This is a genomic window from Sedimentimonas flavescens (genome assembly GCF_019264375.1).
GTDB lineage: Bacteria > Pseudomonadota > Alphaproteobacteria > Rhodobacterales > Rhodobacteraceae > Rhodobacter > Rhodobacter flavescens.
Map to the genome: position 1 here is coordinate 1 of NZ_JAHVAI010000015.1, position 52,215 is coordinate 52,215.

Below are 52,215 nucleotides of genomic sequence, written 5' to 3' on the forward strand. Positions count from 1 at the left end.
ACATCAAGGACCCCAGCCAGAACATAACCTGGACAACACCCCAGGGCGGCGACGGACCTAACTACCCGAATATGTAAGATATCAGGCACCGCAGGGGAAACTCTGCGGTGCCGGTCTTTGCGGGGGGGGGCGGTACCAGTCACAACGCCGTGTTCGCATAGGGTGTACTGCCGCGCCGCGCACCCGCCGCATTGCCATGGGCGCCAGGCCTCGCTACCTTCGCGGCAAACGACGCAAAGGATCCGCCTGTGCCTTTCAGCTTTTCGCTCCGCCCGTTGCTTCTGGCCAGCCTACTTGGATCGGCGCTTGCAGCGCCTGTCGCGGCGGACGAAGCGGGGCCTTATCTTGCCGCGCGGCTGGCTGCCGGCTTGAACGATTACCGGGCGGCGGCTGGCTATTACGCGCAACTGCTGCATGCGAATCCGCAGAACCGCGAACTGCAGGAATCCGCTCTGATCGCCAATGTTGTGCTCGGGAATTTCGACACTTCCGTTCAGATTGCCGAAACCATGGGTGCACCAGAAGGCGGCAGCCAGATTGCGGCGATGACGCTGGTGGCCAAGGCAGGGCGCGATGAGGATTACGCCGCGCTGCTTGCGCTGATGGACGCGGGCGCCGATCCGGGCCCGCTGCTCGGCGGGCTGGTGCGGGCCTGGGCGCTGGCCGGGCAGGGCCAGATGTCCGACGCGACAAAGCTTTTCGACGACATGGCCAAGCAGCCGGGCCTTGGGGCTTTTGCCGCCTATCACAAGGCGCTTGCGCTGGCGATGGTGGGCGATTTCGAAGGCGCCGATGCGATCTTTTCCGGCAAGTCGGGTGATCAGGTCAGCCCGACGCGCCGCGGCGTGATTGCCCATGTGCAGATCCTTTCGCAGCTGGAGCGTAACGCCGATGCCATCACGCTGCTTGACAGCACCTTCGGCACGGAGCTTGACCCTGAGCTGAGTGAGATGCGCGCCGCGCTGGCTGCGGGCGAGACCGCCGATTTTTCAATGATCAACAGCGCGCGCGACGGGGTCGCCGAGGTCTATTTCACGCTTGGCTCGGCGCTGGCAGGTGATGCACCGGATGCGTTCACCCTGGTGCATCTGCGGCTTGCCGCAATGCTGCGCCCCGATCACGCGGATTCGATCCTTTTGACAGCGTCGCTTTTCGAGCAAATCGGCCGCCACGATCTTGCAATCGACACCTACACGCTGATCCCGCCCGACAGTCTGGTGTTTCACGCGGCCGAACTCGGCCGGGCCGAGGCGATGGTTCAGGAAGAGCGCACCGATGCCGCCATCGAGGTGCTTGAGCAACTGACCCGCAGCAGGCCCGAACTCGCCGGGGTCTGGACCGCGCTTGGCGACACTCTGCGCCGCGAAGAACGCTACAAAGAGGCTGCGGTCGCCTATGACAAGGCGATTAATCTCTTGGGGGAGCCGCAGCCGGGCAACTGGTTCGTCTGGTATGCCCGCGCCATCGCCCATGAACGCTCGGACGAGTGGGAGAAGGCAGAGGCAGGCTTTCGCGAGGCGCTCAAGCTCAGCCCCGATCAGCCGGCGGTGTTGAACTACCTTGGGTATTCCTATGTCGAGCGGAAGGAAAACCTCGACGAGGCGCTCTCGATGATCGAGCGCGCGGTCGCCGCGCGCCCCGATGCGGGCTACATCGTCGACAGCCTCGGCTGGGTGCTCTACCGCTTGGGGCGCTATGCTGAGGCGGTCGTGCAGATGGAACGCGCGGTCGAGCTTGAGGCCGTGGACCCGCTGGTGAACGACCATCTGGGCGATGTCTACTGGGCGGTGGGGCGCAAGCGCGAGGCCGAGTTCCAGTGGAAACGTGCGATCAGCTTCGGCCCGGGCGACGATCTGGATATGGACCGCGTGCGCCGCAAGCTTGAGGTCGGCCTCGACAAGGTGCTCGAGGAAGAGGGCGCCGAGCCCCTGAAACCCGCGCAATGAGCGCGCTTTCGGTCTTTGCGCCGGCCAAGATCAACCTTGCCCTGCATGTAACCGGGCAGCGGGAGGACGGCTATCACCTGCTCGACAGCCTGGTTGCCTTCTCCCCGGTCGGGGATCGGCTGACATTGCGCCCGGCCGAGGAGTTTTCGATGACGGTCTCGGGGCCCGAGGCGCAGGGCGTTCCTACGGACCACTCAAACCTCGTGCTGAAAGGTGCGGCGTTTTTCGCCGAGCATACGGGTATGACGGGCGGCGTGGCCTTCCAGCTCGAAAAGAACCTGCCCGCGGCTTCGGGTATCGGCGGCGGTTCGTCCGATGCGGCAGCAGCCATTCGCGGGTTGTTGCAGATGGGCTTCGGTGACGCCCCCGCAGTGCAGGCCCGCGTGCTTGGCATGATTGGCGGCGCCCTCACGCGCCTTGGCGCGGACATCCCCATGTGTCTCTCTCCAGTCGCCCAACGCGTACGGGGCGTGGGAGAGGATCTGACACCGATACAGCTTCCGCCGCTGCCCTGCCTCTTGGTCAATCCCCGCGTTGAAGTGGCCACGCCAGCGGTCTTCAAGGCGTTGAGACAAAAAGATAATTCACCGCTGCCGGCGCCGCCCACATTCGCGACTTTGCAAGAGTGCATCGACTGGCTTGCGCAACAACGCAACGATCTTCAGGCCCCGGCAATCGCCACAGCGCCAGTCATCGCCACGGTTCTCGAAACCCTCGCCACGCTGCCCGGTTGTCGTCTGGCACGCATGTCGGGCTCGGGCGCCACATGCTTTGCGCTCTTCGCCACACCCGCCGAAGCCCGCGCCGCCGAAACCGCGCTGCGCGCTGCCCGCCCCGAATGGTGGTGCGCCGAAGGCACCCTTGGCGATCAACGCGCCGCCTCGGCGCCACGCCCGGCTTTCAACGTGGTCTAAATATCCCGGGGGTGAGCGGCACGGCCGCGAGGGGGCAGCGCCCCCTTCGCCTCAGTTCAGCCGCGCGACGACGTAATCGGCCAGATCCGACAGCATATCGCGCAGATCATGCGCGGGCAGGGCATGCAGCGACGCCTTGGCCTTGTTTGCCCAGGCCAGCGCCTCAAGCCGCGTGGCCTCCAGCGTGCCGTGCTTGCGCATCAGCTCGAGCGCATGCTCCAGATCGCCGTCGCGCTGATCGCCCTTCTCGATGACACGGCTCCAGAAGGCGCGCTCCTCGGCATCCGCCTTGGCGACGGCCTTGATCACCGGCAGCGTCAGCTTGCGCTCGCGGAAGTCGTCACCCACGTTCTTGCCGATGACATCCGAGGCGCTCCCATAGTCGAGCAGGTCATCGACCATCTGGAAGGCAATCCCAAGCGCGTCGCCATACTCGAACAGCGCCCGCACCGCGTTCTCATGCGCGCCCGCGATCACGCCCCCCACCTCGGTCGCCGCCGAGAAGAGCGCAGCCGTCTTGCCGCGAATGACCTTGAGGTAGATCGCCTCGTTCGTCGCCAGATCCTGCGCGGCGGTCAGCTGCAGCACCTCGCCTTCCGCGATCACCGCCGAGGCATTCGCCAGGATCGACAGCACGCGCATGTTGTTCGTGTCGGTCATCAACTGGAAACTGCGCGCAAACAGGTAGTCGCCGACCAAGACGGAACTCTTGTTGTCCCACAGCAGGTTCGCGGTCGGGCGGCCCCGGCGCTGCAGGCTTTCATCGACCACATCGTCATGCAGAAGCGTTGCGGTATGGATGAACTCGACCGTCGCGGCCAGATGCACATGGTAGGGACCGGCGTAGCCGCACAGCCGCGCGGCCGCCAGCGTCAGCATCGGGCGCAGGCGCTTGCCGCCGGCTTCGACAAGGTGCTGGGTAATCTCGGGAATGCGCGGCGCATGTTCCGAGGCCATCCGCTCTCGGATCAGGGCGTTGACCGCCGCCATATCCTCGGTCAGGGCCTTCGCCAGACGGTCATGCGGTTTCGTGGCCTTTTCATCGAGGCTCATCATTTTTCCTTCCCGATCCTCCCCGTCTCGACAGGGCGCGAGCTTGCCCCTAAGTGAGGGATTATGAAAGAGCTTCTGCGCACCACGGATCCGGTGAAAATGGCCATGGCAACCGCCCTTCTTGAGGGCGAGGGTATAACGGCGTTTCAAATGGACGTCCACATGAGCGTGCTTGAAGGAAGCCTCGGGATATTGCCGCGCCGCTTGATGGTGCATCCGCGGGATGTCTTCCTTGCCAAGGTCATTCTGGCCGACAACCAGATCGGGTCGGATTGATGTTTTCCGAGGCAGATCTGACGCATGACCGGTTTCTGGACGGGCGCCTGATGATCTGGCAGCCGCGCACGGGCTATCGGGCTGCGATGGACCCGGTCTTGCTGGCCGCCGCCTGTGCCGCCCAATCGGGCCAGTCCGTGTTGGAGCTTGGCTGCGGTGCGGGGGTGGCAAGCCTCTGTCTCGGGCGCCGCGTTGCAGGCCTCGTGTTAACGGGCCTCGAACTTCAACCCGCCTATGCAGATCTGGCACGGCGCAACGCCGCCGCGAATGGCATCACGCTTGAGGTGCTTGAGGGTGATCTGGCGCATATGCCCGATACGCTGCGCGGGCGCGCCTTCGATCACGTGATCGCCAACCCTCCCTATTTCCCGCCGGGGCAGGGCACGGCGGCCCGCGACGCCGGGCGCGAGCAGGCGCAGCGAGAGACGACGCCCCTGTCGGACTGGGTCCGCCATGGCCTTAAACGGCTGAAGCCCGGCGGTTGGATCACGGTGATTCAGAACGCCGACCGTCTGCCGGAACTCCTGAGCGCCCTGTCGCAAGGCGCGGGCAGCATCGCCGTTCTGCCGATCGTTCCGCGCGCGGGTCGTGCGGCGGGGCGCGTGCTGGTTCAGGGGCGCAAAACCGGTCGCGGCGCGTTCCAACTGCTTGCGCCGCTTGTTTTGCATGCCGCACCACATCATGCTGCGGATGCCGAAGATTTGACGGAAATTGCGCAAGATGTGCTGCGGCGCGGCGCAGAATTGCGCATGGGCCGCTAGAGTTTTAGCAAGATTTCGCGAGCAGGGCGGTAATTGTGTCGCAGCATTGCGACAACGGCGTGACACGACTCAGAATCTGTGCTGCAATCGGCTCATCAGCAACAGGAGAGGAGACTGCCATGTCGCTAAGTTCGCACATCACCGAACTTCGCAAGAAACATCAGGCATTGTCGGTCGAAGTTGAAAGAGCGACCCGTAGCCCCGGTGCTAGCGATTTCGACATCGCCGAGATGAAGAAGCAGAAACTCCGCATCAAGGAAGAAATCGCGCGTCTCGAACAGGCGTGAGTGCGACTTGAGTAGCCCGATCCGGTGGTTGGATCGGGCCCGACGATCAGCGCGATCGGCTCGCCATGGCGGCAAGAAAGGCCCCGGCAGCGATCATCGCGGCCGCCAGGACCAGTAGGAGACTGGCGGCTGCGACGCCCGCCGCGACCAGCGCAAGGGTCGAAAGCAAGGGGGCCGCGTAAGAGGCCGTGCCAAGCATCTGGATATCGCCGCGTTTGACGCCGATATCCCAGGTATAGAAGGCCAGCCCGACCGGCCCGATCCCCAAAGCCAGAACCGAAGCCCACCCGCGCGTTGTCGCGGGCCAAAGCGTTTCTTCCAGCGCCAGATGCGCGACGCCCGACAGGGCCGCCGTCGCAAGGCAATAGACCGCGACCGCCGCCGTGGGAACGGCCCCCAGGCGGCGCGAGATCAGCGAATAACTCGACCAGGTCAGCGCACAAAGGAAGGCAAGCCCGTAGCCCGGCAGCGATTCGGTGCTGGCCGCCACGCCGCCGCGCGCGACGATCATTGCGGCGCCAGCAAAGGCGACCAGCGCGCCGATGATATGCAGCGCGCGCAGCCGCTCGCCCGGCAGCAGCCCCGAGAAGATGACGATCAGCAGCGGCCAGAGATAGGCGATTAGGCTGGCCTCGGCCGGGGGCGCAAGGCGCAGCGCAGAGAAATAAAGCAGGTGATAGCCGAAAAGCGCCGCCGTGCCGAAAGCATAGACCTTCCACGAGATTCGGGTGAGCACACCAAATCCCTCGGTCGTCGCGACCCATATCAAACCGATCGCGCCGCCGATGGCAAAGCAGATCGCGTTCAGTTGCAGCGGCGGCACCGGGGCCGAGCCCACGGTAAACAGCGCCAGAAGCGCCCAAAGCGCCACAGCGCTGAAGCCGATCAGGGTGGTGCGCAGCCTACCATTTGGTTCGGAAGTCACGGTCTGCCTCCTGCTCGGCCATCGCGGCGGCCTCCTGCTGCAACCAGTCCAGAAAGGTGCGGACGGGCGTGCGGGACTCGGCCTCTGGCGCGCAGAGATAGCGATAACTCTCGCGCGCCACCAGAGCCACGGCGAAGGGGGCAACCAACTGGCCATTGCGCAGCGCCTCGGAGGCCAGCGTATGGCGGCCAAGGGCGACGCCGGCGCCGCTGATCGCTGCATCGAGCGCATGGTCTGCCTGTGAAAACTGCGACCCACCCGAGGGCGCCGCGTCAAGGCCTGCCGCGCGAAACCACCCCGCCCAGTCGATCGTCGGATTCATGAACGGACTTTCGTCGTGGTGCAAAAGGGGCGCGTGGCGCAGGCTCTCGGCGGTTGGGAATTCGGCGGCAAGTTCGGGTGTCATCATCGGCGTCAGCCATTCGCGTAGCAGAACGCCGCTATAAAGCCCCTCGGCGCGATCCGGGCCGAAACGGATCGCGACATCCATATCGTCGTGGCGCAGGTCAAGCAGCCGGAAGGTCGCGCTGAAACGCAACTCGATCTCGGGGTGGGCGCGGGCGAAGGCAAAAAGACGCGGCGCGAGCCATTTCGAGGTGAATGCGGGCCCTGCGGTGACATTGACCAAGTGGCCCTGTGGCGGGCGCAGCGCGCTGCGCCAGGCGCGGCGAAGGCTTTCCATCCCGTCGCGCACGCCGGGCAGCAGGCGTTGCCCCGCCTCGCTGAGCGAAACCGAGCGGTGGGCGCGAATGAAGACGGGCTGGCCCCGGATCTCTTCAAGCTGCCGGATCTGAAAGGAAAGCGCCGCGGGGGTGACGTGCAATTCCTCTGCCGCGCTCTGGAACGAGAGGTGGCGAGCAGCGGCCTCAAAGGCCCGCAGGGCAGTCAGGGGCAGATTGTCCGGATTCATTTCAATTAAGATATTCTTGTTTCAGTGCTGAATTTAACTCGTTTGTGCCAATTATTCAAAGCTGAGATCTTGTGGGTGCAGAGATTTTCTTGATGGAGACGCAAATGCTGCAAATCCCCACATCGCCGCGGCAAGAGCGGGCTATGGTCCGCGCACACTGCCTGCGCCGTGAGGCGTTTCGCCGACTCTGGTCGGCCATGGCGCAGATCACGTTGGCCCGGCCAACGAAAAAGGCCGCCCCTGTTCAGGGACGGCCCGAAGCTTGCCACTAAGCGCAGATCAGACGACGAACTGGCCACCGTTGGCCGAGATGGTCGAACCGGTGATGAAGCCGGCTTCGTCCGAGGCCAGGAAGACCACGCAGCGTGCAATCTCTTCCGGCTCGCCCAGGCGGCCGACGGGGATCTGCGGGATGATGCGCTCGTTCAGCACTTTCTCGTCGATGGCGCGAACCATCTCGGTCGCGATGTAGCCGGGGCAGATCGCGTTCACGGTGATGCCGGCGCGCGCGCCTTCCTGAGCCAGAGCCTTGGTGAAACCGAGATCGCCCGATTTCGCGGCCGAGTAGTTGGCCTGACCGGCCTGACCCTTCTGACCGTTGACCGACGAGATGTTGATGATGCGGCCGAACTTGCGGTCGCGCATGCCCGACCACAGCGGGTGCGCCATGTTGAACACGCCGCTCAGGTTGGTGTCGATCACCTCTTTCCACTGCTGCGGGGTCATCTTGTGGAACATCGCGTCACGGGTGATGCCCGCGTTGTTGACCAGCACTTCGACGGGGCCGAGATCGGCCTCGACCTGAGCGATACCCGCGGCGCAGGCGTCATAATCGGCAACCGACCACTTGTAGGTCTTGATGCCCGTTTCGGCGGTGAACTTGGCGGCGGCTTCATCATTGCCAGCGTAGTTCGCGGCGACGGTGTAGCCGGCGTTCTTCAGGGCAATGGAGATGGCCGCGCCAATACCGCGCGAACCACCGGTGACAAGAGCAACTCGGGACATGATTCCTCCTCTGGATCGTATGTCGTTGAAACGCTGTTACCGAAATTGAGTGGGGCGCGCAACATTATTGCGCGCCCCTTTTGCGCTTGCGGCAAAAAAGGTGCTATCAGAGCCCTTCAAGGCACATGGCAACGCCCATGCCGCCGCCGATGCAGAGCGTGGCGAGGCCTTTCTTGGCGCCCGAACGCTTCATCTCGAACACCAGCGTGTTCAGGATGCGGCAGCCCGAGGCGCCGATCGGGTGACCGATGGCGATGGCGCCGCCGTTCACGTTCACCTTCGAGGTATCCCAGCCCATGTCTTTGTTGACGGCGCAGGCCTGCGCGGCGAAGGCTTCGTTGGCTTCGATCAGGTCGAGGTCGGCGGCCTTCCAGCCAGCCTTCTCCAGCGCCTTGCGCGACGACGGGATCGGGCCGCAGCCCATGATGGTCGGGTCGAGGCCGGCGGTTGCGTAGGAGGCGATCCGGGCGAGCGGGGTCAGGCCGCGGCGGGCCGCCTCTTCCTCGGTCATCAGCAGAACGACCGCAGCGCCATCGTTGATGCCCGAAGCGTTGCCCGCCGTCACCGAGCCGTCCTTGGCGAAGGCCGGGCGCAGTTTCTGCATCGATTCCAGCGTCGCGCCGTGGCGGATATATTCGTCGTTGTCCACGATCAGGTCGCCCTTACGGGTCTTGACGGTGAAGGCCGCGATTTCGTCTTTGAACTTGCCGGCTTTCTGCGCGGCCTCGGCCTTGAGTTGCGAGTTCAGCGCGAACTCGTCCTGCACCTCGCGCGAGATCTGCCACTGGTTGGCGACGTTCTCGGCGGTCTGGCCCATGTGGTAGCCGTTGAACGCATCCCACAGGCCGTCCTTGATCATCGAGTCGATCATCTTCATGTCGCCCATCTTCTGGCCCGCGCGCAGATGCGCGACATGGGGGCTAAGCGACATGCTTTCCTGACCGCCCGCGATCACGATAGAGGCGTCGCCGAGCTGGATGTGCTGGGCGCCGAGCGCGACGGTGCGCAGGCCCGAGCCGCAGACCTGGTTGATCGACCAGGCGGCCGACTCGATCGGCAGGCCGGCATTGATATGCGCCTGGCGGGCCGGGTTCTGACCCTGACCGGCAGTGAGCACCTGACCGAGAATGGTTTCCGAGACCTCGCCTTTTTCGATACCCGCTCGCGCCACGGCGGCTTCGATCACGGCGGCGCCGAGTTCATGCGCCGGGATGTTTGCGAACGAGCCATTGAAACTGCCGACGGCGGTACGGGCCGCCGAGACGATGACGACGTTGGTCATGTATCCTCTCCTCAGTAGGATTAGGGGGCCGCGGCCCCGTTTCTGCTGCGCAGAATGCCTCAAGGACAGGTCAGGTCAAGCACATTAGCGATGGGTTGCGAACCGTTGCGCAATTATCTTGCGCGGTTAGCGCTACAACTCCGCTCAACCGCAAGGAATACCAGAATCACGCCCGAATCTGGGTCGAAGTTTCGGCTTTCCACGGCGGCAAGATGCTGGGTGCGCCAAAATAATAGCCCTGCATGCAGTCGATTCCGATGCTGCGCAGGAAGGCCGCATCCTCGGGCGCTTCGACGCCTTCGGCGACGGTGAACATGTCGAAATGCTGCGCGATGGCGAGCAGCGCCTCGCTCAGAACCTGATTGTCGGGGTTCTGCGCGATGCCCTGGATGAACTGGCTGTCGATCTTGATGATGTCGAAATAGAACTCGCGCAGGTAGCGAAACGACGTGTAGCCCGCGCCGAAATCATCCAGCGCGAAGCTGACGCCGCGTGCGCGCAGGCCCTGCATGAAGACGCTGACGAGTTCCGGCATCGTCATCGCCGAGCTTTCGGTGATTTCAAGGATCAGCCGCTCGGCCACGGTTTCATCCGCCGCCAGCCCTTCCTCAAGCGTCTTGATCCACTGCGGATAGCCGATCGAGCGCGCCGACATGTTCACCGCGAGCCGCAGGCTGGGGTCTTCGGCCAGCGAGAACAGCCCCATCTCAAGCGACAGGCAGTCAAGCTGGCGGCCGAGTTCCGTGTTCTCGACTGCGCCGATGAACTCACGCGCGGGGATGATGCGGCCGGTTTCGTCCAGCACGCGGATCAACGCCTCGTAAAAAGCGGGGGTTTCGGACGCCTCGGCCTGAAAGATCGGCTGGAACGCCAGCACGACATCGCGCCGGTTCACCGCGTCGCGCACCATGCGCATCGTTTCGCGGTCACGCTGCGCCACGGCGAAATCCAGCGGGCTGGCCGTATCCGGGCTCGGGGGCGCTTGGGGCGGAAGATCGCGGTTCGGCATCACAGACTCCTTCGAGGTCGGGGCCAGATTCCCGCAAACCTGCTAAGAAGATGTAAAGCCGCGAAAATAATTGACGAAGCGTGAAATGGCGCCTTAGCCGTCGATGACCGCCTGCAAGATCGCCTTGGCTTCCGGCGCATCCCACTCGGCGCCACCGATCAACCGGGCGACCTCGCGCCCCTCGGCGTCGATGATCACGGTGACGGGCAGGCCCGCGATGCCCATGGCCCGCGCGATCGACTGCTTTTCATCCTTGAACATCGGCAGGCGGGTCACCCCGGCCTCTTCGAAGAACTTCTGGATCTTGGGCAGCGGGTTGCGGCCCGTGGCCAGGGTCACAACCTGGAAACGCGCGCCACCCATCTCGGCCTGTAAACGGTCGAGCGACGGCATCTCTTCGCGGCAGGGTGCGCACCAGGTGGCCCAGAAGTTCAGCAAGATCACCTTGCCGTGGAACTCCTTGAGGCTGCGTTCGGCGCCGGTTTCATCGACGAAGGGCAGATCGGGCGTGGGCAGGGGCTCTTCGAAGACGACCAGCTTGCGCATCTCGCCCGCCTTCAGCGCTTCGAGGTCGGCGGCGGCCGCGGCATTTGCACCCAGGCTCAGGGCGAGATAAAGGACGAGAAACCGCAGCATTTTGCCTCCGACAAAGGGCCAGACCATGACCGACAGCAAGGATAAATCCTCGAACGCCATGTGGGGCGGGCGCTTCACTGCCGGACCGGACGCGATCATGGAGGCAATCAACGCCTCTATCGGGTTCGACCAGCGGCTCTACGCTCAGGATATCCGCGGCAGCCGGGCCCATGCGGCGATGCTTGCCGCACAAGGTATCATCAGTGATAAAGACGCCGAGGCGATCCGGGAAGGCCTGCTCACGGTCTTGTCAGAGATCGAGGGCGGCAATTTCCCGTTCTCGACCGCGCTGGAAGACATCCACATGAACGTTGAGGCGCGACTGAAGGCGATCATCGGCGAACCGGCGGGCCGGCTGCACACCGCACGTTCGCGCAATGACCAGGTGGCGACCGATTTCCGCCTCTGGGTGCGCGATCAGTGCGACGCGGCGATTTCGGGTCTCGATGCGCTGATCCGCGCCCTGATCGGCCAGGCCGAGGCGGGCGCCGATTGGGTCATGCCGGGCTTTACCCATCTGCAAACCGCGCAGCCGGTGACCTGGGGCCATCACATGATGGCCTATGTCGAGATGTTCGCCCGCGACCTGGGCCGCTTCAGCGATGCGCGCAAGCGGATGAACGAATGCCCGCTTGGTGCGGCAGCGCTTGCTGGCACCGGCTTTAACATCGACCGTTTCGCCACCGCCAAGGCGCTCGATTTCGACCGGCCGATGGCGAACAGCCTTGATGCCGTGTCCGACCGCGACTTCGCGCTCGAGTTCCTGTCCTCGGCCTCGATCTGCGCGGTGCACCTGTCGCGTCTGGCCGAAGAGCTGGTGATCTGGTCCTCGGCACAGTTCCGCTTCGTTGCCATGTCCGACAAGTGGTCGACCGGCTCGTCGATCATGCCGCAAAAGCGCAACCCCGACGCGGCCGAGCTGATCCGCGCCAAGATCGGGCGCATCCTTGGCGCGACCGTGGCGTTGTTCACGGTGATGAAGGGGCTGCCGCTCGCCTACTCCAAGGACATGCAGGAAGACAAAGAGCAGGTCTTTGACGCGGCCGACAACCTGATGCTGGCGCTGGCGGCGATGGCGGGGATGATCTCGGACCTCACCGTCAACCGCGACAAGCTGGAAGCAGCGGCCTCGTCGGGCTTCTCGACCGCGACCGACCTGGCCGACTGGCTGGTGCGCGAGGCCGGTCTGCCCTTCCGCGATGCCCACCATGTCACCGGCACGCTGGTTGCGATGGCGGAATCGAAGGGCTGCGATCTGCCCGATCTGACGCTTGCGGATATGCAGTCGGTCAATGGCGCGATCACTTCGGCGATCTTCGATGTGCTCGGGGTTCACAACTCGGTCGCGTCGCGGCAATCTTACGGCGGAACGGCGCCCGATCAGGTGCGCCTGCAAATCGCCCGCTGGAAGGAACTGCTGGGATGAGAACGCTGTCGCTGATTGCCCTTGCGCTGCTGGCCGGATGCTCGCAACCGCGTCTCGATGCGCAATACAGCGTCAGCGACAACCGCGTCTATCCGACGTTCAGCACCGATATCGGCGGATTTGGACTGAGGGTGACCCCATGAAGAGCCTTGTGATCCTTGCAGTGCTGGCTCTGGCGGCCTGTGGCGTCGATGGCGCGCCGATTCCGCCGGGCGAGGTTGCCGCCAGTCGCTGATCCTGCTTGCCGCAGGGGCCGCGCTGCTGCTACTGCGCCACACGAACCTGCCCCGAGAAAGGTCACCCGATGGACCACTTCCTTTACCGCGATGGCGTGCTTCATGCCGAGGACGTCGCGATCCCCGAGATCGCGTTCGCCGTCGGCACTCCGTTCTACGTCTATTCGACCGCCACGTTGACCCGCCATTTCCGCCTCTTCGACGAGGCGCTGGAGGGGATGGATCACCTCGTCTGCTTCGCGATCAAGTCGAACTCGAACCTCGCAGTGCTCAAGGTTCTTGGCGATCTGGGCGCGGGGATGGATGTGGTCTCGGGCGGCGAGTATCGCCGCGCCAAGGCCGCCGGTGTACCGGGCGAGCGGATCGTCTTTTCCGGCGTCGGCAAGACGCGCGAGGAAATCCGGCTGGTGTTGGAGGGCGGCATCCGCCAATTCAACGTCGAATCCGAGCCCGAGTTGCTGGCGATCTCCGAGGTCGCCTCGGAACTGGGCGTGAGTGCGCCGATCGCGATCCGGGTGAACCCGGACGTGGACGCCAAGACCCATGCGAAGATCGCGACCGGCAAGTCGGAAAACAAGTTCGGCATCCCGATCGCCAAGGCCCGCGCGGTCTACGCGATGGCCGCCAAGCTGCCGGGCATCTCGGTGGTCGGCGTCGATGTGCATATCGGCTCGCAGCTGACCGATCTGGCGCCCTTCGAGGCGGCCTTTACCAAGGTGCGCGAACTCACGCTGGCGCTGCGCGAAGACGGGCATGACATTCGCCGCCTCGATCTGGGCGGCGGTCTTGGTATTCCCTATGAGCGTTCGAACGCCGCCCCGCCGCTGCCGCTGGAATATGGCGCGGTGATCCGGCGCACGGTGGGCGATCTGGGTTGCGAGATCGAGATCGAGCCGGGGCGGCTGATTTCCGGCAATGCCGGGATCATGGTGACCTCGGTCATCTATCTCAAGCAGGGTGAGGGGCGCGACTTCCTGATCGTGGACGCGGCGATGAACGACCTCGTGCGGCCCTCGATGTATGACGCGCATCACGACATCATCCCCGTGGTGGAACCCGCGCCGGGAACTGAGACGCAGCCCTTTGACGTGGTCGGCCCGGTTTGCGAAACGGGCGACACTTTCGCCAAAGGCCGCGCGCTGACGCCGCTTGACGCGGGCGATCTTGTCGCCTTCCGCTCGGCCGGGGCTTACGGCGCGGTGATGGCGTCGGAATATAACTCGCGCCCCCTGATCCCCGAAGTTCTGGTGAATGGGGATCAATTCGCTGTCATTCGGCGCAGACCGAGCTTTGAGGAAATGCTGGCCCGCGATAGCATCCCCGAGTGGCTCTGAGCGATTTGGCGTCGGAGCCGGAAAGGAACGATGCCGAAACGCGCCCGCCCCGCAACGCCCGCGCCGCTTGAGGCGCTGCGCCGACCGCTTGCCCTGACGCGGGCGGGAATGGTGCTCGAGCGGGGTCTGCGCGCCTTCTGGCCGGTGCTGAGCCTTGCCGCGCTCGGGTTTTCGGCTGCGGCGTTCCGGCTGCAAGATTATTTGCCTGCGGGATGGCTTGGCGCTGCGCTTTGGGCGGGGGCGGCGGCGCTTGTGATCGCGCTTGTCTGGGGCGCGTGGCGCTTTCGCTGGCCTGCGCCGCGCGAAGCCGTGGCGCGCCTTGATGCGACTCTGCCAGGGCGGCCGCTGACCGCGCTGAGCGACGCGATGGTTCTGGGTGGCAACGACGCCGCAAGCCGTGCCCTGTGGGAGGCGCATCTGGCCCGCATGGCCGCCCGCGCGGCGGGTGCGCGCGCCGTAGCCCCCGCGCCCGATCTTGCGCCGCGTGACCCTTTCGCGCTGCGGCTGACGGCGCTGACCGCGCTGGTGCTGGCCCTTCTGTTCGGCGCGCCCGACCGGGTTCTGGATGTGCAGGCACCCGGTGTGCCCGGCAGCGCAGAGGCCGCGATGGGCCCGAGCTGGGAAGGCTGGGCCGAGCCGCCGCGCTATACCGGCAAGCCGGGGCTCTACCTCAATTCGCTCGACGGCGATCTGATCGCCCTGCCCGAAGGCAGCCGCATGGCCTTCCGCTTCTACGGCCCCGCAGGCGCGATCCCGTTCGAGGAGACCGTCTCCAGCCCCGCGGCATTGCCCGAGGCTGAAACAGGCGAGACTCTGCAAAAGCGCGAGTTCATCGTTGAACGCTCCGGCATCGTCGAGGTGGGCGGCCCCGGCGGGCGGCGGTTCGAGGTGACGGTGCTGGCCGATGAGACGCCAAGCGTGGAGCTTGTCGGTCTGGCCGAGCGCCGCGCCGATGGGAAGCTGGCGCAGCCTTTCCACGCGATGGACGACTACGCCGTGACGGCGGGGCGGGCGCGGGTCAGCCTCGACCTTGACGCCGTGCCGCGGCTTTACGGCCTCGCGCTCGCGCCCGAGCCGCGCGAGGATCTGGTCTTCGATCTGCCCCTGCCGATCTCGGGATCGCGCGCGGATTTCATCGAAACGCTGGCCGAAGATGCCGCCCGTCACCCCTGGGCGAACCTGCCGGTGAAGCTGACGCTGGAGGTCGAGGACGGGCGCGGCCAGACTGGCAGCACGGGTGCGCAGGCGCTTGAACTGCCCGGGCGGCGGTTCTTCGACCCGTTGGCCTCGGCGCTGATCGAGGCGCGCCGCGATCTTCTCTGGTCGCGCGAGAATCGGGTGCGCGTGGCGCAATGGCTGCGCGCCGTGTCCTACCGCCCCGATGAGTTCATCCCGAAATACGACATCTACCTGATGCTGCGCATGACGGTGCAGCGGCTTGAGACCGGGCCGCTGACCCCCGAGGTTCGCGACGAGGTGGCCGAGGCGCTTTGGCAGATGGCCGAGTTGCTGGAGGATGGCGGCCTTGCCGATGCGCTGGCCGCGATGCAGCAGGCGCAGGAACGCCTGTCCGAGGCAATCCGCAACGGCGCCTCGAAGGATGAGATAGCCAAGCTGATCCAGGAGCTCAAAGAGGCGACCGACCGCTATATCCAGATGCTGGCCGAGCGCGCGCAACCGGAGGAAGGCCCGCAATTCGGTCAGCAGCAACCCAGCCAGCAGATCACCGGCGACCAGATCCAGCAGTTGATGGACGAGATCCAGCGTCTGATGGAAGAGGGCCGGATGGCCGAGGCGCAGGAATTGCTCGATCAGCTTGCGCGGATGATGGAGAACCTCAAGGTCACGCAGGGACAGGGTGGCGAGGGCAATATGCCCGGCAACCAGTCCATGCAGGATCTGGCCGAGACCCTGCGCGAGCAGCAAAAGCTGTCGGACGATTCGTTCCGCCAGATGCAGGAGGGTTTCGGCGAGGGCGCCGAACCCGAGCAGCCCGGAGCGGGCGAGGGTGAGCAGGGGCAGGGCGGGACCGGAGCGGATGAGCTTGCGAAACGCCAGCACTCCCTGCGCCAGCAGTTGGGGCGTCAGCAGGGCCTGATGCCGCGCCTTGGCAACGAGCCGGGCGATACAGCGCGCCAGCAACTCGATGAGGCCGGGCGCGCAATGGAAGAGGCCGAGCAGGCGCTGCGCGACGGCGACAATGGCCTTGCCATCGACCGGCAGGCGGATGCGATCGAGGCTCTGCGCGAGGGGATGCGGTCCTTGGGCGAGGCGCTGGCCGAAGAGGCCGGGCGACAGCAGGGTAATCCGGGCACGGATGGGGAGCGTCGGTTGGGCGATGCGCTTGGCGGCAACAGCGCGCGCGAGGCGCCGCGCGATCCGCTTGGCCGCAGCCTCGGCAATGGCGAGCGTTTCGGTGCGCAGGATGAAATGTTGGGCGCTGACGACGTCTATCGCCGGGCGCGCGATCTGCTCGATGAAATTCGGCGCCGCTCGGGCGAGCGGCTGCGCCCCGAGGATGAACTCGACTACCTGCGTCGCCTGCTCGACGCGTTCTAGGGATTATTGAGCGGGGTCGTCGCGCAGCTTGTGGATCACGCCCTGCAACTGGCCATCAAGCCAGACGCGGCCTGCATCGACGCTGGCCACATAGCGCTCCAGCATGGGCGAGAGCGGCGGGGCCAATACCTGCAGCTTGGGCGCGGATGTATACAGCACCACCACGATTAGCCCGATCAGCAGCACCAGCGAAAAGCCCAAGCGGAAGCCCGAGCGTTGCCGTGCCAGCGTTTGCGGCGCATCGAAGGACACGTCGAGGTCGATCCGGTCCGAGCTTGCGCGCAGGGTCGAGTTGATCTCTTCGATGTCGGGCAGGCGCTCGCGGCGCGATGCCGCGCCCTGATCCTCGGGCGCCTCTTCTTCGGGCGATGCGACCTCGCCTTCGGGGCCGCGCTGCATCTGCGCAATCTTGGCCGCGGCGCGCGAGGCTGCCTGGGCGGCCGCTGGCTCCAGCGTCATTTCTTCCTGGGTCTCGATCGGCAGGCCTTCGGTGCGGCGCTGCGCGGCTTCGCGCTCGGCCTCTTCGCGCAGGATCGCAAGCAGGTTGTCGTCGAGCTGGCGGCGCGGGGTCTGGCCAGCAACGGGGGCTGGCGCGATGCCATCCTCCTCGGTGGGTTCCTCGGGGTGCGGTTCGGGCTCCGGCTGCGCGGTTGCCTCCGGTTCGGGTTCATGCGCGGGCTCCGGCGCAGCCTCGGGCGCAGGCGCGTCCGCAGGGGCCGGCGCCTCGGCAGAGGCCTTTCCGGGTTGGAACCAAAGCTTGCCACAGGCCGAACACTGGACCTCGCGCCCGGTGTCGGGGATGGCCGCATCATCAACTTCGTATTGCGCTGCGCAATTCGGGCAGACCAGCCGCATACCGATAACCTACCTCTTGCCCCTCCGATCGCCATTCTGGCAATTCACTTGCATATGTTGTAGCAAGCGCGTGGCCAATATCCAAGGGTTTGCGGCACCTACAGGATTATTGCAAACCGGATTAGCGCGAACAAAGGGGCTGTGCAGTGATCGAGCTGCAAAATGTGGCAATGAGCTATGGCGGGGGCGAGCTGCTCTCGGAGATGACGCTCAAACTTGTGCCGGGGTCGTTTCACTTTCTGACCGGCCCGTCGGGCGCGGGCAAGACGACGTTTCTCAAGCTGTGTTACGCGGAATTGCTGCCCTCGGCTGGGCAACTGAGCCTGTTTGGCAGCGATGTGCGCGGTCTCGGGCGCGACGAGATTGCGGGCCTGCGCCAGCGCATCGGCGTGGTGCATCAGGATTGCCAGTTTCTCGATCATCTTTCGGTCGCCGAGAACGTGGCCCTGCCGCTGACCGCCACGGCACGCAGCGTCAACGAAGGCGAATTGCGCGAGCTGCTGTCCTGGGTCGGTCTGCGCGCCCAGGCCGAGGCGCTGCCGCCGCAGCTGTCGGGCGGCGAGCGTCAGCGCGCCGCGCTGGCCCGCGCGGTGATGATGTCGCCAGACGTGATCCTGGCCGATGAGCCGACCGGCAACCTCGACTGGGAGATGTCGCTGCGGTTGCTGTCGCTGCTGGTCGAGCTGAACAAGATGGGCAAGACCGTGGTGATCGCGACGCATGATCTCAATCTGATCCGCATGGCGAAGAAAGAGGTCGCGGCGCGGGTGCTGCGTATCGCGAACCGCCACTTGCAACTGGCAGGGGCGGATTTGTGATGCGGGTGGCGCTGGCTTTTCTGCGGGGCGATCTGTCGGCGGCTGGCCGGGTTGTGCCCCCCACCGGGTTCACCGCGCGGCTGACGCTGCTGACGGCGGCGGCGATGGCCTTCCTTGCGGTTTTCGCACTGGCGCTGTCGCTGGCGACCGGGCGCCTGGCCGACCGCTGGTCCGAGGCGCTGGCGCGCTCCGCCACGATTCGTATCTCTGCCCCGTCCGAGCAGATGCAGGCGCAGGTGCAGGCGGTGCTGGCCGTGCTGTCCACGACGCCCGGTATCGCGACCTATCGGGCGCTGGAATCCGAAGAGATGAAGGCGCTGCTCGGGCCGTGGTTCGGGCCCGACCTGCCGGTCGACAGCCTGCCGCTGCCGCAGCTGATCGAGGTGACCGAGACCGCCGAGGGTATCGACGCCGAGGGGCTGCGTCTGCGCCTTGCCGCCGAGGTGCCGGGCGCGATTCTGGATGACCACACCCGCTGGCGCCGCCCGCTGGTCGCGGCGGCCGAGCGGCTGCGGATGCTCGGGCTTCTGTCTCTGGTCTTGATCGGCGGGGCGATGGCGGGAATGATCACGCTGGCGGCGCAGGCCGCGCTGGCGGCGAACGGGCAGGTGATCCGGGTGCTGCGTCTGGTGGGCGCGCGCGACGCGTTTATCGCCAAGGCGTTCGTGCGGCGCTTCACGCTGCGCGGGCTGGCGGGGGCGGTGCTTGGAACGGCGGCGGGAATGATCGCGATCGCGCTTCTGCCCGCGACCGACGAGGCAGGCGCCTTCCTGACCGGGCTAGGTTTTGCGGGAGCGGGCTGGCTCTGGCCGCTGGTGATTCCGCCGCTGGCGGCCGTGGTCGCCTATGTGGCCACCCGCGCTGCGGCGCTGCGTATGCTGAAGGGAATTCGCTGATGATCGTTGTGCAATATCTGCGTTCCATCGTTTTTATCGTGCAGATGTACATCATGCTGGCGGTGATCGCCGTGGGCCTGTTTCCGGTTGCGCTGATCGGCGGGCGGGACGGGGCGATCTGGGTGTGTCGCGCCTATTGCAAATGGGTGTGCCATTCGGCGCGCTGGATCGTCGGGCTGTGCACCGAGATCCGTGGCGAAGTGCCTTCGGGCAATGTGCTGGTCGCCTCCAAACACCAGAGCTTTCTCGACATCCTGATGATCTATGCCGTCGTGCCACGCGGCAAGTTCATCATGAAGAAGGAACTGGTCTGGACGCCTTTCGTCGGCTGGTATGCCTATCTGATCGGCTGTATTCCCGTTGATCGCGGCAAGCGGGGCGCTGCAGTGCGCTCGATGCTGGCCAAGGTCCGCGAGAGCCGGATGATGGGCGGTCAGCTGATCATCTTCCCGCAGGGCACGCGCGTCGCCCCCGGCGTCAAACGCGAGTACAAGATCGGTGCGGGTGCGCTTTACAAGGAACTCCAGCAGCCCTGTGTTCCAGCCGCAACCAACGTGGGGGTGTTCTGGCCGCGCCACGGCGTGCTGCGCAAGCCCGGCGTGGCGGTGATCGAGTTCCTGCCGGTCATCCCGCCGGGGCTGAAGGTGTCCGAGTTCATGGAGCGGCTGGAACAGGAGATCGAGCCGGCATCGGACGCGCTGATGGCCGAAGCCGGGTTCGTGCTGCGCTAGGGCTCAGACCCGCCCGAGTGCGGCGATGCCTTTGAAGCGCATCGCCCTCACGGGGTCAGGCGGCAAGCCCTTTCGAGCCCATGTCGAGGAACTTCTTGCGGCGCTCATTGATCAACTCGCCGCGCTTCTTGCCCTTCAGCTCGGCCAGCATCAGCGCGATTTCCGAACCCACGGCTGCGATGGCTGCCGGGCGATCCCGTTGCGCGCCGCCCAGGGGCTCCTGAATGATGCGGTCGATGATGGCGAGTTTCTTGAGATCCTGCGCGGTCAGGCGCAGCGCCTCGGCGGCCTCGCGCATCTTCTCGGCATCCTTCCACAGGATCGAGGCGCAGCCCTCGGGCGAGATCACCGAGTAGACCGAATGTTCGAGCATGGCGATGCGGTCGGCCGTGGCGAAAGCCACAGCACCGCCCGAGCCGCCCTCGCCGATGATCACCGACACAACCGGCACGCCGATCTGCAGGCATTTCTCGGTCGAGCGTGCGATCGCCTCGGACTGGCCGCGCTCTTCCGCGCCCTTGCCGGGATAGGCGCCGGGGGTGTCGATCAGCGTCACAACGGGCAGGCCGAAACGGTCGGCCATGTCCATCAGGCGGATCGCCTTGCGGTAGCCTTCGGGGCGGGCCATGCCGAAGTTGCGGGTGATACGGCTGGCGGTGTCATGGCCCTTTTCATGGCCGATAACGACGACGGGCTGATCGTTGAGGCGCGCGAGGCCCCCCATCACCGCATGGTCGTCGGCGAAGTTGCGATCGCCTGCCAGCGGCGTGAATTCGGTGAAGAGCGCGTCGATATAGTCCTGGCAATGCGGGCGGTTGGGGTGACGCGCGACCTGGCATTTGCGCCAGGGGCTGAGATCCTTGTAGAGATCCTTGAGCAGCTGCGCGGCCTTCTTGTCGAGCGCCGCAGCCTCTTTTTCGACATCCATCTCCGAGTTCTGGCGGGCCAGAGCGCGAAGCTCTTCTGCCTTGCCCTCGATCTCGGCAAGCGGCTTTTCGAACTCGAGATAGGTCGTCATCGGATCCCTCCGTTTCGGTGCGTGGCCTATATGACGACGCTGGCGGGGAAATGCAACTGACGCGAGGGGAAGAGATACTTACGTCAACGTAACGACGCTGTAACGGAAACGCCCCGACCGTCAGGCCGGGGCGTCCCTGTTCCCTCATGCAGCGGGGCCTCCCCTCCCCTCTGCTCCGGGATTCGATTCTTTATGAAGAGCTCAACCCTTAATCATTTCGGCCTGTCTGACAATAACCTCGGCCTGACGGATCGAGGCGATGTCGACCAGGCGGCCCTTGTAGACGGTGGCGCCGGCGCCCTCCGCCTTGGCCTTCTCCATCGCGGCGAGGATCTCGCGCGCCTCGGTCACTGCGGCTTCCGACGGGGTGAAGACCTCGTTGGCCAGCGCGACCTGCTTGGGGTGGATCGCCCATTTTCCGACCATGCCGAGCGTGGCCGAGCGCAGCGCCTGCGCGCGGAAGCCCTCGTCATCGGAGAAATCGCCGAACGGGCCATCGACGGGCAGGATGCCGTGGGTGCGGCAGGCGGCGACGATGGCGGCCTGCGCCCAGTGCCACGGGTCCGACCAGTACTTCGCGCCTTCGCGCAGCATGTAGTAGTTTTCCTGGGTGCCGCCGATGCCGGTCGTGGCCATGCCCATCGAGGCCGCGAAGTCGGCGGCGCCGAGGCTCATGGCCTGAAGGCGCGGCGAGGAGGCTGCGATTTCCTCGACATGGGCGATACCTGCGGCGGATTCGATGATGACCTCAAGCGAGATGCGCTTCTTGCGGCCCTTGGCGGCCTCGATCGCGGTGACAAGCGCATCGACGGCATAGACGTCGGCGGCGCAACCCACCTTGGGGATCATGATCTGGTCGATGCGTTCCGAGCCGTCTTCGAGCAGTTCGACGACGTCGCGATACCAGAACGGCGTGTCGAGGCCGTTGATGCGGACCGAGAGATACTTGTTGCCCCAGTCGATATTGTGCGAGGCCTCGATAATGTTGCGGCGCGCCTGCGGCTTGTCGTCGGGGGCGACCGAGTCCTCAAGGTCGAGGTTGATCACGTCGGCGGCCGACTGTGCCATCTTCTCGAAGATCGCGGGGCGCGAGCCGGGGCCAAAGAGCTGGCAGCGGTTAGGACGGGCTGGGGCGGCGGGCTGAACGCGGAAGCTCATGATCTCTCTCGCAATGATGTTTCGAGTTTGGTTGCTGGCGGGATATAATATTGCGCATGTGGTTTCAAGCGCATTTCGCGGGCGCAGAATCGTTGCTGCGCTTGCGACAGAAACTTGATCGGTTTTCAGTTTGGTCGGGATAATAGTGCGCCGAGTTTCATGATGACCGTAGAATCTTCAGCAATGCTTAAATTGTAAGCGACAATTATCGAAAAAATCCCCGTGCGGCGCGCTATTTTGTTTCTAAGTCAACAATACTGCCCAATCGGAGAACGCCATGTCCATGATCGAGACCCCATATCTTCTGTTCCTGGGCGACGCGCCCGATCAACTGGCGGCCAAGGTCGCGCAGGGCATCAAGGACTGGCGCCCGGAATTCGCGCTTGGCCAGTATCGTATGGAGGGTTGCAAGGCCGATATGGGGCTGGCGGATATGAACCTTGCCACCGCCAAGGCCGCCGGGGCCAAGACGCTGGTGATCGGCGTGGCGAACCGGGGCGGCATCATCAGCCCGGAGTGGAAGAAGGTGCTGGTGCAGGCGCTGGAGGAGGGGTTCGATCTGGCCTCGGGGCTGCACAACCTGCTGCGCGACGAGCCCGACCTCGTGGCCGTTGCCGCCGCCTGCGGGCGTCAGTTGCATGACGTGCGCGTGCCCTCGGTCCAATATCCGATCGCCAACGGGATCAAGCGCACCGGCAAGCGGTGTTTGGCGGTGGGCACCGATTGCTCGGTCGGCAAGATGTATACCGCGCTTTGCATGGAGCGCGAGATGCGCGAGCGCGGCATGAAGGCAAGCTTCCGCGCGACGGGGCAGACCGGCATCCTGATCACCGGCGACGGCGTGCCGCTCGATGCGGTGATCGCGGATTTCATGGCGGGCTCGGTCGAGTATCTGACGCCGGACAATGACGCGGATCACTGGGATCTGATCGAGGGGCAGGGCAGTCTGTTCCACGTCTCGTACTCGGGGGTGACCATGGCGCTGATCCATGGCGGCCAGCCCGATGCGCTGATCCTGTGCCACGAGCCTACCCGCGTCCATATGCGCGGCCTGCCGGGCTACAAGCTGCCCTCGCTTGAGGCGGTGCGCGATACGGCGCTGGCTCTGGCGAAGGTTGCGAACCCCGCCTGTCAGGTGGTGGGCGTGTCGGTCAACACCCAGCATATGCCTGAGGCCGAGGCGCTGGCCTATCTGGCGCAGGTCGAGGCAGACATGGGCCTGCCCGCCACCGACCCCTTCCGCTTTGGCGCCGCCAAGCTGGTGGACGCGCTGGACGCGATCTGAGAGGCTGTGCATGTGGCCGGGGGCGGATGCCTCCGGCGGAGGTATTTGAGCCAAGAAGAAGGGGGCTGCGATGATCTCCGTGACGGCTGATGTATTCCGGCTGGCCGAGGTGTTCACCATCTCGCGCGGGAGCCGGACCGAGGCCAAGGTGCTGACGGTGCGGGTGGCGCGCGGCGGTGCCGTGGGTCTGGGCGAATGCGTGCCCTATGCGCGCTATGGCGAGAGCCTGGAAAGCGTGGCGGCGCAGATCGAGGCGCTTCCCGCCGGGATCACGCGGGCCGAGTTGCAAGACGCGCTGGCGCCGGGGGCCGCGCGCAATGCGGTCGATTGCGCGCTGTGGGATCTGGAGGCGAAGCTTGCGGGCAAGCGGGTTTGGGAACTGGCGGGGCTGCCCGCGCCGGGGCCGATGACCTGTGCCTATACGCTCTCGCTCGATGCGCCCGAGAAGATGCAGGCCGCGGCCGCGCGTCATGCGCATCGCCCGCTGTTGAAGATCAAGCTGGGCACGCCCGACGATATGGCGCGGCTGGAGGCGGTGCGGGCCGGGGCGCCGAAGGCGCGGATCATCGTCGACGCGAATGAGGGATGGAGTGCCGAGGTCTATCAGGATCTGGCGCCGCATCTGGTCCGGCTGGGTGTCGCGCTGGTCGAGCAACCCTTGCCCGCCGCGGATGACGCGGCGCTGATCGGGATTGCGCGGCCCGTGCCGGTTTGCGCCGATGAGAGCTGTCATGACCGCGCGAGCCTGGGCCATCTGCGCGGCAAGTATGACATGGTGAACATCAAGCTCGACAAGACCGGTGGGCTGACCGAGGCGCTGGCCCTGCGTGATCTGGCGCGGGCCGAGGGTTATCAGATCATGGTCGGCTGCATGGTGGGCTCGAGCCTTGCGATGGCGCCTGCGGTGCTGGTTGCGCAGGGCGCAGAGTATGTTGACCTTGACGGGCCGCTTTTGTTGGCCGAAGACCGTGCCAACCCCTTGGCCTATGCCGAGGGCAAGGTTTACCCGCCCGAGGCCGGGCTTTGGGGCTGAGCAAGGAGAGACGAATGAGCCGGACTGTCTATCTCAATGGTCAATATCTGCCGGAGGAAGAGGCCAGCGTCTCGATCTTCGACCGTGGTTTCGTGATGGGTGATGCCGTCTACGAGGTGACCTCGGTTCTGGGCGGCAAGATCCTGGAGTTCGATGGTCACGTCGCACGCCTCAACCGCTCGCTGGCCGAGCTTGAGATCGTCTGCGACATCAGCCGCGAGGAGTGGTTGGAGATCCACCGCGAGATGATCAAGCGCAATGACCTCGACGAGGGCATGATCTACCTGCAGGTCAGCCGCGGCAATGCGGGCGATCGCGATTTCCACTACCCGCCCGAGGGCACTCCGCCGACTGTCGTGCTGTACACTCAGTCGAAGCCCGGTCTGGCCGATGACCCCAAGGTGCAAAAGGGGATCTCGGTGATTTCGGTTCCCGATCTGCGCTGGCACCGCCGCGACATCAAGACCGTGCAGCTTCTCTACGCGTCGATGGTGAAGATGGCGGCCGAGAAGGCGGGCAAGCAGGACGCCTGGTTCGTTGAGGACGGTTTCGTCACCGAAGGTTCGTCGAACAACGTTTATATCGTCAAGGACGGCAAGATCATCACTCGCCAGCTGTCGAACGACATCCTGCACGGGATCACCCGCGCTTCGCTACTGAAATATGCCGCCGAAGCGCAGATGGAGATCGTCGAGCGCCCCTTCACCATCGCCGAGGCCCAAGCGGCCGACGAGGCGTTCTTCACCTCGGCTTCGGCCTTCGTGATGCCGGTGGTCGAGGTCGACGGCGTGGCGCTTGGTTCGGGCAAGCCCGGCCCGGTGTCGCTGCGCCTGCGCGAGATCTATCTGGACGAGAGCCTCAAGGCCGCGATCTGATCGCAACAGCCTTCTGAAAATGAGAAAACCCCGGCCACAGCCCTGGCCGGGGTTTTCCGTTGCCGGGCCGTCTTAGACGGCGCGCGGCGCGCGGAACTGGAAAAGATCCGGGGTCAGACTTGCTGCATCGGTGTTGTCGAGGATCAGGATGGCCTCGTCCTCAATCACCACACGGGTGCGGCGGCGGCCTTGCACCTGCTCGAAGCGGATGCTTTCACGCCGCGGCGCGGGGCCGTCGAGTTCAAGCTCCAGCCGCTCGCCGGGCGCGAGATCGTCGATGCGCGGCAGGTCGTCATCTGCGTCGCGTGTCGGGGCGAGGTCCTGCGCCGCGACCGTGGCGGCGGGGCGAGGGGCCTGTTCGGGCGCGTGCAGCATGGCTTCCAGCCGTTTCCACATTGCCTCGTCGGGGTTCTCTCTGGGCTCGGCGATGGGGGCGGGTTCGACCGTGAGCGGGTCGGGCTGTTCGATAAGACGGGTGTTGCGGCGGGCCTGACGCTCGGCAAAACGCAGAGCTTCCAAGGGGGACGGTAATTCGTCCTTGGTTATAGTCGGCTTTTGCGGCGCCGGAGCATCTTCCGGCGTCGGTGACGGGGAACGCCGGCGCAGCGGCGCGATCCCCAGGCGGGGGCATCCCAGCTCTGCCCAAAGGAGCAGCGTGAGTGCCACACTTAATGCGAGAAATAACGCGAACATGAGATAATCCTTACTCTATGCAAAAACGATGACGCTGGGGAGAACATGCGGCAAGGGATTTGTGGGTCCGCGCGCCCCGCATTGTTCGCGTCTGGCGCGCAATAGGTGCGAACCAAAAGGATTGGGCGAAAGGCGTGGAAGCGCACGCCAAAGGGTTGTAAAGAATTCGTTAATTTCAACGGGCTACGGCGCCCGTCACGTCGTGTAAACGCTTCAAGGGCGAATCACCGCGATGGGCTGGGTGCCTAGAGCCCGCTGTCGCGCAGCACCTGATCGAGCACCGGCGCCAGCCGGTCTGCCCAGGCGATCTGGCCGTCGGGCTGCGCGATCAGATCGTTGCGCAACTCGATCAGCACATTCGGGCGGCCCGGTGTCAGCGCATGCCGGTCGATGGAATCGCCATCGAGATGGCCCGAGTAGGGCTCGTTGTCGCCCACGCACAGGCCTTGCGCCGCGAGCGCCGCGATCAACGGCTTCGCCAGCCGCGCGTCGCGATGCGAATAGAGGATGCCGACCTGCCAGGGGCGCGGGGGGCGCCCGCGCAAACAGGGCGTGAAGGAATGCACCGCGCAGATCACCCGATCCGTCCGGGCACCCGCGATATCGGCCAGCGCGGCGTGGTAGGGGCGGTAAAGCCGCGCCAGGCGCTGCTCGATCTGCTCCGCGCAGGCGTTCCGGTTCGCCGGAATCACCGTGCCGTCGTAGAGGCGCATCACCAGCGTCGGGTCATCCTCGCCCCGGTTCGGGTCGATCACGAGGCGCGAGAAGTCGGTGGAAATCATCGGCGCATCCAGCCCTTCGGCCAGCCGCTCGGCCAGCCCGAGCGCGCCGACGTCATAGGCAATATGGCGTGCCATGTCCTGCGCCGCGATCCCCAGAGAGTCGCCGCAGACCCAATCGGGAATGGTGTTGGTGGCATGGTCCACGGTCACCAGCCAGCGCGAGGGTCGCTCGGTGCCAGCGGTCCGGTAGGCGGGGTGGGGCGTCATACTCTCGTCGTCCAAAATCGTCAGAGGAGAAATACGCGAGTTCTAGCGGGCAGGCCAGTTGCTCTGTGCGACATTTTGCGCCATAGCTGTGCCCGGCCCACGAAAAATTTTGTCAATATGAGGAACGAGGACGCATGAGACGCCTTCGCAATGTCAAGATCGTGGCCACTCTGGGGCCGGCATCGTCGGACTACACCACCATTCGCGCGCTGTTTGAGGCCGGAGCCGACGTGTTCCGCCTGAACATGAGCCACGGCACCCATGCCGAGCAGAAGGCGCGCTACGATATCATTCGTCAGATCGAGGCCGATACCGGGCGTCCGATCGCCGTGCTGGCCGACCTTCAGGGCCCCAAGCTGCGCGTCGGCACCTTTGCCGCTGGCGCCGCCGATCTGGAAGAGGGCGTGCCATTCCGTTTCGATCTCGACCCGACCGAGGGCGAGGGGCATCGTGTCTGCCTGCCGCACCCCGAGATCTTTGCCGCGCTTGAACCCGGCGCCACGCTGTTGGTCAACGATGGCAAGATCCGCCTGCGGGTGGATGAATGCGGCCCCGATTTCGCCAATTGCACCGTGACGACGGGCGGTACGATCTCGAACCGCAAGGGCGTGAACGTGCCTGACGTGGTGCTGCCGCTGGCCGCGCTGTCCGACAAGGACCGGGCCGATCTGGAGTTCGCCTGCGAGATGGGCGCCGACTGGCTGGCGCTGAGCTTCGTGCAGCGCCCCGAGGACGTGATCGAGGCGCGTGCGCTGGCGCGCGGCCGCGCAGCCATCCTGTCCAAGATCGAAAAGCCTGCCGCCGTGAAAGCCTTCGACGAGATCCTCAAGGTCTCGGATGGGATCATGGTGGCGCGTGGCGACCTGGGGGTGGAACTGCCGGTCCACGCCGTGCCGCCGATCCAGAAGCGCCTGATCCGCCGCTGCCGCGCGGCGGCAAAGCCCGTGATCGTCGCGACGCAGATGCTCGAGAGCATGATCGAAAGCCCGATGCCGACCCGCGCCGAGGTCTCGGACGTCGCCACCGCGATCTATGAGGGCACCGACGCAATCATGCTGAGCGCGGAATCCGCCGCCGGTCGCTACCCGGTCGATGCGGTCGCCACCATGAACTCGGTCGCGCAATCGGTCGAGAACGACCCGACCTATCGCGAGGTGATCGAGGCCTCGCGCACCGTCGTTCGCCAGACCGTCGCCGACGGCATCGTGGCCGCCGCGCGCGAGATCGCCGAGGCCACCGATATCTCGGCCATCTGCTGCTACACCCAGTCGGGCAAGACCGTGTCGCTCATCGCGCGCGAGCGCCCGCGCGTGCCGATCATCGCCATGTCGCCGGTGGTGCAGACCCTGCGCAAGATCTGCCTGTCCTGGGGCGTGCATGCCGTGCGCTGCGACGAGGTCGAGCGGTTCAAGATGGCGGTCGTCAACGCGGCCCGCGCGGCGCGCGATTTCGGCTTTGCCGACGAAACCAACCAGATCGTCGTCACCGCGGGCGTGCCCTTCAACGTGCAGGGCACGACGAACATCCTGCGCGTGGCGCCCTGCGACGAAAGATTGATCTTCCGCACCGATCCGGAGTAAGCTTACCTAGGGGTAAGCGAGGGCTCGGCCATGATTGACATGGATACGTTGCTCGCCCTTGGGGTGGTTATTTTTCTGCTGTCCATTCCCTCGGGCGTCTCGGCATTTGCCAACAGCCGCCCTCCACATGCCGCAATTCTGGCGGTGGTCGTGGGGGGGGGATTGTTGATCTACGCGGCGATGATGAAACCCGGCGGCTACACGATGGGCGAGGTCCCGGATGTGGTGCTGTCGGTGATCGGGCGCATCCTGCTGTAGATTTGTGCGCATACCCCCTTGCCAAACAGGGAGGGCGGCTATATCAGGCGCCCTCTATGAGCCCGCGCGGCCGGCCGGAGTGGCATGCCGAGTCGCGTGAATACACACTCGAAAGAGGAGATGGAAATGCCCAAGATGAAGACGAAATCAGCTGCCAAGAAGCGGTTCAAGTTTACCGCGACCGGCAAGGTTATCGCAGGTCCGGCCGGCAAGCGCCATGGCATGATCAAGCGCACCACCAAGTTCATCCGCGACAGCGCGGGCACGATGATCCTGTCCGATGCGGACGCAAAGATCGTCAAGAAATACATGCCCTACAACCGCTGAACTGGAGGCTGATCAATGTCCCGCGTTAAATCCGGCAAGGTTACCCACGCCTCGCACAAGAAAGTTCTGAAGGCTGCCAAGGGCTACTACTCGGCCCGCTCGCGCAACTTCCGCACCGCCACCCAGGCCGTCGACAAGGCCAACCAGTACGCGACCCGCGACCGCAAGGCCCGCAAGCGCAGCTTCCGCGCGCTGTGGATCCAGCGGATCAACGCTGCTGTCCGCGCCTTCGACGCCGAAATGACCTATTCGCGCTTCATCAACGGCCTCGCGCTGGCTGGCATCGAAGTGGACCGCAAGGTTCTCGCCGATCTCGCCATCCACGAGCCGGAAGCGTTTGGCGCCATCGTCGAAAAGGCGAAGGCTGCCGCGGCTGCGTAATCTCCCCATCTGAGGGATTGCACTTTGAACCCCGCGCCGGCGCTTTGCCGTCGCGGGGTTTTTCTTTCATACGCTTGAAATCGGGCCGGGCCGGGGCTAGCACTCCCCCGACCAGACAGGAGAGACCAGATGAACGCGCTCGACGTGCTCAAGGCGAAATATCTCGACGGGATCGCGCAGGCCGCTGAAGAGGCCGCGCTGGAAGAGTTGCGCCTGGCCGCGCTTGGCAAGAAGGGCGAGATCAGCCTGAAGATGCGCGAACTGGGCCAGATGAGCCCGGAAGAGCGCCAGACCACCGGCGCCGCGCTGAACGTGCTGAAGAACGAAATCGACGCCGCGTTGCGTGCCAAGAAAGAGGCGCTGGCCGATGCCGCGCTGGACGCGCGCCTGCGCAACGAATGGCTTGATGTCACGCTGCCCGGCCGTCCGCGCCGCGCGGGCACCATCCACCCGGTCAGCCAAGTCATGGACGAGGTCACCGCGATCTTCGCCGACATGGGCTTTGCCGTGGCCGAGGGCCCGCAGATCGAGAGCGACTGGTATAACTTCGACGCGCTCAACATCGCGCCCGAGCACCCCGCCCGGCAAGAGCACGACACCTTCTTCATTGCCCGCGACGCCGCCGACCCGCGCCCGCCGCATGTGTTGCGCACGCATACCTCGCCGGTGCAGATTCGCGCCATGCAAAAGACCGGTGCGCCGATCCGCGTGATCGCGCCGGGCCGCGTCTACCGCATGGACATGGACCAGACCCACACGCCGATGTTCCACCAGGTGGAGGCCCTTGCGCTTGGCAAGGACATCTCGATGGCGAACCTGAAATGGGTGCTCGAGGAGTTCTGCAAGACCTTCTTCGAGGTGCCCTCGGTCGAGCTGCGCTTCCGCGCCTCGCACTTCCCCTTCACCGAGCCGTCGGCCGAGGTCGATATCCGCTGCTCGTGGGAGGGTGGCCAGCTCAAGATCGGTGAGGGCAACTCGTGGATGGAGATCCTCGGCTCGGGCATGGTGCATCCCAAGGTGCTGGAAGCCGGCGGCATCGACCCGGCCGAGTGGCAGGGCTTTGCCTTCGGCATGGGGATCGATCGTCTCGCGATGCTGAAATACGGCATCCCCGACCTGCGCGCCTTCTTCGAGAGCGACCTGCGCTGGCTGCGCCACTACGGCTTCGCCGCGCTCGACCTGCCAACGGTGTTCGGGGGGTTGAGTAAGTGAGTGATGTTACGGGGCATGCTGCTAACGTCACCGCTTGGCTGGATTGGCTGAAGTTCGGCGTAACGGTCATTTCTCCGTTTGTAGCCGTGTTGGGCGGATACTACGTGTTCTTGGCTCAGCGTAGCCACGAACGGCAAGAAGCGCTAAGGCGTAAGCGTCAAGAACTTTACGTGGCTTGTTTGGCAGCAGACCGTAACGTCAAGCCGGGGGCAACTGCACTTGATACAGTAACCGCACTCGGGCCTTTTTTAGACGACTTACGAATAGTCGCTCCAACAGAAGTCGTAGAGGCAATGCTTCGATACTTTGAGGCGAAGTTTAAAGTCGAGCAATCGAAAGTTAAGAAGCCCGCTGTCGGGGTGAAGCTCACCCAAAAAGAATTCGATGAATTCATGAAAGTGCAGGATCTGGTTCGCAACGCGCGGCACATACTTGTCACTGAAATGCGCCGCGATGTGCTCAAGGGCGCAGATATCTCCGAACAACTCGCTGACGTAGAGGATCTGGCAAAATGAAATTCACCCTCTCCTGGCTGAAAGACCACCTCGACACCACCGCCTCGGTGGACGAGATCGCCGATGCGCTGACCGACCTTGGCCTTGAGGTCGAGGAAATCGCCAACCCGGCGGGCAAGCTGGAAAGCTTCACCCTAGCCAAGGTGCTGCATGCCGAAAAGCACCCCGACGCCGACAAGCTGCGGGTCTGCAAGGTGCTGACCAATGAGGGCGAAAAGACCATCGTCTGCGGTGCGCCGAACGCGCGCGAGGGGATCACGGTCGTCCTTGCCAAGCCCGGCGATTACGTCCCGGGCATCGACGTCACGCTTGGCGTGGGCAAGATCCGCGGTGTTGAGAGCCACGGCATGATGTGCTCGGAGCGCGAGCTGGAACTGTCGGACGAGCATAACGGCATCATCGAGCTGCCCTCGGGCGAGGTTGGCGAGCGGTTTGTCGACTGGCTGGCCGAGAACCGCCCCGAGGCGGTCGATCCGATGATCTACATCAAGATCACCCCGAACCGCCCCGATGCGCTTGGCGTGCGCGGCATCGCGCGCGATCTGGCCGCGCGGGGGCTGGGTGTGCTCAAGCCGCTGGAAATCGAGGCAGTGCCGGGCGGCTTCGCAAGCCCGATCAAGGTGCAGATCGACCCCGCGCTGAAAGAAAAGGGCTGCCCGCTGTTTGCCGGCCGCCTGATCCGTGGCGTGACCAACGGCCCGAGCCCGGCCTGGCTGCAACAGCGGCTGATCGCCATCGGGCTGCGTCCGATCTCGGCGCTGGTCGATATCACCAACTTCTTCACCTATGACCTGAACCGCCCGCTGCACGTCTTCGATGCGGCCAAGGTGAAGGGCGATCTGCGCATCGTGCCCGCCAAGGGCGGCGAGGAGATGCAGGCGCTCGACGAAAAGACCTACCTGCTGCGCGAAGGCCAGATGGTGATCTGCGACGACAATGGCGTGGAAAGCCTTGCGGGTATCATGGGCGGTGAGCCTTCGGGCTGTACCGAGGAGACCGTCGATGTCTTCCTCGAAAGCGCCTATTGGGACCCGATCACCATTGCTGCGACCGGCCGCGCGCTGCGCATCAACTCGGACGCGCGCTACCGGTTCGAGCGCGGCGTGGACCCGGCCTTCACCCTGCCGGGGCTGGAGCTGGCGACGCAGATGGTGCTTGATCTGTGCGGCGGCGAGGCCTCGGAAGTGGTCATGGACGGGGCCGTCCCGGCCACCACCCGCGCCTACCGGTTGGACCCGGCGCGGGTCATCAGCCTTGTCGGCATGGAGATCCCCGAGGCCGAGCAGCGCCGCACCCTTGAGGCGCTTGGTTTCACGCTGAATGGCGATATGGCGACCGCCCCGAGCTGGCGCCCCGACGTTCTGGGCGAGGCCGATCTGGTCGAGGAAGTGGCGCGTATCGCCTCGCTGACCAAGTTGCAGGGCAAGCCGATGGCGCGGGAAACCGCGGGCGTGCCCGAGCCGATCCTGACGCCGGGCCAGGTGCGCGAGAAGACCACCCGTCGCACCATCGCAGCACTTGGTTACAACGAATGCGTGACCTACAGCTTCATCGACGCGAAATCGGCCGCGCTGTTTGGTGGCGGGGCCGAGGCCACGCGGATCGAGAACCCGATCTCGTCGCAGATGACGCATATGCGCCCCGACTTGCTGCCGGGCCTGTTGCAGGCGGCCGCCCGCAACCAGGCGCGCGGCTTTGCCGATCTCGCGCTGTTCGAGGTGGGGCCGGTCTTCTCGGGTGGCGAGCCGGGCGATCAGGTGACGGTGGCCACGGGCCTTCTGGTCGGTGCCTCGGCGCCGCGCGATCCCTGGGGTTCGCGCCGTCCGGTCGATGTCTATGACGCCAAGGCCGATGCCGAGGCCGCGCTGGCCGCGATCGGCGCGCCCGCACGTGCGCAGGTCAACCGCAAGCTTGATGCCTGGTGGCATCCGGGCCGCGCGGGCAATATCGCGCTTGGCCCCAATGTGCTGGCGACCTTCGGCGAATTGCACCCCAAGGTGCTGCGCGAGATGGGTGTGAAAGGTCCGGCGGTGGCCTTCACCATCCGGCTTGAGAACGTGCCCTTCCCGAAGGTCAAGACGCCCACGCGTCCGGCGCTGGCGATCTCGGACCTGCAGGCGGTCGAGCGGGACTTCGCCTTTGTCGTCGATACCGGCACCGAGGTGATCACCGCGGTCAATGCCGCCTATGGCGCCGACAAGGCGCTGATCGAGGCGGTCTCGGTCTTCGACCAGTTCACCGGCGCCAAGGCCGAGGAACAGATGGGCGCGGGCAAGAAGTCGATTGCGCTTTCGGTGCGCATCCAGCCGCGCGACAAGACCCTAACCGATGCCGAGATCGAGGCGGTATCCGCCAAGATCATCGACAAGGTCACCAAGGCCACAGGCGGCGCGCTGCGCAAGTAAATGCCCGCTCAGAATGCGAAAGGCCCCCGTTTCGGGGGGCCTTTTCATTTGTGGCAGGCCGTGCTCGTGACTAGGGCAATCGCGGCCCCGCCTCAGTGCCGCCGTCGCACGGCGGGGATGGTGGTGCGGTGATACTCGGCCTCGGGGTGCGGTGGGCGGCCGTGGTTCTGGCCCCAGAAGATCGCCCCGCCGAGGCGCAGCCAGTGCGGCACCATCAGCAGAAGACCTGCGGCAAACCCTCCGGCATGCGCCCAGTAGGCGATGCCATCGGTCAGTCCCGAGGCGGTGCCGTTGAACAGCTGCATCCCGAACCAAACGCCTAGGACGACCCAGGCGGGAATGGCGAAGATGCGGAAGAAGATGATGAAGATGAACAGCACATCGACCCGCGCGCGGGGAAACAGCAGCAGATAGCCCCCCATCACCCCGGCGATCGCGCCCGAGGCCCCGACCATCGGAATGGTCGTATAGGGTTCGGCCAATATCTGCGCGAAGGCGGCGGCCAGCCCCCCGGCAAGGTAAAAAAGCAGAAAGCCGACATGGCCGAGCTGCTCTTCGAGGTTGTCTCCGAAGATCCACAGGAAGAGCATGTTGCCCGCCAGGTGCATCATGCCCGCGTGCAGGAACATATGGGTGATCAGCCCGTGCAGCGCGTGGCCCTGCGTCACCTCGGCCGGATAGAGCGCGCCATTGATCCACAGCGCCTGCATATCCCCGGCCAGAGGCAGCGTCAGGGCGAATATGACCACATTGAGCGCAATGATCGCCCAGGTCACATAGGGCGTTGTGCTCGAAGGGTTATGGTCGCGGATCGGAAACATGCGGCGAGTGTGCCGATCCGCGACCTATCGTCAAGCGTTACCGGCTGCGGCCAAGAGCTGCGCGTTGCCGCCTGCTGCCGTGGTGTCGATGCAGATGTGTCTCTCGTGGAAACAATGGGCTGCGTCGGGCATCTCGGTGATCAGCGGCAGGATCGGCCCCTTGCGGCTGGCAAGGGCCTGGGCACAGGCGCGCGCGGTTTCGTGGTCGCCCCACCAGAGCGCGGCCGAGAAACCTTCACGGGTCGCAAGCACCTCGGGGGTGAGATCCGTTGCCAGTTCGGCAACACCGCCAAGCGCGGTGACGGCAGCGGCTTGGGCCGCGGCTTTGTCAGCGCCGGGGCCCATGCAGAGCAGCGCGGGGCGCGGGTGCAGCGTCAGGCGATTCGACTCGCCGGTCGGGCCGGGCATCTCGCGCTCGAGCGCCGGGCGGTGCGGCTTGGCCTGGGGTTGGGCAAAGCGCGCCACGTATTCCGGGCCGCCCGCTTTCGGGCCGGTGCCCGACAGGCCCTCGCCGCCGAAGGGTTGGCTGCCCACGACCGCGCCAATCTGGTTGCGGTTGATGTAGAGGTTGCCGACATTGAGCGCCTCGGTCACCTCCTGCACGCGGTTGTCGATGCGGCTGTGCAGCCCGAAGGTCAGACCGTAGCCGGTGGCGTTGATCGCGTCGATCACCTTGGGCAGGTCTTCGGCATCGAAGGTCGCGACATGCAGCACCGGGCCGAAGATCTCGCGCTCCAGATCCGCGATGCTGTCAATGCGGATCACGGTGGGCGCGACGAAATGGCCGGTCAGCCCCTCGGGGAGGTCCATTTCCTTCAGCACGCGGCCCTCGGCACGGGCCTTGGCGATATGGGCGCGGATGGTGGCCTCGGCCTCGGCGTCGATAACGGGGCCGACGTCGGTGCTCAGATCCCAGGGGTTGCCGATGCGCAGCTCATCCATCGCGCCGAAAAGCATCTCGGTCAGATGCGGGGCGATTTCGTCCTGAACATACAGGCAGCGCAGGGCCGAGCAACGCTGACCCGCCGATTGGAACGAGGAGGCGAGGATGTCGCGCACCGCCTGCTCGGGCAGGGCGGTCGAGTCAACGATCATCGCGTTCATCCCGCCGGTTTCGGCGATCAGGGGCGCGCCCGGGTCCATCGCCTGCACCATCGCGCGGCGGATCGCCTGCGCGGTGTCGGTGCCGCCGGTGAAGCACACGCCATTGACGCGCGGGTCCGAGGTCAGGCGCGCGCCCACGGTCGGGCCATCCCCCGGCAGCAGTTGCAGCGCCTCGCGCGGGACACCGGCAAGATGCATCAGGCGCACGGCAAGGGCGGCGATGATCGGGGTCTGCTCGGCCGGTTTGGCCAGCACGGCGTTGCCAGCGGCCAGCGCCGCCGCGATCTGGCCGGTGAAGATCGCCAGCGGGAAGTTCCACGGGCTGATGCAGGTAAAGACGCCGCGCGGCGTGGTGTCCTCCGAGGTCTGCGAGGCGTAGTAGCGCAGGAAGTCCACAGCTTCGCGGATCTCGGCGATCGCGTCGGGCAGGTTCTTGCCAGCCTCGCGGGCGATCACGGCAAAGATCTGGCCGTAGTTTTCCTCGTACAGGTCGGCGGCGCGGTTCAGAACCGCAGCGCGCGCGGCGGCATCGGCCTGCCAGGGGCGGGCATTGCCAAGCGCGGCCTCGATATCGGCGGCCGAGGCAGGGCGCACAAGGCCCACGACCTCACCAGTGGCGGGGTTTTTCACCTCTTCGGCGGCCATGGGGGCGCAGTCGCCCGCCACCAGCGGGCTTGCCTCGGGCAGCAGCCCCGCGGCAAGCGGCGCGCGCGCGGTTTCGATGGCCGCAAGCGTGCCGGTCTGGCTCAGGTCGTGGCCTTGCGAGTTGCTGCGGCCGGGGAACAGATCGGCAGGGCGGCTCAGCGCGGGGTTCTCGACGGTGCTGAGGGCTTCAAGCGCGGCGAAGGGGCAGGCCGCGACTTCCTCGGGCGAGACGTCCTCATCCACGATCTGGTTCACGAAGCTCGAGTTCGCGCCGTTCTCCAGCAGGCGGCGCACCAGATAGGCCAGCAGGTCGCGGTGTGCGCCGACGGGGGCATAGATCCGGCAGCGGGTGTTTTCCGATTTCAGCACGATGTCATGCAGACGCTCGCCCATGCCATGCAGGCGCTGGAACTCGAAATCGCGCTTGTCGGTGCCCATCTCGGCGACCATGTCGAGCACGGCGGCGACGGTATGCGCGTTGTGGCCCGCGAACATCGGATAGATGCGGTCGGACATCGCCAGCAGCTTGCGGGCGTTGGCGATATAGCTCACGTCGGTCGAGATCTTGCGGGTGAAGACCGGGAAATCGGGCAGGCCCTGAACCTGGGCGCGCTTGACCTCGGCATCCCAATAGGCGCCCTTGACCAGGCGCACCATGATCTTGCGATCAAGCCGTGTGGCCAGCGCGTGCAGCCAATCCAGTGCGGCGCCCGCGCGGCGGCTGTAGCCCTGAACAACGATGGCAAAACCGTCCCAACCCGCCAGTTCGGCATCCGACAGCACCGCCTCGATCACGCGCAGCGACAGCACAAGGCGATCGACCTCTTCGGCGTCGATGGTAAAGCTCATGTCGGCCTTGGCGGCCATGCGGGCAAGGCGGGTCACCACCGGCACCAGTTCCGCCATCACGCGCGCTTCCTGCGCCACCTCGTAGCGCGGGTGCAGCGCCGAGAGCTTGACCGAGATGCCGGGGTTGTCGCGCAGCTGGCCGGGTTTGCAGCGCTTGGCGATGGCCTCGATCGCTTTGGCATAGGAGGCCTCGTAGCGGCGCGCGTCGGCGGCGGTGCGGGCGGCCTCGCCCAGCATGTCGTAGCTGTAGGAATAGCCCTGCGCCTCATGCTTGGCGGCACGCTCCATCGCGCTTTCGATGGTTTCGCCCAGAACGAACTGGCGGCCCATTTCCTTCATCGCGCGCGACACGGCGGTGCGGATCACCGGCTCGCCCAGACGTTTCACGGCGCCACGCAGCGCGCCCGCAAGGCCGGGGCCGCGCTCTTCGAGAACCTTGCCGGTCAGCATCAGTGCCCAGGTCGAAGCGTTGACGAGCGAGCTGGCCGAGTGGCCCAGATGCTTGCCCCAGTCCGAAGGCGCGATCTTGTCTTCGATCAGCGCGTCCATGGTGGGCGCATCCGGCACGCGCAGGAGCGCCTCGGCCAGACACATCAGGGCGATGCCTTCCTCGGTCGACAGGCCATATTCCGCAAGGAACACCTCCATCAGGCCGGGGCGGGCCTCGGCGCGGATGCGGCGCACAAGCTCGGCGCCCTTGCCCGAGATGCGGGCCCGCGCAGCGCCATCCAGCGCGGCTTCGTTCGCCAGATGGCGCAGCAGCGGCGCTTCGGGCTGGAGGGTGAGCGCGTCGATCTGTTCGAGGGTCGGCGGCAACGTCGAGTGAATCATGGGACTGACCTTGAAGGGGAATTGGCTTTGTCCCAGAATACAGTGAATGTGCCGGGCGATTTGACCGATGATGGCCAGAACGCAGGCAAATCGACTGATCTTGAGGGTAAACACATGCCAAATGACCTGCCCGATCTGGACAGCTACGACCGCAAGATTCTGGCCGCCCTTGTGGAAGAGGGGCGGCTGAGCATGACCGAGCTTGCGCGCCGCGTCGGGCTGACCAAGTCACCGGTGCAGGCGCGGGTGAAGCGGCTTGAGGAAAGCGGGGTGATCTCGGGCTACCGGGCGCTGCTCAGCCCGATCCGCATGGGGCTTGCGCATGTGGCCTTCGTCGAGGTGCGTCTGAGCGACACGCGCGAGGCCGCTCTGCGCGCATTCAACCGCGCGGTCCGCGCCCTGCCCGAAATCGAGGAATGCTACATGGTCGCGGGCGGGTTCGATTACCTGCTCAAGGTGCGCTCCCGCGACATCTCGGACTATCGCCGGGTGATGGGCGAGAAGATCTCGGCCCTTCCGCATGTCGCGGCGACCTCGACCTATGTCGCGATGGAGGCCGTGCAGGAGGCCGGGGGCGTTATTTCTCCGCCCGTATGACGACGGTCTCGCCGGTCAGTAGTTCCAGCGTGGCGCCGTTCAGCCGCGCCTGATCGACCCGGCCGATGGTCGAATGGAAGGCCTGCTCGGCCTCCATCTGCGCGGGCGGGCACATCATGCGGGTGCCCGCCAGGGCGCCGATATGCAGCTTGCCCTCGCGGGTCTCGATGCGGCCGTTGTAGCGGTTGCAGCCCGAGTTCCCGGTGATCGTGCTTTCATCGCTGCGGGCAAGGGTCACGCTGACCTCCGCCGCGACGGGCTGTCCGGCGATCTCGCGCACCTGCCATTCGGTGCCGACGGGCAGGGCGGCAAGTGCGTCGGCCTTGCTCTCCTCGCGGCAGGCGGTCAGCGACAGGGCGGCAAGGGCGATCATGGCAAGACGCATCGGGCTTCCTTTCTTGGGGCGCGCCAAGCATGACCGTCTGGGCCAGTGCCTGCAAGGCGGCTCACGCAAGCGTGCTCAGAACGTGGGTGGGGTGTTGACCCAGATGACGATCGTCTGGCCGTCGGCCGCATTGGCCCAGGCGTGCGGGCGGCGGCTTTCGAAATAGATCGAGTCGCCGGGGCCAAGCTCGTGCACTTCCTCGCCGTCGAGGGTGATGCGAAAGCGCCCGTCAATTACGGTAATGAATTCCTCGCCCTCGTGGTCATAGCCGCCCTGTGAGGTCGCGCCGGGCGAGAGAATGAAACGGTGACAGTCCATCTGGCGTCGGCCCTCGGCCAGCACCTCGACACGCACGCCCTCGACCGGCATCGGCCATAGCCGCGCGGCGCCCGAACGTACCACCGCGCCGCCGGGCTCGTCCTGATCGGAAAGCCGTGACACCGTCGTGCCGTAATAGCGCGCGAGATCCGCGAGCGTCTTGAAGCTGACCCCCGCTCCGGTGCGCTCCAGCGTCGAGAGCGCCGAGGCCGAAACGCCCATCTTCTGCGCGACATCGTCAAGCTTCTCGCCGCGCACCTGACGCAGGTGGCGCAGCGAGGCACCAAGCTTTTCGTTCAGGATCTCGGGGGCGGGGGGCGCGCTGCCCTCGGCCTCGAGCGCGGCGCGAATCGCCGCCGGGTTCAGCCCGCTTTCGCGGCGCAGGAAGGTGATGCGCTGTAACCGCGCCACATCCGCCGCCGAGTAGAGCCGTTGCCCCGAGGCACGGCGCGTCGGCGCGACAAGGCCCTGCGTCTCCCACAGGCGCAGGGTCGAGGGCGCAACGCCCACGGCGCGCGCCGCTTCGGTCACGCGAAACAGGGGTTCATCCGGGGTCTGGGCGGTCGAGTCGGTCATTTTCCAAGCCTTATACCGGCAATATGCAGCGGGTCACCAAATAGGTCAAAAAATTTCTTGCAGAAAAAATGCAAAGTGCGATGTTGGAGTATCTCGAATCGGAGCTTCACTATGACTGTTCAAACCTCGCCGGAACTTTCCGCCCGCAAGAACGCCGCCATCGCCAAGGGCGTCGGCATGACCACCCAGATCTATGCCGAGCGTGCCGAGAACGCGGAGCTGTGGGACAAGAACGGCACGCGCTATATCGACTTCGCGGCCGGTATCGCCGTGGTGAACACCGGCCACCGTCACCCCAAGGTGATCGAAGCGGTCAAGAAGCAGCTCGACGCGTTCACCCACACCTGCCACCAGGTCGTGCCCTATGAGAATTACGTGGCCCTGGCCGAGCGCCTGAACGCCAAGGTTCCGGGCGACTTCGCCAAGAAAACCATCTTCGCGACCACCGGCGCCGAAGCCGTTGAGAACGCCATCAAGATCGCGCGCCACTACACCGGCCGCGCCGGCGTTGTCGCCTTTGCGGGCGGCTTCCATGGCCGTACCTTCATGGGCATGACGCTGACCGGCAAGGTCCAGCCCTACAAGGCCGGTTTCGGCCCGATGATGAACGACGTTTGGCACCTGCCCTTCCCGAACCCGCTGCACGGCGTTTCGGGCGATGAGGCGATCGGCGCGCTCGAGCGTCTGTTCAAGGCCGATATCGAACCGTCGCGCGTCGCCGCGATCATCGTCGAGCCGGTTCAGGGCGAGGGTGGTTTCTACCCGGTGCCGGAAGGCTTCATGAAGCGCCTGCGCGAGATCTGCGATGCCAACGGCATCGTGCTGATCGCCGATGAGGTGCAGACCGGCTTTGCCCGCACCGGCAAGCTCTTCGCGATGGAGCACCACGGCGTTGCCGCCGACATCACCACCATGGCCAAGGGCCTGGGCGGCGGTCTGCCGATCTCGGCCGTGACCGGTCGCGCCGAGATCATGGACAGCCCGAACCCGGGCGGTCTGGGCGGCACCTATGCGGGTAACCCGCTCGGTATCGCAGCAGCGCACGCGGTGCTCGACGTGATCGAAGAGGAAGACCTCTGCGCCCGCGCCGAGCGTCTGGGCGGCCGCCTCAAGCAGCGTCTGGCCGGTATGCGCGACCAGGTTCCGGAGATCGTCGATATCCGCGGCCCGGGCTTCATGAATGCGGTCGAGTTCAACGTGGCCGGCACCGACACGCCGAACCCCGAGATGACCAACCGCATCCGCGAAGAGGCACTCAAGCGTGGCCTGATCCTGCTGACCTGCGGCGTCTATGGCAACGTGATCCGCTTCCTCGCACCGCTGACCATCCCGGACGCGATCTTCGACGAGGCGCTCGATGTCCTCGAAGCCTCGATCCTCGCGGCGAAAGGCTAAGGCCATGTGGGGGGAGGGGCCGCGCGTCGAACGACTGGACGAAACCGATCAACGGCTGATCGCCGCGCTTAGGCGCGACGGTCGGGCGGCGGTTTCGGACCTCGCAGGGCAGCTCGGCCTCTCGCGTGCCACTGTGCGCGCCCGGATCGAGCGGCTTGTAGCCCGGGGGGAAATCTCGGGCTTCACCGTTCTCACGCGTTCGGACGTCGCTGCGGCGCCCGTGCGCGGTCTGATGATGCTGTCGATCGACGGTCGCGGGACCGAGCGCATCGTGCAGCGCCTGCTTGGCCTGCCCCAGGTGCAGGCCGTGCATACCACCAACGGTCAGTGGGATCTGATCGTCGAGATCGGGGCGCGCAGCCTGCCGGATCTGGACGAAACCCTACTGGCGATCCGGCGCTTCGAGGGCGTTTTGCGCAGCGAGACCAACCTGCAGCTGTCCTCGCGCAAGCCCTCGGCGCGGCTCTGAACGGGCGGGGATGACCCCGCCCACCTCACCATGCCGTGTAGGGCGCGACAATCGCGCGCATCCTCCTTGGCCCGGACGCGTTCGGTCTCTATGATCGCGTCCGCGAACAGGAGGACACCATGATTGCAGAACTAGGCCACTTCGCCCTTATCCTCGCGTTTTGCGTGGCCATCGTTCAGGGATTGGTGCCGCTGATCGGCGCGCATAAGAACTGGCGCGGCTGGATGGCCGTGGCCGATCCTGCCGCTTCTGCGCAGTTCCTGCTGGTCGCGCTGTCGTTCGGAGCGTTGACCTATTCCTTCGTCACCTCGGACTTCTCGCTGCAACTCGTCTTTTCGAATTCGCATACCGACAAGCCGATGCTCTACAAGGTGTCGGGCGTCTGGGGGAACCACGAGGGCTCGATGCTCTTGTGGGTGCTCATTCTGGCGCTATTTGGAGCGGCCGCGGCATGGTTCGGTGGCGCGCTTCCGCCGCGCCTCAGGGCGCGGGTGCTGGCGGTGCAGGCCTGGATTGGGGCGGCCTTTCTCGGCTTCATCCTGTTCACCTCGAACCCCTTCACCCGTCTGGCCGAGCCGCCTTTCAACGGGCAAGACCTCAACCCGCTGCTGCAAGACCCCGGCCTCGCCTTCCATCCGCCGTTCCTCTATCTCGGCTATGTGGGGCTCTCGATGGCCTTCTCCTTCGCCGTCGCCGCGCTGATCGAGGGGCGCGTGGACGCCGCCTGGGCGCGTTGGGTGCGGCCCTGGACGCTGGCCGCTTGGATCTTCCTGACCATCGGCATCGCGCTTGGTTCGTGGTGGGCCTATTACGAGCTTGGCTGGGGCGGCTTCTGGTTCTGGGATCCGGTCGAGAACGCCTCGTTCATGCCCTGGCTGCTCGCGGCGGCGCTGCTGCACTCGGCCATCGTCGTGGAAAAACGCGAGGCGCTGAAAAGCTGGACGATCCTGCTCGCGATCATGGCCTTCGGCTTCTCGCTGATCGGCACATTCATCGTGCGTTCGGGCGTCATCACCTCGGTGCACAGCTTCGCCAATGACCCCGAGCGCGGTATCTTCATCCTCGCGATCCTGGCCTTCTTCGTCGGCGGCGCGCTGACGCTTTATGCCGCCCGCGCAAGCTCGATGCAGGCCAAGGGCGTCTTCTCGATGGTCTCGCGCGAAACCGCGCTGGTGATCAACAACATCCTGCTGGCGGTTTCTGCGCTGGTTGTGTTCGTGGGCACCGTCTGGCCGCTGGTGGCCGAGATGGCCTGGGGCCGCAAGCTCTCGGTGGGCGCGCCGTTCTTCGAGAAGGCCTTCACCCCCTTCATGATCATTCTGGCGATCTTGCTGCCGATCGGCGCGATGATGCCCTGGAAGCGCGCCAAGCTGGGTAAGCTGGTGCGCCCGCTCGTCCCGGCGCTGGTGCTGGCGCTGGCCTGTGCGGGGCTCGCCTGGACGTTTGAAACCGGGCGCTCGCTTCTGGCGCTGGTGTCCTCGGGGCTGGGGGCATGGCTGGTCTTCGGCGCGCTGGCCGAGATCTGGCAACGCGCCGGCCGCACGCCTGCGCGCATCCTGCGCCTGCCGCGCGCCGACTGGGGCAAATGCACCGCCCATTCGGGTCTTGGCATCGTCTTTGCCGGCATCGGTCTGCTGATGGCCGGTCAGGTCGAGGATATCCGCGTGGCGCAGATCGGCGAGCCCTTCGAGGTCTCGGGCTATGCGATCACGCTTGAAAGTGTCGAGCAATTCGACGGGCCGAACTATGTCTCGACCACCGGCACCCTGAAGGTCGAGCGTGACGGCAAGCTGATCACCGTTCTGCATCCCGAGAAGCGCTCCTATCCGGTGCAGGCGATGCCGACGACCGAGGCCGATATCGACAATGGCTTCCTGCGTGACATCTATCTGGTGATTGGGGACAAGCAGGCCAATGGCGGATGGGCCGTGCGCACCTATATCAAGCCCTTCGCCAACTGGATCTGGGCGGGCTGTCTGATGATGGCTTTCGGGGGTCTGCTTAGCCTGACCGACCGGCGCTACCGCGTGGCCGCCGGGGCGCGCCGTACCGCTACCAACGCCGTTCCTGCGGAGTAAGCCATGCTCAAACGTCTTGCCCTTTGCCTTTTGCTGGCCAGCCCCGCATTCGCGGTTCAGCCCGACGAGGTGCTGCCCGATCCCGCGATGGAGGCCCGCGCGCGTCAGATCAGCCAGGTGCTGCGCTGCCCGGTCTGCCAGGGCGAGAATATCGACGAGTCGAACGCCGAGGTCTCGCGCGATCTGCGCCTGCTGGTGCGCGAACGTCTGGTCGCGGGCGATACTGACAGCCAGGTGCTGGACTACATCACCGACCGCTACGGCGAATATGTCCTGTTCGAGCCGGAAAAGACCGGCGCGAACCTGATCCTTTATTACCTCGGGCCGGTCGCGCTGCTGATCGCGATGGGCGGCGCCTTCGTCTACCTGCGCGGTCGCCGCCGCGAGGATGGCCCCGGCACCGGCCTTTCGGCTGAGGAAGAGGCACGCCTGAAAGAGCTGATGAAGGACGAGCCCGGCAAGTGACGCAGTGTTCCGCTTCCCCCGCCGTATCGCGCCGCTAATGTGGCGCAAAGGCGAGGGAGGACACGCATGAACTACGAGGCAATCCGATATGAGCTGACCGAAGGCATGGCGGTGATCACGCTCAACCGCCCCGAGGTCATGAATGCCCTCAACAGCGCGATGCGCGCCGAGATCCTCGACGCGCTGCGCCGCGCCGCAGCCGAGGCGCGGGTCGTTGTGTTGACCGGTGAGGGGCGGGCCTTCTGTTCCGGGCAGGATCTGGCGGACAGGGCGGCCTCGGGCGCGTTCGATCTGCAAAAGGTGCTGCGCGAGGAATACGAGCCGATGCTGATGGCGATCTACGATTGCCCGCTGCCGGTGATTTCGGCGGTGAATGGCGCGGCGGCAGGGGCAGGGGCGAACCTTGCGCTGGCGGCGGATGTGGTGATCGCCACGCAATCGGCGGCTTTCCTGCAGGCCTTCACGCGGATCGGCCTGATGCCCGATGCGGGCGGCACCTACTGGCTGCCGCGTCAGGTGGGCTTTGCGCGGGCCATGGGGGCGGCGCTGTTTGCCGACAAGGTCACGGCGGATCAGGCCGCGCAATGGGGCATGATCTGGGAATCGGTGCCCGACGCCGAGTTCGCTGCACATTGGCGCGCGCGGGCCGCGCATCTGGCCAAGGGGCCGACCGCCGCCTATGGCGCGATCAAGCGCGCTCTGCGCGAGGGCTATGGAAATGACCTGCCCGCGCAGCTTTCGCTTGAGGCCGAGTTGCAGGGCCAACTGGGCCGGAGCCGCGATTTCCACGAGGGCGTCACCGCCTTCCTGCAAAAACGCGCCCCGGTCTTCGACGGCCGCTGACGGGGCTTGCCCCCGTCATTGCCGCGGGTTAGCCAGAACCCGTGCGGGCGTGGCGAAATGGTAGACGCATGGGATTTAAACTCCCTTGGGCGCAAGCCCGTGCCGGTTCGAGTCCGGCCGCCCGCACCATCACCGCTTAGCGTGATCCAAGCAGATAGCTCGCCGTTGCGCGGTCAAAGCCAAGGATGGCCTGTCCGGCAGCGAAGGCGGGCTGGAGCACGCCCCGCAGCCGCAGCCGCCCAGCCAGAGCCGCCTGCGGATCGGCTGCCATCAAGGCGTCGATGTCACTCGGGATCGCCACGGGTTCAAGATTGGCGGGCAGGGCGAGGGCCCGGCCTTCGGCGCGCGCCACGACCTCGGGCGCGTCAAGCTGCCAATACGCCATGATGCGATCCGAGGGCAGGCCCGCATTGATGCCCGGCATCGCCCCGTAATAATCGACAAAATACTCCGACGCGGTGGCCCCGAGCACGCCGATATTCAGCCCGGCATTGATCGCGCGCAGCGGATCGTAGGTCCAGCGCACCCGGGTGATACCGCGCGCAAGGCACCAGTCGCGCTGGAACCACTTCATTCGCGCACCAAGCCCCAGCCCGCGCGCTTCAGGCGAAACCGCCAGCCGGTGCGAGTGCTGCAAGCCCGCCGTCACCGTCGGAAAGCCGAACAGGAAGGCAAGCATCCGATCGCCCGCGAAGGCGCCCGCCAGCAGCGCGCCCTCGTGCTGCAGAGACAGCATGATGTCCGAATTGTCGGGGCGCTCGCCCTCGCCCCAGACCTCGACCTGAAAACGCTCGGCCCGGGCCAGTTCATCCAGCCCGTTCAACTCGCGCAGCGTGACTTCGGCGTTCATGCGCGGAACTCCTCGGTCATCCGGGTGACGGTTTCGAGGAAGGGGCGGTCGAGCGTTACGCCGACGCCCGGCCCGTTGCCCGGCACCGGCATCAGGCCATCCGCGGCCTCAAGCGGTTCGTTGATGATATCGCGGTGGAAATAGCGGCTGGCCGAGGAGGTATCGCCCGGCTTGGTGAAGTTCGGCAGCGTCGCGAGGTGGATGTTATGCGCGCGCCCGATGCCGCTTTCCAGCATTCCGCCGCACCAGACCGGCGCCCCGAACGCCTCCGAGACATCGTGGATCGCCCGCGCCGCCGCATAGCCGCCAACCCGCCCGACCTTGATGTTGATGACGCGTGCCGCGCCCGCCGCCAGCGCCTTGCGGCAATCGGCGGGGGTGCGGATCGACTCGTCAAGGCACAGCGCGGTGGCGATCTCGCGCTGCACCAACGCATGGTCGTGAATGTCATCTACGGCCAGCGGCTGTTCGATGTAATCGAGGTTGAAGGCATCCATCGCGCGCAGCGTGGCCAGATCGGCCAGCCCGTAAGCGGTATTGGCATCGACGGTCAGCTTGACGTCGGGATAGGCGCGCCGCACCGCTTCGAGCAGCGCCAGATCATGCCCCTGCGCGACCTTGAGCTTGATGCGCTTGTAGCCCGCCTCGACGGCCTCGGCTACGCGCGCAACCGTGGTGTCGATCGCGGTGATGCCAAGCGAAACGCCCACCGGCACCGCATCGCGCACGCCCCCAAGAGCCGCCTTCAGCGGCAGGCCGAGTGCCTTGGTCCACAGATCCCAGAAGGCCATTTCGACCAAGGCCTTGCTCATGCGGTGGCCGCGCCAGGGCGCCAGCAGGGCTGCCAGTTCGGCCGGGTTGCCAAAGCGCTTGCCGACGATCTGCGGCAAGATCAGGTCGCGCAGAAACCCGAGCGCGCCGGGAATAGTTTCCTCGAGATAGTCGGGGAAGGGGTCCATCACCCCCTCGCTGAACCCCTCGACGCCCTCGCCGCGCAGGATCAGCACGGGGAAGGTCTTGTCGGTCAGCGTCTGGTTCGAGACCTTGAAGGGCGTCACCAGCGGCAGGTTGACAATGCGCAGCTCGGCGGACTCGATCTTGAGCCCGGTAAACGGAACGGTCATTTGGGTTCTCAACGGATTTTGGAAATGAAACGGGCGAAGACTTCGCTCTCGGGGTTGTTGAACAGCTTTTCGGGCGGGCCCTGTTCGGCCACGAGGCCCTGATGGAGGAACACCACCTCGGTCGAAACCTCGCGCGCGAAGGCCATCTCATGCGTGACGACGATCATCGTGCGCCCTTCGGCGGCCAGATCCTGCATCACCTTGAGCACCTCGCCCACCAGTTCCGGGTCGAGCGCCGAGGTCGGTTCGTCGAACAGGATCGCGTCGGGTTCCATCGCCAGCGCCCGGGCAATCGCCACACGCTGTTGCTGCCCGCCCGAGAGTTGCGAGGGGTAGTGGTGCATCCGCTCGGCAAGGCCGACGCGCGCCAGAAGCGCCTCGGCCTGATCGCGCGCCTCGGCCTTGGGCTTGTGCTTAACCTGCACCGGCCCCTCCATCACGTTTTCCAGAACGGTGCGGTGGGTCCAGAGGTTGAACTGCTGGAACACCATGCCAAGGTGCTGGCGCATCCGCTCGATCTGGCGCTGATCGCCGATGCGGCCGTTGCGGAAGGCGATCGTCTCGCCATGCACCGCGACGCTGCCAGAGCTGGGGATCTCAAGAAAGTTCAGGCAGCGCAGGAAGGTCGATTTACCCGAGCCGGAGGCGCCGAGGATCGAGATCACATCATGGTTGCGCGCTTGCAGGGAGATGCCCTTGAGCACCTCGTGCGTGCCGAAGCTCTTGCGGATGTCCTGGGCGTGAAGGACCAGGTCTTGCGGGGTTTGAGGCTGCATTGTCAGGTTCCTTACGCGCGGCCCGGGGCCGCCATGTGGCGCGACATGCGGCGCTCGGCGAAGCGCCACAGATAGACGAAGCAGGCGGTGATGATCAGGTAGAGCACCGCGGCCTGGAAATAGACGGAGAACTCGAAGCTGCGCGAGAAGATCTGCCGGGTGCGGCCCATCAGGTCGAACACGGTCACGATCGAGGCGAGCGCGGAGGCTTTCATCAGCAAGATGATCTCATTGCCAAGCGCGGGCCAGGCGATGCGATAGGCATGGGGGAAAACCACCCGGCGCAGGATCGTGGGGCGCGACATGCCCACGGCACGCGCGGCCTCGATCTCGCCCACGGCAACGGCCTGAATGCCGCCGCGCAGGATCTCGGTCTGATAGGCGCAGGAGTTCACCGCGAATACCAGAACGGCGCAGTTGAACGGGTCGCGGAAAAAGCCCCACAGACCAAGCGCCGTCAGTTCGGCGCGGAACTGGCCCGAGCCGTAGAAGACAAGGAACAGTTGCGCCAGCAGCGGGGTGCCGCGCACGAAAGAGATATAGGCCCGCAGCGCAAGTTGAGCGGGGAGCGGCCCGTTGGCGCGCAGCAATGCCAACCCCGGCGAGGCCGCGGCCGCGATGGCCGCCCCCAAGCCGGTCAGCGCAAGCGTGGTCACCGTGCCGTCGAGCAGCTTGGGCAGGTTGGCGGCCAGTGTGTCGAAGAATGCCATCATGCCCTCCGCAGGCCACGGTTGGCGCGCCGCTCAAGCTGCGCCAGAACCAGTTCGGACAGAAGGCACATCAGCCAGTAGATCAGGCAGGCCACGAGGTAGAAGGTGAAGGGTTGCTTGGTCACGCCCACGGCCACCTTGGTCGCGCGCATCAGATCATCAAGCGCGATCACCGACACCAGCGCCGTGTCCTTGAGCAGGTTGAGCCACAGGTTCCCCATCCCGGGCAGCGCGTAGCGCCACAAAAGCGGCAACTTGATGCGCCAGAAGATCTTGCGCGCCGACATGCCGATGGCGCGGCCTGCCAGGATCTGCCCCTCTGGCACGGCCTGGAAAGCGCCGCGCAGAACCTCGGCCGCGAAGGCCCCGAAGACCAGCGCGAGCGCGATCACCCCGGCTGCGAAGGGCGGGAAGTCGATCGGCCCGGCATCGGGCGCAATCCAGGCCATCATCCGGTTCAGCCCAAGCCCAAGACCGTTATAGACGATGAACAAGGTCAGGATCTCGGGCAGGCCGCGCATCAGCGTGGTATAGCCCACGCCGATCGCGCGCAGCGCCGGGATCTGCGACAGCGACAGCGCCGCCACCGCAAACCCCAACAGTAACCCCACGGGCAGGGTGGTCAGCGCAAGGCGCATCGTCACCCAAAGCCCCGCAAGAATTTCGTCGCCCCAGCCGAGGGGGCCGTAGGAGAACAACTCCATCATCACATGCCGCCTCTCGCCGGGAGCCCGATTACTTCATCGTGTAGATGTCGATGGTGAAGTACTTGTCGTTGATCGCCTGATAGGTGCCGTCAGCGCGGATTTCCTCAAGCGCCTTGTTCAGACGCTCGCGCAGGTCGTTGTCTTCCTGACGCAGCGCGATGCCCACGCCCTCGCCGACAAAGGCCGGGTCGGTGATCGGCTCGCCCGCCAGCTTGCAGCAGGCGCCGTCCTCGGTCTTCTCGACGAAATCGAGCAGCGGCAGCATGTCGCCCACCATCACGTCAAGCCGGCCCGAGGCCATGTCGAGGCTGGCCTCGTCCTGCGTCGGGTAAAGGCGCACGTCCGCATCGGGATACATCTGCACGGCATAGTCGGCCTGCGTCGTGCCCGCCTGCGCGCCCACGACCATATCCTTGAGCGCGTCATTGGTGAATTCGGTGATCTCCGATTCCTTCGGCACGACATGGGTCATTGCCGCCATGTAATAGGGTTCGGTGAAGGCCACCTGCTGCTTCCGTTCTTCGGTAATGAACATCGAGGCGATGATGAAGTCGTACTTGTTGGCCAGCAGACCCGGAATGATACCGTCCCAGTCCTGCGCGACCACTTCGCATTCGGCGCCGATGCGCTTGCACAGCTCCAGCCCGACCTCGACGTCGAAGCCTTCGACCTTGCCGTCGGGCGTGACGTAGTTGAAGGGCGGGTAGGCGCCCTCGGTGCCAAGGCGCAGCGTTTCGGCGTGAACGCCGCCTGCCAGCGTGGCGAAGGCGAGCGAGCAGGCAAGAAGTTTGGTAGCGATCGTCATCATGTTTCCCTGTTGTTGGAGGCTGTTTTGATTGGTTATTGGGCGACCGGTGTCAGCGGGTTGCCGACATGGCCTGTGAACGCGCCGTAAAGCCGCGCGATTTCGTTGAGCCGGGCTTCGGCCCCTTCGCCGCGTGCGAGGAAGATGTCGTTGATCAGCAGGTTGCCAAGCAGCGCCAGATGCGCGGTCGAATCCCAGAACTGGTTGAACTGGGTCGCCACCATGAAGACCTCGTCGGCGTAATCCGCGCCCCAGGCGCAGTAGCGGTCGGTGAAGATCGTGACTGCGATGCCGCGCGCCTTGGCCTCGCGCGCCAGAACCAGCGCCTGGCGCGAATAGCGGCGGGCCTCGAAAATGGCGAGGCAGGTGTCCTGCGGCGCGGCGCCCTCGACCAGCACCTCGGCGAAGTTCCCCGCCGACAGATCCACAAGCTGCACACCGGGGCGCACATATTGCATCTGGCTGGCGAAGTATTGCGCCAGCCCGCGCTCGGTCTGAAAGCCCGTCACAAGCACGCGCGCGCGCTTGGTGAACCGCTCGACCGCCGCTTGCCATTCGGGGGTGCGCGCGAGTTCGTAAACGCCGACCAACCCGGCCATCTCGGCCTCAAGCCCTTGCGACAGGCGCTCGTCGCGCTGCCCGGAGGTGCTGCGCAGCGCCTGAAGGCGGTCCTTGATCAACCAGGGCTGCTCGCCGATGTCGTCTTTCAGGTGATCCTTGAGGTCCTTGAAGTTGGCATAGCCGATCGCCCGGCAGAACCGCCCGATGCTGACCTCGCTCACCTCGATCTTGGTGGCGAGGGTTGCCGCCGTCTCGAACGGCAGGTCCGAGAATTGCGCGAGCATGAAGCTGGCAATCGCCCGCATCGACGGCGATCCCGTCTCGGCTGCCTGAACAAGCCTTGCGCGCAGCGGTTGGTGGGCGGGGGGTGTCAGGGTGCTTACTCCAGGCAGGCATTGTTAGCTTTCTGACATTGCAAGCAGCATTTCATCAATCTTGCAAGTACGAAGTTCCCTTACGGAAGAAAAAGCTTTCCGGCAGGGTCTCTTGGTGGGCCTGCGATCGGCATTGCATGAAGCCAGATGCTCAAGCAGCGGACGTGCGGCTAGAGGGCGGCCAGCGGGCTGAGGCGGCGCTGGCCAATACGAACCGGAGCTAAAGATTTCCATCGCATTGCAGCGATCAGGCTTCGCCGGAAAGCAAAGAGCGGAAAGCGCTCAGAGCGCGAATGTTGAGAATTGTGTTGAGAGCGCCTCGGCCAAAATGGCTAAGTAGTGGAGGCGGGTACCGGAATCGAACCGGTCTTCACGGATTTGCAATCCGTGTTTAGCATTGTAATATATGCATAAAAAAGTAAACCGAGGCAAAGATTCCGTGTTCGTTCGCGGCTATTTATCTGTGCACTGTAAACGGAACGGGGGCATGAACGAAGGACGCGGCGGCCCAAGCGAGTCGACGACCTTCGCAAGTGCGCCGCGGCGTAACTGTGTCGCGCGAGACCAAGCTCTGTCATGCGCGCGGGGCAGCAAACGGATAGCGTGGTCGGGGTTGACCAATGTGTTTCATGGGTTGAATGTTGCCAGTAGTAGGGCCTCAATATCGACTGAGATTTAAAGATGATCGATGACGAAAAAAGACTTGAGTTTGTGCTGTCCGCAGTCGAGTTGGCTTTTAATATGCGTGACGCAGGATTGAGCAAGACCTCTTACTCGAGGGTGCTCCGAGAAACTATCTTTTTCGTTTGGGAAATTCGCAAATTCGAAAAACATTCTCCGCTGCGCGAGCGAAGCCAAGCAGCCGTTGGCTTGCCGAAAAATCAGGTGGATTACGACCACGCCATTCCGATGCAGATTGTAATCGGTAAGCTTTTGGAAGCGTGGCCTAACCGAGAGGAGGTTGTGAATATTGTAAGAAATATGGTGCATGGCGTTATTATAACGAAGCATGAGCACGCGCATCTTCGCCAAATAGGGCTAAATTCAAGAATGCCCCAAGGCTGGGACGGAAATGTATGGACCGCTCGCTTCGATGCTGCGGGTATTGCGCTTGCTTCAAGGTAGATTGCGCTCATTGCCCGCCTGAACGCTTGGTGGGAAACCGCAGTTTCAGACGATCGAGTTCTCCTGAGACGGGACACCCAAAGTTCTGTATGGAAGGACACTGAGCAGACTTCCGGCTGCGCAGAGAACATTCCCTAAGATGGTGCTGTGACCCCCGACATTCATCCAGCTGATGCCGGAGTCCGCGGTTGAGTTTGGCGCGGTTGCGCCGCGGGAGCA

General features: G+C 65.2%; 53 protein-coding genes and 1 tRNA gene. 31 read left to right on the forward strand and 23 right to left on the reverse strand.

What is annotated here, in order from left to right:
• The 3 genes from KTQ37_RS17025 to KTQ37_RS13790 all read left to right on the forward strand — a co-directional run.
• On the forward strand, positions 1-77 hold a 77-nt coding region (locus KTQ37_RS17025; protein WP_218629015.1), incomplete at its 5' end, for a 4Fe-4S dicluster domain-containing protein.
• Positions 78-248: 171 nt separating this feature from the next.
• On the forward strand, positions 249-1,946 hold the full coding sequence (locus tag KTQ37_RS13785; RefSeq protein ID WP_218631103.1) for a tetratricopeptide repeat protein: 1,698 nt from the start codon (positions 249-251) through the stop codon (positions 1,944-1,946).
• Positions 1,943-2,860: a 4-(cytidine 5'-diphospho)-2-C-methyl-D-erythritol kinase gene (locus KTQ37_RS13790; protein WP_218631104.1), complete on the forward strand. Its 918-nt coding sequence runs from the start codon at positions 1,943-1,945 to the stop codon at positions 2,858-2,860. Before KTQ37_RS13785 ends, KTQ37_RS13790 begins: the two co-directional genes overlap by 4 nt.
• Positions 2,861-2,911: 51 nt before the next feature.
• On the opposite strand, the gene KTQ37_RS13795 is transcribed toward KTQ37_RS13790, so the two are convergent.
• Positions 2,912-3,913 carry a polyprenyl synthetase family protein gene (locus KTQ37_RS13795; RefSeq protein ID WP_218631105.1) on the reverse strand — a complete coding sequence of 334 codons (1,002 nt, stop codon included), beginning with the start codon at positions 3,911-3,913 and terminating at the stop codon, positions 2,912-2,914.
• Between the two features lie 63 nt (positions 3,914-3,976).
• On the opposite strand from KTQ37_RS13795, the gene KTQ37_RS13800 reads away from it, so the two are divergent.
• The 3 genes from KTQ37_RS13800 to KTQ37_RS13810 all read left to right on the forward strand — a co-directional run bounded on the left by KTQ37_RS13800 (position 3,977) and on the right by KTQ37_RS13810 (position 5,237).
• On the forward strand, positions 3,977-4,189 hold the full coding sequence (locus KTQ37_RS13800; protein WP_218631106.1) for a putative signal transducing protein: 213 nt from the start codon (positions 3,977-3,979) through the stop codon (positions 4,187-4,189).
• A complete protein-coding gene (locus KTQ37_RS13805; protein WP_218631107.1) occupies positions 4,189-4,950 on the forward strand; it encodes a tRNA1(Val) (adenine(37)-N6)-methyltransferase in 762 nt (253 codons plus the stop codon). The genes KTQ37_RS13800 and KTQ37_RS13805 overlap by 1 nt, the downstream gene beginning before the upstream one ends.
• A gap of 119 nt (positions 4,951-5,069) precedes the next feature.
• The gene (locus tag KTQ37_RS13810; protein ID WP_218631108.1) at positions 5,070-5,237 is read left to right on the forward strand and encodes a YdcH family protein; all 168 of its coding nucleotides are present in this window, start codon (positions 5,070-5,072) and stop codon (positions 5,235-5,237) included.
• Between the two features lie 46 nt (positions 5,238-5,283).
• Here KTQ37_RS13810 and yddG read toward each other — a convergent pair whose 3' ends face one another.
• The 6 genes from yddG to KTQ37_RS13840 form a co-directional block, all read right to left on the reverse strand.
• Positions 5,284-6,162 carry an aromatic amino acid exporter YddG gene (gene yddG / locus KTQ37_RS13815; protein ID WP_218631109.1) on the reverse strand — a complete coding sequence of 293 codons (879 nt, stop codon included), beginning with the start codon at positions 6,160-6,162 and terminating at the stop codon, positions 5,284-5,286.
• Complete coding sequence (gene gcvA / locus KTQ37_RS13820) at positions 6,140-7,072, reverse strand: transcriptional regulator GcvA (protein ID WP_218631110.1); 933 nt, start codon at positions 7,070-7,072, stop codon at positions 6,140-6,142. Before gcvA ends, yddG begins: the two co-directional genes overlap by 23 nt.
• 279 nt (positions 7,073-7,351) lie before the next feature.
• Positions 7,352-8,077, reverse strand: a complete 726-nt coding sequence (gene phbB / locus KTQ37_RS13825; protein ID WP_218631111.1) for an acetoacetyl-CoA reductase — start codon at positions 8,075-8,077, stop codon at positions 7,352-7,354.
• Between the two features lie 106 nt (positions 8,078-8,183).
• The gene (locus tag KTQ37_RS13830) at positions 8,184-9,359 is read right to left on the reverse strand and encodes an acetyl-CoA C-acetyltransferase (RefSeq protein ID WP_218631112.1); all 1,176 of its coding nucleotides are present in this window, start codon (positions 9,357-9,359) and stop codon (positions 8,184-8,186) included.
• A 166-nt stretch (positions 9,360-9,525) separates the two neighbouring features.
• A complete protein-coding gene (locus tag KTQ37_RS13835) occupies positions 9,526-10,368 on the reverse strand; it encodes an EAL domain-containing protein (protein ID WP_218631113.1) in 843 nt (280 codons plus the stop codon).
• A 93-nt stretch (positions 10,369-10,461) separates the two neighbouring features.
• Positions 10,462-11,004 carry a TlpA family protein disulfide reductase gene (locus KTQ37_RS13840; protein ID WP_218631114.1) on the reverse strand — a complete coding sequence of 181 codons (543 nt, stop codon included), beginning with the start codon at positions 11,002-11,004 and terminating at the stop codon, positions 10,462-10,464.
• A 25-nt stretch (positions 11,005-11,029) separates the two neighbouring features.
• Here KTQ37_RS13840 and argH point away from each other — a divergent pair, with 25 nt between their 5' ends.
• The 4 genes from argH (at position 11,030) to KTQ37_RS13860 (ending at position 16,559) form a co-directional block, all read left to right on the forward strand.
• Positions 11,030-12,430: an argininosuccinate lyase gene (argH, locus tag KTQ37_RS13845; protein WP_218631115.1), complete on the forward strand. Its 1,401-nt coding sequence runs from the start codon at positions 11,030-11,032 to the stop codon at positions 12,428-12,430.
• The gene (locus tag KTQ37_RS13850; RefSeq protein ID WP_218631116.1) at positions 12,427-12,573 is read left to right on the forward strand and encodes a hypothetical protein; all 147 of its coding nucleotides are present in this window, start codon (positions 12,427-12,429) and stop codon (positions 12,571-12,573) included. The genes argH and KTQ37_RS13850 overlap by 4 nt, the downstream gene beginning before the upstream one ends.
• Positions 12,574-12,734: 161 nt before the next feature.
• Positions 12,735-14,000: a diaminopimelate decarboxylase gene (gene lysA / locus KTQ37_RS13855; RefSeq protein ID WP_218631117.1), complete on the forward strand. Its 1,266-nt coding sequence runs from the start codon at positions 12,735-12,737 to the stop codon at positions 13,998-14,000.
• A gap of 30 nt (positions 14,001-14,030) precedes the next feature.
• Complete coding sequence (locus tag KTQ37_RS13860; protein ID WP_218631118.1) at positions 14,031-16,559, forward strand: DUF4175 domain-containing protein; 2,529 nt, start codon at positions 14,031-14,033, stop codon at positions 16,557-16,559.
• A 3-nt stretch (positions 16,560-16,562) separates the two neighbouring features.
• On the opposite strand, the gene KTQ37_RS13865 is transcribed toward KTQ37_RS13860, so the two are convergent.
• Positions 16,563-17,414, reverse strand: coding sequence for a zinc-ribbon domain-containing protein (locus KTQ37_RS13865; RefSeq protein ID WP_218631119.1), 852 nt, complete (start codon positions 17,412-17,414; stop codon positions 16,563-16,565).
• A 146-nt stretch (positions 17,415-17,560) separates the two neighbouring features.
• Here KTQ37_RS13865 and KTQ37_RS13870 point away from each other — a divergent pair, with 146 nt between their 5' ends.
• From KTQ37_RS13870 to KTQ37_RS13880, 3 genes are read left to right on the forward strand one after another with little or no spacing between them, the layout of a single operon-like run.
• Entirely contained in the window at positions 17,561-18,232 is a 672-nt protein-coding gene (locus KTQ37_RS13870; protein WP_218631120.1) for a cell division ATP-binding protein FtsE, read from the forward strand.
• On the forward strand, positions 18,232-19,128 hold the full coding sequence (locus KTQ37_RS13875; protein WP_218631121.1) for a cell division protein FtsX: 897 nt from the start codon (positions 18,232-18,234) through the stop codon (positions 19,126-19,128). Before KTQ37_RS13870 ends, KTQ37_RS13875 begins: the two co-directional genes overlap by 1 nt.
• On the forward strand, positions 19,128-19,859 hold the full coding sequence (locus KTQ37_RS13880) for a lysophospholipid acyltransferase family protein (RefSeq protein ID WP_328799734.1): 732 nt from the start codon (positions 19,128-19,130) through the stop codon (positions 19,857-19,859). Before KTQ37_RS13875 ends, KTQ37_RS13880 begins: the two co-directional genes overlap by 1 nt.
• 55 nt (positions 19,860-19,914) lie before the next feature.
• On the opposite strand, the gene KTQ37_RS13885 is transcribed toward KTQ37_RS13880, so the two are convergent.
• On the reverse strand, positions 19,915-20,877 hold the full coding sequence (locus tag KTQ37_RS13885) for an acetyl-CoA carboxylase carboxyltransferase subunit alpha (protein WP_218631122.1): 963 nt from the start codon (positions 20,875-20,877) through the stop codon (positions 19,915-19,917).
• A gap of 201 nt (positions 20,878-21,078) precedes the next feature.
• Entirely contained in the window at positions 21,079-22,035 is a 957-nt protein-coding gene (locus KTQ37_RS13890) for an L-malyl-CoA/beta-methylmalyl-CoA lyase (protein ID WP_218631123.1), read from the reverse strand.
• 283 nt (positions 22,036-22,318) lie between these two features.
• Here KTQ37_RS13890 and dgcN point away from each other — a divergent pair, with 283 nt between their 5' ends.
• The 3 genes from dgcN to KTQ37_RS13905 all read left to right on the forward strand — a co-directional run bounded on the left by dgcN (position 22,319) and on the right by KTQ37_RS13905 (position 25,228).
• On the forward strand, positions 22,319-23,320 hold the full coding sequence (dgcN, locus tag KTQ37_RS13895) for an N-acetyltransferase DgcN (RefSeq protein WP_218631151.1): 1,002 nt from the start codon (positions 22,319-22,321) through the stop codon (positions 23,318-23,320).
• Between the two features lie 70 nt (positions 23,321-23,390).
• The gene (gene dgcA, locus KTQ37_RS13900) at positions 23,391-24,353 is read left to right on the forward strand and encodes an N-acetyl-D-Glu racemase DgcA (protein WP_218631124.1); all 963 of its coding nucleotides are present in this window, start codon (positions 23,391-23,393) and stop codon (positions 24,351-24,353) included.
• 14 nt (positions 24,354-24,367) lie between these two features.
• Entirely contained in the window at positions 24,368-25,228 is an 861-nt protein-coding gene (locus tag KTQ37_RS13905) for a D-amino-acid transaminase (RefSeq protein ID WP_218631125.1), read from the forward strand.
• Positions 25,229-25,300: 72 nt separating this feature from the next.
• Here the strand turns inward: KTQ37_RS13905 and KTQ37_RS13910 are convergent, their stop codons facing one another.
• On the reverse strand, positions 25,301-25,747 hold the full coding sequence (locus tag KTQ37_RS13910; protein ID WP_218631126.1) for a hypothetical protein: 447 nt from the start codon (positions 25,745-25,747) through the stop codon (positions 25,301-25,303).
• Positions 25,748-26,166: 419 nt separating this feature from the next.
• The gene (locus KTQ37_RS13915) at positions 26,167-26,910 is read right to left on the reverse strand and encodes an N-formylglutamate amidohydrolase (RefSeq protein ID WP_218631127.1); all 744 of its coding nucleotides are present in this window, start codon (positions 26,908-26,910) and stop codon (positions 26,167-26,169) included.
• 134 nt (positions 26,911-27,044) lie between these two features.
• Here KTQ37_RS13915 and pyk point away from each other — a divergent pair, with 134 nt between their 5' ends.
• The 7 genes from pyk (at position 27,045) to pheT (ending at position 33,588) form a co-directional block, all read left to right on the forward strand.
• On the forward strand, positions 27,045-28,490 hold the full coding sequence (gene pyk / locus KTQ37_RS13920) for a pyruvate kinase (RefSeq protein ID WP_218631128.1): 1,446 nt from the start codon (positions 27,045-27,047) through the stop codon (positions 28,488-28,490).
• A 30-nt stretch (positions 28,491-28,520) separates the two neighbouring features.
• Complete coding sequence (locus KTQ37_RS13925; protein WP_233676552.1) at positions 28,521-28,748, forward strand: hypothetical protein; 228 nt, start codon at positions 28,521-28,523, stop codon at positions 28,746-28,748.
• 126 nt (positions 28,749-28,874) lie between these two features.
• Positions 28,875-29,075, forward strand: coding sequence for a 50S ribosomal protein L35 (gene rpmI / locus KTQ37_RS13930; RefSeq protein WP_097068479.1), 201 nt, complete (start codon positions 28,875-28,877; stop codon positions 29,073-29,075).
• Positions 29,076-29,090: 15 nt separating this feature from the next.
• Entirely contained in the window at positions 29,091-29,456 is a 366-nt protein-coding gene (gene rplT, locus KTQ37_RS13935; protein ID WP_218631129.1) for a 50S ribosomal protein L20, read from the forward strand.
• 129 nt (positions 29,457-29,585) lie between these two features.
• A complete protein-coding gene (gene pheS, locus KTQ37_RS13940) occupies positions 29,586-30,668 on the forward strand; it encodes a phenylalanine--tRNA ligase subunit alpha (protein ID WP_218631130.1) in 1,083 nt (360 codons plus the stop codon).
• Positions 30,665-31,183: a hypothetical protein gene (locus KTQ37_RS13945; RefSeq protein WP_218631131.1), complete on the forward strand. Its 519-nt coding sequence runs from the start codon at positions 30,665-30,667 to the stop codon at positions 31,181-31,183. Before pheS ends, KTQ37_RS13945 begins: the two co-directional genes overlap by 4 nt.
• Positions 31,180-33,588: a phenylalanine--tRNA ligase subunit beta gene (gene pheT, locus KTQ37_RS13950; protein ID WP_218631132.1), complete on the forward strand. Its 2,409-nt coding sequence runs from the start codon at positions 31,180-31,182 to the stop codon at positions 33,586-33,588. Before KTQ37_RS13945 ends, pheT begins: the two co-directional genes overlap by 4 nt.
• Positions 33,589-33,680: 92 nt before the next feature.
• Here pheT and KTQ37_RS13955 read toward each other — a convergent pair whose 3' ends face one another.
• Both KTQ37_RS13955 and putA read right to left on the reverse strand, forming a co-directional pair.
• Entirely contained in the window at positions 33,681-34,409 is a 729-nt protein-coding gene (locus tag KTQ37_RS13955; RefSeq protein ID WP_218631133.1) for a rhomboid family intramembrane serine protease, read from the reverse strand.
• Positions 34,410-34,439: 30 nt separating this feature from the next.
• On the reverse strand, positions 34,440-37,838 hold the full coding sequence (gene putA, locus KTQ37_RS13960; protein WP_218631134.1) for a bifunctional proline dehydrogenase/L-glutamate gamma-semialdehyde dehydrogenase PutA: 3,399 nt from the start codon (positions 37,836-37,838) through the stop codon (positions 34,440-34,442).
• Positions 37,839-37,952: 114 nt separating this feature from the next.
• Between putA and KTQ37_RS13965 the strand changes: the two genes are divergently transcribed.
• Complete coding sequence (locus KTQ37_RS13965; protein ID WP_218631153.1) at positions 37,953-38,435, forward strand: Lrp/AsnC family transcriptional regulator; 483 nt, start codon at positions 37,953-37,955, stop codon at positions 38,433-38,435.
• Here KTQ37_RS13965 and KTQ37_RS13970 read toward each other — a convergent pair.
• Positions 38,416-38,820: an META domain-containing protein gene (locus KTQ37_RS13970; protein ID WP_218631135.1), complete on the reverse strand. Its 405-nt coding sequence runs from the start codon at positions 38,818-38,820 to the stop codon at positions 38,416-38,418. The genes KTQ37_RS13965 and KTQ37_RS13970 overlap by 20 nt on opposite strands.
• Positions 38,821-38,895: 75 nt before the next feature.
• Positions 38,896-39,714: a MerR family transcriptional regulator gene (locus KTQ37_RS13975; RefSeq protein WP_218631136.1), complete on the reverse strand. Its 819-nt coding sequence runs from the start codon at positions 39,712-39,714 to the stop codon at positions 38,896-38,898.
• 111 nt (positions 39,715-39,825) lie between these two features.
• On the opposite strand from KTQ37_RS13975, the gene KTQ37_RS13980 reads away from it, so the two are divergent.
• From KTQ37_RS13980 to KTQ37_RS14005, 6 genes are all read left to right on the forward strand, one after another.
• On the forward strand, positions 39,826-41,109 hold the full coding sequence (locus KTQ37_RS13980; protein WP_218631137.1) for a 4-aminobutyrate--2-oxoglutarate transaminase: 1,284 nt from the start codon (positions 39,826-39,828) through the stop codon (positions 41,107-41,109).
• 34 nt (positions 41,110-41,143) lie between these two features.
• Positions 41,144-41,578: an Lrp/AsnC family transcriptional regulator gene (locus KTQ37_RS13985; protein WP_375546114.1), complete on the forward strand. Its 435-nt coding sequence runs from the start codon at positions 41,144-41,146 to the stop codon at positions 41,576-41,578.
• 119 nt (positions 41,579-41,697) lie between these two features.
• A complete protein-coding gene (locus KTQ37_RS13990; protein WP_218631139.1) occupies positions 41,698-43,656 on the forward strand; it encodes a heme lyase CcmF/NrfE family subunit in 1,959 nt (652 codons plus the stop codon).
• Positions 43,657-43,659: 3 nt separating this feature from the next.
• On the forward strand, positions 43,660-44,121 hold the full coding sequence (locus KTQ37_RS13995) for a cytochrome c-type biogenesis protein (protein ID WP_218631140.1): 462 nt from the start codon (positions 43,660-43,662) through the stop codon (positions 44,119-44,121).
• Positions 44,122-44,187: 66 nt separating this feature from the next.
• Entirely contained in the window at positions 44,188-44,964 is a 777-nt protein-coding gene (locus KTQ37_RS14000) for an enoyl-CoA hydratase-related protein (protein ID WP_218631141.1), read from the forward strand.
• 43 nt (positions 44,965-45,007) lie between these two features.
• Positions 45,008-45,093 (forward strand) — tRNA-Leu (locus tag KTQ37_RS14005).
• Positions 45,094-45,100: 7 nt separating this feature from the next.
• Here KTQ37_RS14005 and KTQ37_RS14010 read toward each other — a convergent pair.
• Genes KTQ37_RS14010 through KTQ37_RS14040 form a run of 7 tightly spaced genes read right to left on the reverse strand, consistent with a single transcriptional unit; the run spans position 45,101 to position 50,889 of the window.
• The gene (locus KTQ37_RS14010; protein ID WP_218631142.1) at positions 45,101-45,814 is read right to left on the reverse strand and encodes a GNAT family N-acetyltransferase; all 714 of its coding nucleotides are present in this window, start codon (positions 45,812-45,814) and stop codon (positions 45,101-45,103) included.
• Positions 45,811-46,938, reverse strand: a complete 1,128-nt coding sequence (menC, locus tag KTQ37_RS14015; RefSeq protein WP_218631143.1) for an o-succinylbenzoate synthase — start codon at positions 46,936-46,938, stop codon at positions 45,811-45,813. The genes KTQ37_RS14010 and menC overlap by 4 nt, the downstream gene beginning before the upstream one ends.
• An 8-nt stretch (positions 46,939-46,946) precedes the next feature.
• On the reverse strand, positions 46,947-47,714 hold the full coding sequence (locus KTQ37_RS14020) for an ABC transporter ATP-binding protein (protein ID WP_218631144.1): 768 nt from the start codon (positions 47,712-47,714) through the stop codon (positions 46,947-46,949).
• A gap of 11 nt (positions 47,715-47,725) precedes the next feature.
• Positions 47,726-48,424, reverse strand: a complete 699-nt coding sequence (locus KTQ37_RS14025; protein WP_218631145.1) for an ABC transporter permease — start codon at positions 48,422-48,424, stop codon at positions 47,726-47,728.
• Entirely contained in the window at positions 48,424-49,131 is a 708-nt protein-coding gene (locus KTQ37_RS14030) for an ABC transporter permease (RefSeq protein WP_218631146.1), read from the reverse strand. Before KTQ37_RS14030 ends, KTQ37_RS14025 begins: the two co-directional genes overlap by 1 nt.
• A 28-nt stretch (positions 49,132-49,159) precedes the next feature.
• Positions 49,160-49,936, reverse strand: a complete 777-nt coding sequence (locus tag KTQ37_RS14035; RefSeq protein ID WP_218631147.1) for an ABC transporter substrate-binding protein — start codon at positions 49,934-49,936, stop codon at positions 49,160-49,162.
• 35 nt (positions 49,937-49,971) lie between these two features.
• Positions 49,972-50,889, reverse strand: coding sequence for a MurR/RpiR family transcriptional regulator (locus KTQ37_RS14040; RefSeq protein ID WP_328799736.1), 918 nt, complete (start codon positions 50,887-50,889; stop codon positions 49,972-49,974).
• A 663-nt stretch (positions 50,890-51,552) separates the two neighbouring features.
• Here KTQ37_RS14040 and KTQ37_RS14045 point away from each other — a divergent pair.
• On the forward strand, positions 51,553-51,996 hold the full coding sequence (locus KTQ37_RS14045; protein WP_218631149.1) for a hypothetical protein: 444 nt from the start codon (positions 51,553-51,555) through the stop codon (positions 51,994-51,996).
• The last annotated feature ends 219 nt before the right edge of the window (positions 51,997-52,215 follow it).

Coding starts and splice junctions, on each gene's coding strand:
- KTQ37_RS13790 (WP_218631104.1), top strand. CDS start 1,943: ATGAGCGCGCTTTCGGTCTTTGCGCCGGCCAAGATCAACCTTGCCCTG.
- KTQ37_RS13795 (WP_218631105.1), bottom strand. CDS start 3,913: ATGAGCCTCGATGAAAAGGCCACGAAACCGCATGACCGTCTGGCGAAG.
- KTQ37_RS13800 (WP_218631106.1), top strand. CDS start 3,977: ATGAAAGAGCTTCTGCGCACCACGGATCCGGTGAAAATGGCCATGGCA.
- KTQ37_RS13805 (WP_218631107.1), top strand. CDS start 4,189: ATGTTTTCCGAGGCAGATCTGACGCATGACCGGTTTCTGGACGGGCGC.
- KTQ37_RS13810 (WP_218631108.1), top strand. CDS start 5,070: ATGTCGCTAAGTTCGCACATCACCGAACTTCGCAAGAAACATCAGGCA.
- gcvA (WP_218631110.1), bottom strand. CDS start 7,072: ATGAATCCGGACAATCTGCCCCTGACTGCCCTGCGGGCCTTTGAGGCC.
- phbB (WP_218631111.1), bottom strand. CDS start 8,077: ATGTCCCGAGTTGCTCTTGTCACCGGTGGTTCGCGCGGTATTGGCGCG.
- KTQ37_RS13830 (WP_218631112.1), bottom strand. CDS start 9,359: ATGACCAACGTCGTCATCGTCTCGGCGGCCCGTACCGCCGTCGGCAGT.
- KTQ37_RS13835 (WP_218631113.1), bottom strand. CDS start 10,368: ATGCCGAACCGCGATCTTCCGCCCCAAGCGCCCCCGAGCCCGGATACG.
- KTQ37_RS13840 (WP_218631114.1), bottom strand. CDS start 11,004: ATGCTGCGGTTTCTCGTCCTTTATCTCGCCCTGAGCCTGGGTGCAAAT.
- argH (WP_218631115.1), top strand. CDS start 11,030: ATGACCGACAGCAAGGATAAATCCTCGAACGCCATGTGGGGCGGGCGC.
- KTQ37_RS13850 (WP_218631116.1), top strand. CDS start 12,427: ATGAGAACGCTGTCGCTGATTGCCCTTGCGCTGCTGGCCGGATGCTCG.
- lysA (WP_218631117.1), top strand. CDS start 12,735: ATGGACCACTTCCTTTACCGCGATGGCGTGCTTCATGCCGAGGACGTC.
- KTQ37_RS13860 (WP_218631118.1), top strand. CDS start 14,031: ATGCCGAAACGCGCCCGCCCCGCAACGCCCGCGCCGCTTGAGGCGCTG.
- KTQ37_RS13865 (WP_218631119.1), bottom strand. CDS start 17,414: ATGCGGCTGGTCTGCCCGAATTGCGCAGCGCAATACGAAGTTGATGAT.
- KTQ37_RS13875 (WP_218631121.1), top strand. CDS start 18,232: ATGCGGGTGGCGCTGGCTTTTCTGCGGGGCGATCTGTCGGCGGCTGGC.
- KTQ37_RS13880 (WP_328799734.1), top strand. CDS start 19,128: ATGATCGTTGTGCAATATCTGCGTTCCATCGTTTTTATCGTGCAGATG.
- KTQ37_RS13885 (WP_218631122.1), bottom strand. CDS start 20,877: ATGACGACCTATCTCGAGTTCGAAAAGCCGCTTGCCGAGATCGAGGGC.
- KTQ37_RS13890 (WP_218631123.1), bottom strand. CDS start 22,035: ATGAGCTTCCGCGTTCAGCCCGCCGCCCCAGCCCGTCCTAACCGCTGC.
- dgcN (WP_218631151.1), top strand. CDS start 22,319: ATGATCGAGACCCCATATCTTCTGTTCCTGGGCGACGCGCCCGATCAA.
- dgcA (WP_218631124.1), top strand. CDS start 23,391: ATGATCTCCGTGACGGCTGATGTATTCCGGCTGGCCGAGGTGTTCACC.
- KTQ37_RS13905 (WP_218631125.1), top strand. CDS start 24,368: ATGAGCCGGACTGTCTATCTCAATGGTCAATATCTGCCGGAGGAAGAG.
- KTQ37_RS13915 (WP_218631127.1), bottom strand. CDS start 26,910: ATGACGCCCCACCCCGCCTACCGGACCGCTGGCACCGAGCGACCCTCG.
- pyk (WP_218631128.1), top strand. CDS start 27,045: ATGAGACGCCTTCGCAATGTCAAGATCGTGGCCACTCTGGGGCCGGCA.
- KTQ37_RS13925 (WP_233676552.1), top strand. CDS start 28,521: ATGATTGACATGGATACGTTGCTCGCCCTTGGGGTGGTTATTTTTCTG.
- rpmI (WP_097068479.1), top strand. CDS start 28,875: ATGCCCAAGATGAAGACGAAATCAGCTGCCAAGAAGCGGTTCAAGTTT.
- rplT (WP_218631129.1), top strand. CDS start 29,091: ATGTCCCGCGTTAAATCCGGCAAGGTTACCCACGCCTCGCACAAGAAA.
- pheS (WP_218631130.1), top strand. CDS start 29,586: ATGAACGCGCTCGACGTGCTCAAGGCGAAATATCTCGACGGGATCGCG.
- pheT (WP_218631132.1), top strand. CDS start 31,180: ATGAAATTCACCCTCTCCTGGCTGAAAGACCACCTCGACACCACCGCC.
- KTQ37_RS13955 (WP_218631133.1), bottom strand. CDS start 34,409: ATGTTTCCGATCCGCGACCATAACCCTTCGAGCACAACGCCCTATGTG.
- putA (WP_218631134.1), bottom strand. CDS start 37,838: ATGATTCACTCGACGTTGCCGCCGACCCTCGAACAGATCGACGCGCTC.
- KTQ37_RS13965 (WP_218631153.1), top strand. CDS start 37,953: ATGCCAAATGACCTGCCCGATCTGGACAGCTACGACCGCAAGATTCTG.
- KTQ37_RS13970 (WP_218631135.1), bottom strand. CDS start 38,820: ATGCGTCTTGCCATGATCGCCCTTGCCGCCCTGTCGCTGACCGCCTGC.
- KTQ37_RS13975 (WP_218631136.1), bottom strand. CDS start 39,714: ATGACCGACTCGACCGCCCAGACCCCGGATGAACCCCTGTTTCGCGTG.
- KTQ37_RS13980 (WP_218631137.1), top strand. CDS start 39,826: ATGACTGTTCAAACCTCGCCGGAACTTTCCGCCCGCAAGAACGCCGCC.
- KTQ37_RS13990 (WP_218631139.1), top strand. CDS start 41,698: ATGATTGCAGAACTAGGCCACTTCGCCCTTATCCTCGCGTTTTGCGTG.
- KTQ37_RS13995 (WP_218631140.1), top strand. CDS start 43,660: ATGCTCAAACGTCTTGCCCTTTGCCTTTTGCTGGCCAGCCCCGCATTC.
- KTQ37_RS14000 (WP_218631141.1), top strand. CDS start 44,188: ATGAACTACGAGGCAATCCGATATGAGCTGACCGAAGGCATGGCGGTG.
- KTQ37_RS14010 (WP_218631142.1), bottom strand. CDS start 45,814: ATGAACGCCGAAGTCACGCTGCGCGAGTTGAACGGGCTGGATGAACTG.
- menC (WP_218631143.1), bottom strand. CDS start 46,938: ATGACCGTTCCGTTTACCGGGCTCAAGATCGAGTCCGCCGAGCTGCGC.
- KTQ37_RS14020 (WP_218631144.1), bottom strand. CDS start 47,714: ATGCAGCCTCAAACCCCGCAAGACCTGGTCCTTCACGCCCAGGACATC.
- KTQ37_RS14025 (WP_218631145.1), bottom strand. CDS start 48,424: ATGGCATTCTTCGACACACTGGCCGCCAACCTGCCCAAGCTGCTCGAC.
- KTQ37_RS14030 (WP_218631146.1), bottom strand. CDS start 49,131: ATGATGGAGTTGTTCTCCTACGGCCCCCTCGGCTGGGGCGACGAAATT.
- KTQ37_RS14035 (WP_218631147.1), bottom strand. CDS start 49,936: ATGACGATCGCTACCAAACTTCTTGCCTGCTCGCTCGCCTTCGCCACG.
- KTQ37_RS14045 (WP_218631149.1), top strand. CDS start 51,553: ATGATCGATGACGAAAAAAGACTTGAGTTTGTGCTGTCCGCAGTCGAG.